Source organism: Betaproteobacteria bacterium (assembly GCA_009693245.1).
GTDB lineage: Bacteria > Pseudomonadota > Gammaproteobacteria > Burkholderiales > SHXO01 > SHXO01.
The window spans coordinates 1-54,451 of record SHXO01000008.1; the positions used below are offsets into that span (position 1 = coordinate 1).

Here is a 54,451-nt window from a genome sequence, read left to right on the forward strand (position 1 = left end):
CGCGCCCGCGAAGAACACATAGCGTAGCCATTCGCGATTGTCTCTGAGTACCAGTACTCTTTCATTTGCCATGGGGCGGCTTCCTCGGTCGCGCAGGCACGGGGCGGAATTTCCCCGGTGCACTCCTATCGGCGCATGGGGTATTCTCTTGATCACGACTGCGATGAGAAAAATTACCGGCGCTACGCGGCTATAAGTCATCTTCGGCGACCCGCGCCATAAGGCGGGGACCCCGGAGACTTTCAATGCCATTTGCGGTCGCAAAGGTGTCACGGGCCGCGACAGGGAGGAAGGGCAAGCGGGGCTGATCGCGGCGTTCTTAGGCTTGGAAAACATATACCGATGAAAACCTTATTGATGACTGGCGCCGCGGGCAGTGTAGGCACCATGCTAAGACCTGAATTGGCCGGAAAATACCGACTCAAACTTTCGGACTTGCACCCCATCAAACGGCTCGCCGAGGGAGAGAAATTCGTGCGTGCCGACATCGCGCGGCTCTCGGACATGGTGCGCGTGACCAAGGGGGTGGACGCCATCCTTCACCTCGGAGGATTTTCCGTGGAAGGCCCGTGGGAAGACATCCTGCGCGCGAACATTGTGGGGTGCTACAACTTGTTCGAGGCCGCCCGGCGCAACGGCGTGAAGCGCATCTTGTTCGCCACCAGCAATCATGCCGCCGGGTTTTACCGGCGCGATGAGATCATCGATCATCGCGTGTACCCGAAGCCCGATAGCCGCTACGGGGTATCCAAGGTGTTCGGCGAGCAGCTTGGCAGTTTGTATGCGGACAAGTACGGCATGGAAGTGTTCTGCATGCGTATCGGCAATGTGGCCACGAAGCCGGTGGACAAGCGCCGGTTGTCCATCTGGATCAGTCCGCGTGATCTCGCGCAGTTGGTGTGCATCGGCGTGGACCGGCCTGGCATGCACTTCGAGATCGTCTACGGCGTCTCGGGAAACGAGCGCAGTTGGTACGACAACTCCAATGCCACCCGCGTAGGCTACCGTCCCGCGGATGATAGCGAACCGCAAGCGGCCGAGGTGCTGGCGAGGGAGAAACCTGGCGACCCGGTGGCCGAACTTTACCAAGGCGGAACATTCGTCAAGGCCGAGACCGGGGGAGATCCCTCCCGGCCGGCTCCCAAATCGAAAGGACGCAAGAGATGAGTGCTACCCCGGTGCTGATGGAAAGCGTGGAGGAAGGCGTGGTGACGCTCACCATGAACCGGCCGGACCGCCGCAACGCGCTCAATCTCGAAATGACTCTCGCCATGAGGGAAGCTCTCACACGCGCCGCGGAGGACTCCAGCGTGCGCGCCGTGGTGTTGACCGGTGCTGGACAAGCCTTCTGTGCCGGCGGCGACGTTCAGGCCATGGCGCAGGGCCGGGGGCAAGAGGTATGCGCCGAGGAACGCGCGCGCGCATTGCGGATTCGCGCGGAATCATCGCGGTTGTTGTGCGAAATGCCCAAGCCCACTGTCGCGGTTATCGGCGGAGCCGCGGCCGGTGCGGGTTTAGCGCTCGCCCTGGCGTGCGATTTTCGCGTGGCCGTGAGCGGAGCCAAGATCACCACCGCCTTCGCGAAGGTGGGCCTCTCGGGAGATTTCGGTATCAGTTATTTTCTACCCAGGTTGGTGGGCGCGGCGCGAGCCAGGGAGTTGATGATGCTCTCGCCCGTGCTGGCGAGCGAGGAAGCCATGGCTCTGGGCTTGATCCACCGAGTCTACGGGGCCGGGGAGTTCAGCGTGCAGGCGCGTGCCTTCGTGACTACGCTCGCGCAAGGCCCCACTATTGCCCTGGGGCGCATGAAGCGCAATCTCAACGCTTCCAACGACCGAACGCTCTCCGGCTTTCTGGATAGCGAGTCCGCGATCCAAGTTTCTTGTTTCGGCACCGAGGATCACAAGGCCGCTGCCGCGGCCTTCGTGGAGAAGCGGACGCCGCGATTTCTCGGGCGCTAGCCCAAGGTGTTGAGTGTGCGCATCGCATTGATCGTCAGTAACACGCCCACCAAGACGATGACGAGCGAGGTACCCACCTGAATGCGAACCGCCCAGGCACCGCTTAACCAGTCGAGTACCTTCTGCCCAACCTTGGCCGCGATGATGCCGACGATGACCAAGGTGGCGGCGAAGCCCACGCTGAACACCACCACGGTGAGCAGGCCCAGCATCACTTTCCCTTGAGCCAGCGCGGAGAGCAGGATGGCCAGTGCCGCGGGGTCGGGGAGTAATCCGCCCGCGATACCCAGGACGATCAACACCCACAGGCTCATTTTTCTTCCGTCCACGGAAGGTAGCGCGTGCGAATGTTTGATGCCCCAGCCGTGGCTGTGCCAGCCCATCTCACCCTCGCCATGGGAGTGGGAATGCGGCTGATCGTGGGAATGTTCCGGGTGTCCGTGAGGATGTTCGTGACCGTGGGCAGGCAATGAAGGCATGGCGGTGCCGGCACCTTCTCCCTTGAGGGCGGGCCGCAAGAGTTCTCGCTGAGTCCACAAGGTCCATAGGCCTAATACGATGACTAGAGCCCCGGTGAATAAGGCCAGCCACGCCTCGATGCGCTGGGGAACGAAATGCGAAGAACCCATGGAGGCCAGCACACCCACCAGCACGATGCCGCTAGTGTGAGACAAGGTGACGAAGATGCCCAGGATGACGGCGTCCATGGGCTTGCCACGGGCGCCGACGATGTATGCCGCCGCGATGGTCTTGCCATGGCCGGGAGTGGCTGCATGGACGGCGCCTACCCAGAACGCGGAAGCGAGATAGACGAGGGTTTCGATAGGGTTTCCTTATCCGAACACAGGAAAGGGTTTGAACTTCCCGCCCAGCAATGCGCTGGAGTCTTTCACACCCAACCAACCCTCGATCATGGTGGCGTAGGTGCGGCGGAAATCCGCGGTGTGAATCAAGTTATCGTCTGGAGTGAGTTGCGTAAGGCTTACCGGTGTGCCGTAGTGCCCGCCCTTCACGGGTTTGCCCACGATGAACATGGGGCCCGCGGTTCCGTGGTCGGTGCCCAGGCTGGTGTTTTCCGGTACGCGGCGCCCGAACTCCGAGAAGGCCATCACCACCACGTCGTCCGCGCGGCCGATGCGTTCCAGATCGCGCATGAAGCCATACACGGCATCGGAAACATAGGTGAGCAGGCGTTGGTGGACATCGCCCTGGTGCACATGAGTATCGAAGGAATTATTGCGGTAGGCCACGTAGAACAATCGCGTGGGAAGCCCCGCATGGATCAGCGCCGCGACCTTGGGCAAATCCACCGGGACGATGCCGTAGTCCACGGGTGTTTTGTATTTGGACCAGGCATCGCGCACCAGCGCGGAAGCGTCGCGCGCGCCGCGCGCCACGTCGAGGAGATAGCGGTGGTTGGTGCTACTCGAAGCGGGCGTATCGCTCACCCTTTCGATTAATTCAAGCTCCTGGTAGAAGCTCTTGCGTTGAAACTTCGCAGGGTCGTCGAACACCACGGGCGTGTGAATCTGGCTGCGCACGGCGAGCGATTGCGAAGAATCCACGTTGATGAGGAAATTGCGCTCGCCGCCGGGTTCGAGGGTATCGGCGAGACGCCCGACCCAGCCGTACTCCTGCCCGCTGTTGGGCGCGGCCGTGTGCCAATAGGCCATGGAGGCGAAGTGCGAGAAGCTTGGGTTGTCGTAACCGCAGCCGTGCACGACGGCGAGCTTGCCGTCCTTGTACAAACTTTCGAAGCCGGCCATGCCGGGGCTAAAGCCGTAGCGGTCGTCGATCTTGCGCAGTTTGTTCGCCTTGAGGCCCACGGTGGGGCGCTGGCGGTAGTAGGCATCGTCGGTGTAAGGCACCACCGTGTTGAGGCCATCGTTACCGCCCGATAATTCGAGCACGACCAGGATGCGGTTGTCGTTGGCGTCTTTCATGGCCGCCTGCGCCGCTTGGCCGAATAACGCGGGCAATACGCCCGCCGTGTGAACGCACAAGCCGCCAAGGCCTGCCTTGAGTAACGCGCGTCGTGTTGGCATGTCGGTGCTCCTTATCCTAAGCCTGCGTAGCTGGAAACAAAATGGATGCGCTCGCTTCGGCAACATACGTGTTACGAACAAGGGGAGGTTCCCCTTGTTTATCCCCCGGAAGGAACAAGGGGACGGCCCCTTGTTGATCCCCGAAACCAGGCAGAAGTTGGGCGAAGTTTTTTCCAAATTTGTCATCGATTAACTCGTTAGCGCCTAGCTGGTACTCGGGGCTGCTCAGCATGAGGTGCAACATCATGCGCAGCCCATCTTCCATGTAGGTTTCCGCGGCGCTCAAAGAGCCGGTACCCAATTCCTTGTTGAGGAATTTCACCAGCGCGTCGCGCTCGCCCGCATCCAGGGAAACGCTCAAGAAGCGCTGCGCGAAATAATCCACGGCCTGCGCGGTGGTCTTCAAGCCGCGCGCCTTTACCATGGCGGCGAGATCCAAGTGCGCAACGTGGCGGGGAATGGGCTTTACTTTTTCGACTGCCTTTTGCCAGCCGCGGTAGCTGGCGTAGCGGGTATTGAAATCCTCGTCGCGGTCGGCCATCTTGTTGGACATGGCCATCATGTCGCCGCCGCCCATGTCCTTGCCTTCAGGAATCGTAGCCGTGCTGATGTCCATGCCTTGCGATATTTTCTCGTGCACGGCGCGAATTTCGCTGCCGGTAGGGTAGACCGGGTAGCGATCCGCCGGAATGTAGGTGATGTCCGGGAACATGATGTCGCGGATGTAGTTGGCGCGCTCCATCAGCAACCCTGGGGTGATCCAGCTACGACCATAGGCCCAGCCCGCGACCGTGGGCGGGCGTAGCAGATTCTGCCCGAGGGCCGTGGTGACTTCGTTGAAATCCGGAACGCCCGGTATTTCCCTTAGCCCCAATTTGCGATAAGTGGAAACCGCCAGTTCCACCGGGCTCTTGATACGCGTGCCCATGGCGGAGGCGCTGTAGAAGTCCTTCGACAGGAATATCGTTTCCAGCAGCGGTGCGATGTCGTAGCGGTTATCGCGCAGCACCGCGCCCAGTCTCTTGCGCATTTCGGGCGTGATCTCGTCGCTCACAAAGAAACGGTAAATCTTGCCGGCGAGAAACTCGGCCGTAACGGGCTGCTGCAAGATGATGTCGATGGCCTGCACACCGTCGAAGCGGCCGCGATGGCCCAGCAGCAATTTTTCGGCGTCGTCGTGCTGCTCACGGTTGACGACGAACCTGGTATCGGCGTAGTTCCAACCGGTGAAGGCGCGCGCCGCTTCGCGAATATCCTTCTCGCTGTAGTTGCCCACGCCCATGGTGAACAATTCCATGATCTCGCGCGCGAAGTTCTCGTTGGGCGCACCCTTGACGTTCACGCCGGCATCGAGATAGGACAGCATGGCGGGATCTTGCGCCACGCCGATGGCCAAGTCGCGGAAATTGCCCAATCCTTTGTTCTGAAACATCTGCAGCTGGATGAGCATTTTTCGGTAGTCGCGCACTTTCTCTTCGCTGGTGGCGAAGTGGCCGTGCCAGAACAGCGCCATTTTTTCTTCCAGGGGCCGTTGCGTGGCCACCATGCGGTTGGCCCACCAGTAAGCCACCCGGTTAGTCTCCAGGCGGCTGGCGCGCAGCCAGTAGAAGAATTTATTCACCACCGGTTGCAAGGGCCGGTTGCCGGCGGGCTTCACCTTCACGCCCAAGGCTTCGCCCTTTGCCTTGGCTTGGTCCGTGGTAGCGGGGCGGCTCACGGGGAAGGGTTCGATCCCTTCATCGTGAATGCCGGAATGATCGAAGGCGGGAAGATCGTTGGGGATATTCTTCGGGCGCACCAGCGCTGCCACCGCTTGCTTGGGTGTCATGGCGGCGAAGCGGGCGACTTCCTCTGGTGTGCCGCCGAACCCAGCGCGTTCGAGCAAGTGAGCGGCGCGATCCTCGCTCCAATCGCTGGCGGAAATGGCTTGCAGGTCACCGCTCCATTGGGCAGGACCGGGGCTCAGGCGCTGGCCGGCCGAGGCGGCTTGCATGCATAGGCTGGCGAACGCCAGGACAAGCAGTGGATTCGTGAATGCTTTGGACATTGGTTTTCCTTCTGAACCGAAGGCGAAAGGATACACGGCCAGAACGCTTGCGGCTGGAGGCCGGAAAATTTAGTGCGGCGGCTGGAGGGCGGGATTGAAGAACCGGAACCGGTTCTTGCCGCTTTCCTTGGCGAAGTACATGGCGGTGTCGGCGTTACGGATGAGAATCTCCGCGCTTTCTCCGTCGTTCGGGTAGATGCTGATGCCCGCTGTGAGTGTGACTCCGATGTCGTGATTTTCGATGCGGAAGGGCTGGCTCATGGCTGCGGTGATTTTGCGTGCGACCGCGCCCGCATCGGCACCTTCCTTGAGTTCGGGTAGCACGACGACGAATTCGTCGCCGCCCAGGCGGGAAACCGTATCGATCTCGCGCACGCAACTGCGCAAGCGCTCGCTCATGCCCTTGAGCAGCAAGTCGCCGGCGTGATGGCCATAGCGGGCATTGACTTGTTTGAAGCCATCGAAATCGAAGAACAGCATGCCCACGAGGCTCTTGTTGCGCTGGGCGGCGGCTACCGCTTGTTCAAGGCGGTCCACCAGCAACAACCGGTTAGGCAGCCCGGTGAGCGCGTCGGAGTAGGCGAGTTGGAATATGCGCGCCTCCCCGATTTACCCCGCACCAGCGAGCCATGAAAAGTGCCAGCACCGTGCATACGCGCCGCGTGCTTTCCAAGCACACCGACTCGTCGATGCCATGAATGTGAGTGGCCTCCGGGCCGTAGCAAGTGGCCGGGGTGGATCCGTACAGATTGAATACCCGGATGTCCGTGGTGCCTGACATGTCCATCCACCGCGGCGGCGTACCGCACACTTTTTCATGGCTGGCGCGCAGTACCTCTATGGACGGGTGGCCGGTATCCACTAGACAACCCTCCGATTGCAGGCCTGCGTAGGTCACGCGAACGATCACTTCAGCGAGCTTCGCATGTTCTTGCGCGGTTTGCCGCAGTGCGGACTCCACTGCTTGTTGGGCCTCCTTGACGCTCATGCCTGGATAAAAGCCGGCGCGAATGTCCATCACGCAGCGCGTGGCCACCGACGAGTGCCATTCGCCGCCGCGAATTTTTCCAAGATTGAAGTTGATGGGCCGCTCATGCTGTGCGAACGCCGGGTGCCGGTTCGCGGGCTCGTTCCATTGCGCCTCCAGGCGTTTGAGTCCCTGATAGAGGGCGAACGCGGCTTCGATAGCATTGATTCCACGCTGGGCTTGAAACACGTGAGCGGGCCGCCCCAGCACCTCCACGCTCAACCAGAGCACACCCACCTGGGCGCGCAGCACAGTTTCGTTGAAAGGTTCGGGAATGATGGCCGCATCCGCCCGGTAACCTTGCGCCAGACAGGCCAATGCTCCGTTACCCGTGCACTCCTCCTCCACCACGGATTGCAGATAGACAGGAGCGGCGGGTTCTAGCCCGAGCTGGCGAAGGCTTCGATAAGCCATGACGTAGGCGGCGATTCCTGCCTTCATGTCACCGGCTCCCCGGCCGTAGAGCCGCCCCTTGTCCACGCGGGGTTCGAAAGGCGGCGAGGCCCAGAGTTCTTCAGCGCCGACTGGCACCACGTCGATATGGCCGTTGAGGATGAGCGAGCGGCCTGACCTTTTGCCGGGTTCATGCACGCCAACGACATTGTCATGCCGGTGCCAGTGGCCCGTCACGGGCGCATATCCTGGCATACCCTCCAGTTTTTTTGGATCCACCGGGAAGCGGTCGGTTTTCAATCCGAGGCCTTGGAACAGGCCTTCCATGAAGTCCTGGGCGCTGGCCTCTTCTCCCATCAGGCTTGGAAACCTTACCAAGGTGGAGGTGAGCTCGCACAAGGCCTTCGCGTTGTCGTTCACCGCGGCGATGATTTCGGCTTCCAGATTCGGATCTACTTTGGCATCTAGCATGTTGCATTACCGGTACTAGTGGCTGGTAGATTAACTTGAAATGTTGCGATTGGCGAAGAGGCCGGGCATGATTCGCCCTCTTTCATGACCGGCGCATAAGAATGGGTTCAAAAAAGGAAGCAGAACAATGAAAGTGCTGGTCCTGGGGGCGGGCGTGGTGGGGACCACGAGCGCATGGTTCCTCTCCAAACTCGGGCACGAGGTGGTGGTGGTGGACAGGCAGCCGGTATCGGGGATGGAAACCAGTTTTGCCAATGCGGGGCAGATATCCGCGAGCCACGCGGAACCTTGGGCTAATCCAGGGGCGCCCATGACGATCCTGAAATGGCTGGGACGAGAAGACGCGCCCTTGCTGTTTAGGCTGCGTGCCGACGCCGCGCAATGGGGATGGGGGCTACGATTCTTGCGCGAATGCCTGCCAGGGCGAACGCATCGCAACACCTTGCAGCTCTTGTCCCTGGGTGTGTACAGCCGTGGCGTCCTCAAGGAGTTGCGCGAGGACTCAGGTATTCAGTACAACCACCTGGAGACGGGTATCTTGCATCTGCACAGCGAGCTCAAAGCCTTCGACAAGGCGGCCAGTCACGCACAGATGTACGCGAAGATGGGTTGCCGCATCGACGTGCTCGATGCCAAGCAATGCATCAAGACCGAGCCCGCGCTGGCCAAGTCCAAAATGACATTGGTGGGGGGAACGTACGCTCCGGATGACGAGTCCGGTGATGCCCATGCGTTTACCCGGGCCGTGGAGGAGTACGCCATCGCGCATGGCGTGCGCTTCCGGTTTGGTTCGACGATAGTTGGGTTCGAATTTTCGCCTTCCAAGATCCGCGGCGTTCGTGTGCGCGATTTGCAAGACCGAACCGAAACGCTTAAGGCCGACGCTTACTTGGTATGCCTCGGAAGCTATAGTCCCTTGTTGCTGCGCAACCTGGGCATTCACATCCCGGTGTTTCCGGTCAAGGGCTACTCGGTGACGATTCCCATAGAGAATCCCTACCATGCCCCCCAGGTGAGCGTTACCCACGAGATTTTCAAGATCGCGTGTTCTCGGTTGGGGTTGCGCCTGCGCGCGGCGGGCACCGCGGAATTAACGGGCTACGACACTTCCGTGACGGCTTCGCGCTGCGAGTCGCTCCTCAATCGCGTGAAAGACCTCTTCCCCGAGATGGGCGGATTCGGCCGGGCCCAGCGCTGGGCTGGCCTTCGTCCCGCCACGCCTAGCAACGTTCCCATTATCGGAAAGTCGAGTTACGATAACCTGTACATCAACACAGGCCATGGAACCCTTGGCTGGACGTTGGCCTGTGGGTCTGGGCAGGCCATCGCGCATATCGTTTCAGGAAAAAAACCCGAAGTTGACTTCGGGTTTTTGTAAGGTGAGATGTGAGACGTTAAGGGCGAAGCGTGAGACGTAAGGGCCGGTTCACGCTTCACCTCTCACGCTTCACGCATTCACGCCTTCCTCAGAGCATCCCGGATATCGCGAAGCAGCACTATGTCCACGGACGCCGGGGCGGGTGCCGCGGGCGGGGCGGCCGGCGCTTCTCGCTTGAGCCGGTTTACCTGTTTGATCATGAGGAAGATGACGAAGGCCAGGATGATGAAGTTGATGAGAATGGTAATGAAGTTGCCGTAAGCGAACACGGGCACGCCGGCCTTCTTCAAGGCATCGAGCGAGTTGGCGGTTCACGCGGGTGCTTCGGCCAAGGCGATGTACATGTTGGAAAAATCGATCTTCCCCACGATTCTTCCCACTACCGGCATGATCAGATCGTTGACGGCAGAATCGACGATCTTGCCAAAGGCCGCGCCTATGATGACCCCGACGGCGAGATCCATCACATTGCCCTTCATGGCGAATTCCTTGAACTCCGATGTGAAACTCATTCCGGTCTTCCTTATTGGTGTGGAGGCCGTATGCTAATTGAATAATCGCGGGACGGCACCCGCCCTCAGGGGGGTGCGGGGAGGCGCCGGGCGGATGCAAAATGCCTGGCCCAGTAGGGGAGGGTGAGGCTCTCGGCTCTGACAGCGCCTCCCGAGGATGGAGCGTGAACGAAGCGCTGGCCGCCCAGATAAATGGCGACATGGGAGTTGCGCTTGCCTTCCACATGGAAAAATAACAGGTCCCCCACGCGTAGTTCACTCGGTTCGATGGCGAAGCTGGCGCCTAGCAATCCCCGGGTATCTCTGGGAACGGCCAGGCCGAGTTTGCCGTAGCTAAATTGGACAAGGCCGCTACAGTCAAACCCGCGAGGGGTATTGCCGCCTCGTTTGTAAGGCCGGCCCAACATGGATATCGCGATTTCGGCGGCTCGCGCGGCGAAATCGGGCTCGGCATGAGGCATGGCCTCGGTGGCCGGCGCAGACTCCGTTTCCGCCTCGGGGGGCGGTGCCGGAGCACGTCGTTCCGGGGGCGGTGGCGTGGTGGATTGCGCCTCGGGAATTTCAATGGCGGGTGTGGCAGCTCGCGGCGCGGGGGCGGGCTCGGGTTCTGGAAGCGGCACGGTGATGCAGCCCGCCAGTATTGCCGGGGCAAGTGCGCCCAGGCGCGAAATTATTTTTCGTCCCATTCGCGTTCCTGGAGCAATCTCCATTGAATTTTTCCCGTGCCGGAACGTGGCAGCGCATCGAGGAATTCTATTTTGCGAGGAATCTTGTAGGCAGCCATGTTGTCGCGCGACCAAGCGATGATGCTTTCTTCGTCAAGTTTCGCTCCCTCCTTTAATACCACGTAGGCCTTCACGGTTTCTCCACGCCTACCGCCCGGTGCCGAGACCACGGTGGCTTCCTTGATACTCGGATGGTTGTATAAAGTGGCTTCCACCTCCGCGGGCCAGACCTTATAGCCCGCGGCATTGATCATGCGTTTGATACGGTCGGACATGTAGAAAAAACCGTCCGCATCGATGCGTCCTAAATCGCCGGTGCGCAAGAAACGCTTGCCGTCCAATTCAACCATCGCGGTTTGTGTTGCCTCGGGATTTTTCCAATAGCCCTTGAAGACCTGGGGGCCGCGCGAGAGAATTTCGCCCGGTTCGTTGGTGGCGGCTGGCAGCAAGGTTTGTGGATCCACCACGATGGATTCCGTATCGAAAGTGGGAATTCCCAGGCATTGCCGGCGCAAATCGCTTGGAGGATTCACATGAGTTTGGGAAATGGTTTCCGTCATCCCATAACCCTCCATATAGTGCACGCCGCAACGCTCGTGGAGTTGCCGCGCCACGGCTTCAGGCATGGCGAGCCCGCCCCCGAAAATGTTCCGCAAGGACGACAGGTCGCGGTTCGCGGTGTTTGGGTGCGCCAGTAAGTCCACCACCATGGTCGGGACGTTGGCCCAGTGAGTGCATCCGTAACGCGCGATCATCGTGCCCGCGATGCTGGCGTCCCAGCGCGGCAAGAGCGCGATGGTGGGGCCCGTGTAAATGGGCCCGTTCATGCTATGTTGCATGCCCGTGACGTGGAACATGGGCGCGGTGGCGAGCGAGACGGATTGCGATCCTACGCCTTCCCACAGGGCTCCGCCCACCGCCGTGGTGAGAACGGTTTGGTGCGTGTGCATGCATCCCTTGGGTCTTCCAGGGGTGCCTTAAGTGTAGAGAATGGCGCACAAGTCATCCGTCACGGCGCTGGCTGGCCGCCGTGTGATGTTTGCCGATAGGGCGTCCATCCAGGGGTAAACCCCCGCCGGAGTGTAGGAATGGTGTTTGTCCGCGAGGAATTCCGGAATGGGCAAGGAAGTTTGCTCGGTCAAATAATCCGAATAGGCCGCCAGGACGGCGTGGCCGAAGCGTGACCCCAGCAAAGGTTCGAATTGCGGCCACAGTTCGTCTCCGACGATGGCGGTGCGAGCGCCGCTGTCGTCAAAATAGTGATCCAGTTCGCCCGTGACGTTCATGGGACTCACGGGAACCACCACGGCGTCCGCTCTCAGAATCACGTAGTAGCCAATTAGAAATTGCGGCGAGTTTTGCAGAGCGAGAAGAACGCGGTCCGCGCGTTCCACCTTGCAGCGATGTTGAAGAAATCCGGCGAGGGCTTCCACTAGGCGGTGAAATTCCGCGTAGGTGATGCGCGGATCGTAGAAAATGATCGCGGTTTTGTCTGGATAGCGCCGCGCCGCTACCTCCAGGTTGTAGCAAAGCGTGGTCTTGGGAACGATGAGCGACATGGGAAACTGCTTGGGCCAAAGAGTATAGTCGCTGGGTTGCATGAGCGCGGAGCCGGTTTCGTGGATCAGAAGCAAGAGTAATGCATGCGGCGGCCAGCCATGCGACGAGCGAGAGTATTACTTGAGGAGCGCTGCCGCTGCCATGGCAATGATGAGTTCCAAGTTCAACCATGCGATGCAAAGGAGGGGCGATGATGCCGCCGATTAAGAAGTTCGCGCAGTTAAGCTGGATCATGGTGGCTCTGCTATCGGTAACGGGGCTGGTGCTCGCCGAAAAAAAATACGGCCCAGGTGTCACCGATAGCGATATCAAACTCGGCCAGACCATGCCCTACAGCGGAACGGCCTCGCCCTACGGGGTGATTGGCAAGACGCAACTTGCCTACTTCAAGATGCTCAACGAGCAAGGCGGCATCAACGGCCGCAAGGTGAATCTGATCAGCCTGGACGATGGATATTCCCCGCCGCGCACGGTGGAACAAGTGCGCAGGCTGGTGGAAGAGGAGCAGGTGCTGGCGTTGTTTCAGACCTTGGGCACACCCACGAACAGCGCCATCCACAAGTATGTCAACGCCAAGAAGGTGCCGCATCTCTTCGTCAGCAGCGGCGCGACGAAATGGGGGGATCCGAAGAATTTCCCCTGGACCATGGGCTTTAATCCCAGCTACCAGATCGAATCCAGGATCTACGCGAAATATATTTTGAAGCACAAGCCGGATGCGAAGATCGCCGTGCTCTACCAGAACGACGATTCGGGCAAGGACTATCTCAAGGGTTTCAGGGATGGTTTGGGTGCGAAGGCGAACATGATCGTGGCGGAAGCGAGCTACGAAGCCACCGACGCCACGGTGGACTCGCAGATCATCTCCCTCAAGGCCTCCGGTGCGAACGTCATGTTCACCCATGCCACGCCCAAGTTCGCAGCGCAATCCATTCGCAAGGTGGCCGACACCGGCTGGAAGCCGCTGCATTTTCTGGTCAACGTCGCGAGTTCCGTAGGTGCTACGCTGGTACCTGCGGGACTGGACAAGTCGGTAGGACTCATCACCGCGCTATATCTGAAGGATCCCACCGATACGTTGTGGGCCGCGGATCCTGGGATGAAGCGCTGGCGCGAGTTCATGTCGAAGTACATGGCGGGCGCGGATCAAACGGACTCGCTCTATGTGTGGGGTTACGGGGCTGCGCAGATCATGGCCCACGTGCTGAGAGCCTGTGGTGACGACTTGTCGAGAGAAAATCTGATGAAGCAAGCTACCAGCATCAAGGATGTCACGCTCGATGTAACCTTGCCGGGAATCAAGCTCAATACGGGCCCCGATGATTATTTCCTCATCGAACAACTCCAGCCGGCGCAATTCGACGGCAAGCGCTGGGTGCTGTTCTCCGAGGTGATGGGGCACGAGTAGTCGCTACGCTGTTTATCGATCTTTTCGTAATTCAGGATACATTCCTCCCTCACCCTCGGTCCCTCTCCCGGTTGGCGAGGGAAGCAAAAAAAGCCCTTCTCCCGCCGGGTGAAGGGTGGGGATGAGGGAAACGACCTGGAATGGAAGTTCTGCCTGTATTTTGGATGCCCAATAAGTTCAACGAATAGGGGAGATGCCATGCTTATGATACGAAAGATCCTGCTTGCAGTGATCGCCTTAACCTTGCTTGGACGCGAAAGCGTCCAAGCGGCGGAGCCGCTTCGCATTGCCACGATCCAACCCCTGTCCGGGCCCTTCGCGTTGCAAGGCGAGGAGATCGCCAGGCAACTCAAGGCCATGGCCGAGCGCTTCAACGCCAAGGGCGGGCTCTTCGATGGCCGCAAGATCGAGATTGTCGCCCTCGACGGCAAGGCGAACGCGCAGGACAGTTTGCTGGCGCTCAAGCAAGCCACCGACGCGAACATCCGTTACATACACTCGAACATATCGAGCGTGGTGCACGCGCTCTCCGATGGCATCGCCAAGTACAACGCGCGCAATCCGGAGCGCCGCGTCTTGCTCATCAATACCGACGGGCGCGATCCGGCGTTGAGCGAGGCGAAATGCAAATTCTGGCATTTCCGTCTTAACTACCACACCGATACCGAAGTTAATTTCTTGACTGACTATCTTGCGCGCGATCCCGCGGTACGCAAGGTCTACCTTATCAATCAAGACTATGCCTATGGACAGGCGATCCAGCGCGCCTCGCGCGAGCAACTGCCGCGTAAACGCCCTGACGTGCAGATCGTGGGAGAGGATTTCATTCCGCTCGGTAAAGTGAAGGATTTCGCGCCCTACGCCGCGAAAATTCGTGCCTCCGGGGCCGATAGCGTCCTCACGGGGAACTGGGGCAACGACATGTTCCTTCTGGTGCGAGCCGGGCACGATGCGGGGCTCGATGTACGTTACTACGTGCTGGTGGGAAACATCGCGGGGACCACCGCAGGCCTGGGCGCCGCCGGCGTAGGCAAAGTCTTCAGCCTGTTTCCCTGGCATGCCAACGCCGAATCCAATCCCTACGAAAGTTTCAACGAGGAATACAAGACGAGGTACAAGAGCACGTCGAATTTCGATTACATCCCGGCGCACCGGGCCATCACGGTGTTAGCCCAAGCGGTGGAGAAAGCACGCAGCGACGATCCCTTGAAAGTTGCCTACGCTCTGGAGGGCATGGCGTTCGAGGGGCAAGAGGGCAGAACATGGATCCGCCGGGAGGATCATCAGATGGTCACGCCGCTCTACCTCGCCCGTTTAACCAAGGCCGGCGAACCCGGCGTCAAGTACGATGTGGACAACACGGGCTTCGGTTGGAAGACCGTGTCGAAGGTCGAGGCCAAGGATGCCGTGCCACCGGTCAAGTGTGTCATGGAAAGGCCGTGATACGGTTTGGCCCGCCTGCGCGGCGCGTGGCTTTACCCGGTCTTTGCCTTGTGGCAGTATCCGCGCATCAATTTAATAAATAAGACAGCATGGGGGAGGCACGGGCACCATCGGCGCAGGCGCTTCTTGGCATCGAGGACGTGACGGTTCGCTTTGGCGGCATCGTCGCGCTGGATGGCGTTTCCTTTCAAGTAGGCGTGGGCCAGATCGTCGGCCTCATAGGCCCCAACGGGGCGGGTAAAACCACGCTTTTCAACTGCCTGTCTCGGCTTTACAACTATGAGCGCGGAACCATTCGTTTCGAGGGCCGGTCCTTGACCGAGGTGCCGCGCCACGAAATCGCCGGTTTGGGGATTGGGCGCACCTTTCAGAATCTCGCCTTGTTCCGCACCATGACGGTGAGGCAAAACGTCATGCTCGGCGGCCATTGCCGCACGCGTGGCGGCTTCTTGGTGAATCTGATGCGTCTTCCCCTTTCCAAGTTCGAGGAGAATCACCTGGAGCGCCAAGCTTCGGATCTGATCGGCCTGCTCGATCTTGGCCCGGTGCAACATAAGCGCGTGATGGACCTTCCCTTCGGTACGCAAAAACGAGTGGAACTCGCTCGTGCACTGGCGAGCCGGCCGAAGCTGCTGCTGTTGGATGAACCCGCGGGTGGTTTGAATCATGATGAGGTAGGCGATCTCATGAACATGATCCGCCGCCTGCGAGATGAGTTGAATCTCACGGTGTTGCTGGTGGAGCATCACATGAACCTGGTGATGCGGGTGTCGGATAAGGTCGTGGTGCTCGATTTCGGCCGCAAGATCGCCGATGGAAAACCCTCGGAAGTGCAAGCGCACCCAGATGTCATTCGCGCTTATCTCGGGGCGGAATGATGAGAGACTAATGGCGGCGATACTGGAATCCACTGGATTGACAGCGGGCTATGGCGCGACGCAGGTGCTGCAGAATGTCGCGTTCAGCGTGGAAGAGGGCGGTATCACCGCCATTCTCGGCGCCAATGGCGCGGGGAAAACGACCTTGCTGCGCGCGGTATGCGCCATGGTGAAGCGCAACGGCGACCTGCGTTTGGGCGGGCAAGACATCAGCGCCAAGGCAACCGAGGATATCGTGCGCCTAGGCGTTGCCCAGGTGCCCGACGGGCGCGGGACGTTCGTCGATTTCACCACGGAGGAGAACTTGCGCGTGGGGGCCTACACGCGCAAGGACAAGGCCGGTGTGGCGCAAGATTTGGAGCGCGTTTTCACCTACTTCCCAAAATTGAAGGAGCGTCGCGGCCAGCAGGCGGGAACGCTCTCGGGTGGCGAGCAGCAGATGCTGGCCATCGCGCGCGCGCTCATGCTGCGGCCGCGCCTGCTATTGTTGGATGAGCCTTCTTTCGGTTTGGCGCCATTGATCGTGCAGGAGATCTTTCGCATCATGCGGCGCATCAACCAAGAAGACAACGTGAGCATGCTGCTGGTGGAGCAGAACGCAAAGCTTGCCTTGGATCTCGCCGGCCACGCCTACGTATTGGAGACTGGGCGGGTCGTGGCTTCCGGGCCTTCTGCTCAGATTCAAAAAGACGAGACCGTGCGCCGGTCCTATCTCGGGCACTGAACAGGCGGCGGGGGCGATGAAAGAATACGAACAATTCGATGCGGTGGGCATGGCGAATCTGGTTCGCACGAAGGCCGTGAGCGCGGAAGAATTGCTCGAAGCCGCCATTACGCGCAGCGAAGCGCTGCGCACCAAGATCAACGCGCTCTGTGTCCCTTGTTACGAGCATGGGCGCGAGGCCATCAAGCGCGGCCTGCCGCCAGGACCGTTCGCGGGCGTGCCCTTCGTGCTGAAGGATTTGCACGCGCTGTGCAACGGCACGCTGAGTTCCTATGGCAGCCGCTTCTTCATGGACAATGTGGCGGACCACGACACCGCGCAAGTCGCGCGCTATAAAAGCGGCGGCCTGGTGATTTTCGGTAAATCTAGCACGCCGGAGTTCGGCCTCACCGTGACCACGGAACCCAAGATATATGGCCCCACACGTAATCCCTGGAACGCGGACTACATGGCCGGTGGTTCCAGCGGCGGTGCCGCAGCGGCGGTGGCGGCGGGCGTCGTGCCCGCGGCGCACGCCACCGATGGGGGCGGTTCCATTCGCATTCCCGCATCGTGCTGCGGCTTGGTGGGATTGAAACCCACGCGAGGGCGCAATCCCGCCGGGCCGGACAGAGGTGAGGGATGGTCGGGCATGAGCCACGAACATGTGGTTACCCGCTCGGTGCGCGACAGTGCCGCCTTGCTCGATCTCACGGCGGGGCCCGATCTGGGCGCACCCTATTTCGCCGAGCGGCCCAAGCGTCCCTTCTTGGCGGAAGTGGGCGCCGATCCGGGAAGACTGCGCATCGGTTTGGCCTTGCGCACCCCGGCGGGTGAGGCGTTGCACGCCGAGTGCGCGGCAGCGGTGCGTGACGCGGCCTTTCTGCTCACCGCCCTGGGACATCACGTGGAAGAGGTGGCATTATCCGCGCTTCCCGAAGATTTTTCCGAATCCTTCCGCACCGCCATCGGCGGGAGTGTTCGCGCGGCGGTGGATAGTTACGCGAAGAAAAAGGGGAAGACCGCGCAGCGCGAACACTTCGAGTACGTGACATGGATGTTCTACGAGATGGGCGGAAAAGCGAGTGCGGCCGATTATGCGCGGGCCGTGCTGGGCATCCATGGGGCCGGCCGCCACGTGGCGCAATGGTTCACCGGTTTCGATCTGCTGCTCACACCCACCCTACCGGATCCTCCCCAGAAAATCGGCGTGTTCAACATGGATTCTCCAGTGCTGGACGATTACGCTCGCGCGATTACCCGGCTCACCTCCTTTACCGCGCCCTTCAACGCCAGCGGTTCGCCGGCGGTGAGTCTGCCGTTGCATTGGACGGCGGACGGATTACCCGTGGGCGTGCAACTGGCCGCGCCTTATGGCGAGGAAGCGATCCTGATTCGCGTGGCAAGCCAGTTGGAAGCAGCGAAGCCGTGGTTCAACCGAAGGCCATCGCAATGAGCTTCCTCCTCCCTCCTCCCCCCTCCCTCCTCCCTTAGAAGGGCCATGGAAGCCTTCCTCCACCAAGTATTCTCAGGGCTTGCCACCGGCGGTATATACGCCAGCTTGGCGCTCGCGTTGGTGATGATTTACCAGTCCACCAATCACATCAATTTCGCTCAAGGCGAGATGGCGATGTTCAGCACCTATCTCGCGTGGACCATGGCGCAGGCGGGCTTTCCCTTTTGGATAGCCTTCGGAGCCACCATCGCGATTTCCTTCGTGGCAGGCGTGATCATCGAACGCGTGATCATCCGTCCCGTGGAGAATGCGCCGGTACTCTCGGTGGTGACCGTGTTCGTCGCGCTCCTAGTCATTCTCAACAGCGTGGCGGGGTGGATCTACACGTACACGATCAAGACTTTTCCCAGCCCCTTTCCCGCCGCGCCGCCCTTCGGCAATAAATACATTTCCTCGCACGAACTGGGCACCATTGGCATCACTTTGGTGATGCTCGTGATGTTGTACTGTTTCTTTCGGTTCACGCCCCTGGGACTCGCGATGCGCGCGGCGGCGCAGAATCCCGTGTCCAGCAAGCTCGCCGGTATTCGGGTGAGTTGGATGCTGGCTTTGGGCTGGGGCTTGGCGGCGGCCGTCGGTGCCGTTGCGGGCGTGCTGGTGGCCCCGGTGATTTATCTCGAACCCAACATGATGGCCGGTGTGCTGCTCTATGCCTTTGCCGCCGCCTTGATGGGCGGTATCGATAGTCCCTTCGGCGCCGTGGTCGGAGGCTTTCTCGTGGGTGTCGTGGAAAATTTGCTGGGGGCCTACGTGATTGGCACCGAATTAAAACTCACGGTAGCGCTGGCCATCATCATTGTCGTACTGCTTGTCAAGCCGAGCGGATTCTTCGGCAAGGTGTTCGTGAGGCGCGTATGAGCGAGGTCATGAAGAGTCCCGCCTCCAAAATCACCGGCATCATCGCGCTCATCGTGCTGGCCACGGTGCTGCCGTTTTTCATCAGCAACTACCGCGTGTTCCAGTTCAACATGGTGCTGGTCTACGCCATCGTGTTGCTGGGCTTGAATCTGCTCACGGGGTACAACGGGCAGATCTCCTTGGGCCACGGTGCTTTCTACGCCATCGGCGCCTACGTGGCCGCCGTATTGATGGACAAATTCGGCTGGCCCTATTGGAGCACCATTCCCGTGGCGGGTATTGTGTGCTTCGTGTCGGGATTCTTGTTCGGCATGCCGGCGCTGCGCTTGAGCGGGCATTACCTCGCGCTGGCGACCTTTGCCTTGGGCGTCGCGATGCCGCAGTTACTGAAGTACAAACATCTGGAAGAATGGACAGGGGGTGTGCAAGGCATCGTGATCATGAAACCCGATCCGCCCTTCGGGTTGAAGATCACCCCTGATCAATGGTTGTATCTCTTCACGCTTGCCATCACCGTGGTGATGTTCGTCCTTGCGTGGAATTTACTGAGGGGGCGGGTGGGCCGCGCACTGGTGGCCATTCGCGACCACCCCGTCGCGGCGGAAGCCATGGGTGTCAACATCTCGCTCTACAAGACCATGACCTTCGGCATCAGCGCCTTGTATACCGGCGTTGCCGGCGCGCTAGGCGCCATCGTCATTCAGTTCGTGGCACCCGACAGCTTTCCAACGGGGCTGTCCATCAGCTTCATGGTGGGTGTGGTGATAGGCGGCGTGGCCTCCATTTCCGGAGCCATCTACGGCGCCTTCTTCATCCAATTCGTTCCCAACTTCGCCGACCAAATTTCCAAGGCCGCGCCTTGGGCAGTCTACGGATTGTTCCTTCTATTTTTCGTCTACCTCATGCCTTTCGGCGTGGCCGGGTCAGTGCGCTGGGTCACGGCGCGGCTGCGCGGGGCCTAATTCTTCGTCCCAAACAACCGGTCGCCCGCGTCGCCCAAGCCGGGGACGATATAAGCGTGATCGTTTAGGTGATCGTCGATGGAAGCCACGTACATGGTCACATCGGGGTGGGCATCGAGATAGGTGCGAATGCCTTCCGGCGTGGCCACCAGGGCGAGGAACTGAATATCCTTGGCCGCCACGCCACGCTTCTTCAGCACATTGACCGCGTGCACGGCCGAGTTGCCCGTGCCAATCATCGGGTCGCACACAAGAAATGCGCGGCCCTCGATTTCCGGAAGCCTCACGATGTACTCCACGGGCCTGTGATGCTCGTCCCGGTACACGCCGATGTGGCCCACGCGGGCCGAGGGGATAAGTTCCAGGAGTCCGTCGGCCATCACGATGCCCGCGCGCAGAATGGGCACCACCGTGAGCTTCTTGCCGGCGATGATGGGCGCATCCATGGCGGTGATGGGAGTTTCGATGGCCCGCGTGGTGAGCGGCAGATGGCGGGTGGCCTCGTAACCCATGAGCAGGGTAATCTCGCGCAACAACTCGCGAAAAGTGCGGGTGGAAGTGGTCTTATCCCGCATGTGGCTGAGCTTGTGCTGTATGAGCGGGTGATCGATCACGAACACGTTCTTGAACCGGGGATCTTGCCGCATGGCGTGTTACTTTCTGGTTGTGAGCGATTGCAAGTTTAGCCTGGAGGAGATTCCATGACGCAAGTGAACATCACGGTGGGTGCGAAGCCCGGCCTCAAATTTACCGCGCGTTTCGAGGAGGCCCTGGCCCCGCGAACGTGCGCCGCCTTCCGCAAGCTGCTTCCCTTCCATAATAAACTCATCCAAACGCGCTGGAGCGGGGAATCGGCCTGGGTACCGCTGGGCACGCTGGACCTCGGCCTGGGTGCCGAGAACGCCACCAGCCACCCCTCGCGCGGCGATATTCTGCTCTATCCTGCGGGGGCGAGCGAGACGGAGATTCTGTTCCCCTACGGTAGCTGTTGCTTCTCCAGTAAGGTGGGCCAGTTGGCCGGCAATCATTTCCTCACCCTCACGTCGGGGCATGAATTGCTCGCGGAAATGGGGCGGCGGGTGCTGTGGGAGGGGGCGCAGGATGTTTCGATCGAGTTGGTGTGATCTCCACCCCACTGAAAATTGCTCGCGTCCAACCGAGAGTGTTTGGTTTTAAGCTTTTATGATCTTACCCATGAACGCCATCAGCGATCTTCGTACGCGCGAGGGTTCCAGTCCTTGAGTGATGAACACGAGCTTCGAGCGGTGGTCCGCATCGGGCCAGCGTTCCATGTGTACTGGAGGATGCACCAGTTGTTGCACGCCGTGGACGGCCACGGGTGCGCTCTCGCCAGCCACGTTGAGGATGCCTTTGACGCGCAGCACTTCGGTGCCGTGACGGTTGAGCAGCATGGTGAGCCATAGCCCGAAGTCCGTCCAATCCAGCGGGTCATCGAAGACCAAGCAGAAGGACTGAATATCGTCTCCATGCCGGTTGGGATCGTGACGATGGCCTGTGTGTATACCGGCCCGGGCTTCTTGCGCGAACCAGCGGCGCACCTCCTCGGTCTTCGAGTCGATATCGAACACGTCCTGCGATAGGAGGCGGCCGGCTTGGTCCTCTTGCGCCGGGGCCATGAGGATCTGCGCGGAATGGTTGAAACGGCGCACTCGTTCGGCGAGCGTATTCACGGTTTGCGTGGTCGTGAGATCGGTCTTGGTGATGACGATGCGGTCCGCCACGGCGCATTGCTTGAGGGATTCCGGCTGGCGGTCGAGATGGCTCTGGCCATTCACCGCATCCAAGGTGGTGATGACATTACCCAGGCGGTAGTGATGGCATAGCACGGGGTCGGCCGTGACGGTGGTGAGCACGGGCAAGGGATCGGCCAAGCCCGTGGTTTCGATCACCAGGCGGCGGAAGGCCGGTACGACGCCCTGGTCGCGCTTGGAGTGCAGTTCGCGCATGGCTTTGGAAAGATCGCCGCGAATGGTGCAACACAGGCAGCCCGATTGGAGCAAAACCGTGGTCTCGTCCACCCGCTCCAGCAGATGATGATCCAACCCCACCTCACCGAATTCGTTGATAAGGACGGCCGTATCGTGCAGCAGCGGTGATCGCAACAAACGCTGCAAGAGCGTGGTCTTGCCCGAGCCGAGAAATCCGGTGAGTACGTTGACCGGGGTGAAGGCAGGAAACGCCTCGCTCATTTTGGCTGCCCGAGCCGCTCCATGAGTGCATCGTCCAGCGGATCGCAACGGCGCCCAGCCAGTTTCTCCGCCGTGGGCCAGAGATGGTTCAGACCGTCGAAGACTTCGCTCTTGCCCGTGAGCGTACGCAGAATGTAAGCGTTGGATTGCCAGTCTTCGAGCGTGAGAGCGTAGTGCTTCAACACCCGGTTGGCCGCCTGAATGCGGTTGGCGCGCTCACGGCGGCGCTCTTGCGGGGAACGATTGCGGGTGTAGACGCCCTCGCGCGCCACGGCGTCGGTCCAGTGGTCTTGACCGCCAAGGATGCCGCACAGGCCGCACATCTTTGTCAGGGAGGAGGGAGGAGGGAGGGGGGCGAAGTTCCTTCCCCCGCTTGCGGGGGAAGGTTAGGATGGCGGGAGACTACTTCTTGCGCGGGCTGCGGCGCGCGAAGTCGTCGGCCATTTCGTTCATGGTGACCCACTTCACGCCCGGGTGCCGGGAGATGTGATTGAAAAAGCGTTCGAGCATCAGCAATACTTGCGGGCGCCCGCTCACGTCCGGGTGGATGGTGATGGGAAACACCGCGTAGTCGTACTCCCGGTAGACCCAATCGAACTGGTCGCGCCACATTTCCTCCAAATGGCGCGGGTTGACGAAGCCGTGGCTGTTGGGGGCTTTCTTGATGAACATCATGGGCGGCAGGTCGTCCAGGTACCAGTTGCCGGCGATTTCGATGAGATCGGTTTCCTTGCCGCGCTTCAATGGCACCATCCACTCGCTCGCTTTCTTGGAGTAGTCGATCTTCGTCCAGGAATCGCCCACGCGCACGTAGTAGGGCTGGAAGTCGTGATGCATCAGCGAGTGGTCATACTTGATGCCGCGCTCCAGCAGCAGTTCGTTGGTGACGTTGCTGAACTCCCACCAAGGCGCCACGTAGCCGGTGGGCCGCTTGCCCTGGAGCTTGCTGACGAGCTCGATGCACTTGTCGAGTACTTCGGTTTCCTGCGAGCGGGTCATGGCGATGGGATTCTCGTGCGTGTAACCGTGGATGCCCACCTCGTGACCGGCCTTGGCCACGGCTTCCATCTCCTTCGGGAAGGTTTCGATGGAGTGGCCCGGGATGAACCAGGTGGTCTTGATACCGAAGCGGTCGAAGAGCTTCAACAACCGGGGTGAGCCCACTTCTCCGGAGAACATGCCGCGCGAGATGTCGTCCGGGGAGTCTTCTCCGCCGTAGGAACCCAACCATCCCGCCACCGCGTCAACGTCTATCCCAAACCCACACAGAATTTCCTTCGCCATGGTTTCCTCCTAGAGTGAAAGTTCTCGGATTAGTTTATCGCTTAAATCCGTCGCGGCGCCACTACCTTGCGTGGCGCCGGCAAATCCCTCGAAAGGGCGTTGACGCTCCCGCCTGGTACGTCTACTCTTCGCGGATAATTGGACTGCCCCGAAGCCAGGGCAGAGGGAGACCATGGAAAGTTGGCGCAATCGCAAGACCCTCATCTTGAGCCGTACCGAGATGATGGGACTGCTTACCCCCGCGGAATACAACGGATGTGTCGAGCAAGCCTACCGCATGCATGGCGAGCGGCGCTTCTACATGGATCCCAAGGGGCACATCGTTCTCGATAAGTATCCAGGCGAGTGGGAGGCCATGCCCTCCTATATCGAGGAGCCCGAGGCCGCCGCTTGCAAATGGGTTTCGATCCGCGAGCGCAACCGCGAGAAATACGATTTGCCGACAGTCTTTTCCATTTTGATCTATACGCACCCCGAGACGGGATTTCCTCTTGCCATCTGCGATGGGAGCTATCACACGGTCATGCGCACCGGTTCGGCGGCGGCGGTGTCGGCCAAGTGGCTGGCGCGCAAGAACTCCAAGGTGCTCGCCATAGCTGGGGCGGGTAATATGGCCGAGGGCGTACTGGCCACCTGCAACGAGATCTTTGCATGGGAAGATGTGCGGGTGTGGAGCCGCTCCCAGAAAACCTTGGACCATTTCCGCGCTACTCAACAGTCCAAGTACAAGAGCTTCAAGATCAAAACGTCCACCAATCTGGAAGAAGTCGTGCGCGGAGCGGACGTGCTGGTCACCGTGACGCCAGCGCGCGGCGCCATCGTCAAGAACGAGTGGATCGGCGAGGGCATGCACATCGCGGCCCTGGGCGCGGACAAGGGTGGCGACCAGGAGCTGGAGGCGAAGATACTTCAGCGCGCACGCATCTTCGTGGACGATATCCGCCAGTGCCGCACCGATGGCGAAATCAATGTGCCGCTCTCGCAAGGGTTATTGCGAGAGCAGGATATCGCGGGCGAGATCGGAGAGGTTGTCACCGGTAAGAAAATAGGGCGCTCCTCGGACAAGGAAATCACCTTGTTCGATTCGACGGGGATCGCCTTGCAGGATTCGGCCACTATTCCGCTGGAGTATGAGCGGGCGGTTGCCGCTGGGGTCGGAATCGAAAAGAAGATGATATCGACCTAAACTCGCGACCTAAACTCGCGATTTGAAATCGCGACCTAAGTCACGTAGCTTGTATTTTCTCGGTTTTTCCATCAAAAGGAGGTTGCCGTGGCATTGAAGGATCGTATTACCTATAAAGCTGTTGCGCAAGATTCCAACACCAACGCCAGCCGCCGCCGGTTCCTTAAAACGGCTGGGGCCGTGACAGGCGCGGCGGCCGGTTCGGGCGCCATTACCGGATTCCCCCTGGTCTGGTCGCAGAACATCAAGGACGTAAAGCTGGTGCAAGTGGGTGGCTCCTACTCCGCCATCAAGGAGATCGCCGACCAGGCCACCAAGGATCTGGGCTTCAAGGTGGAGATGCAGACCGCCGACCACTCAGCACTTCTGAACCGTTTGGTCACCCAGCCGCAGACCATCGATATCGCCGATATCGAGTACTTCTTCCAGCGCCACTTGATCAAGCGTGGCACGCTTCAGCCCATGGACGAGAAGAAGATCAAGCTGTGGGACAAGGTCGTGCCGATTTTCACGAAGGGCACCTATCCCGATGGCAAGAAGGTTTCCGGCCAAGGCGTGTTGCCCTATGAAGTGCAGTACGTGAATGGTCCGGGGGCCAAGGAATTCTCCAAGGGCCCGACCAAGTGGATCACGGGTATCCCCACCGTTTACAACGCCGACACCTTGGGCATTCGTCCCGACATGGTCAAGCGCAAGATCGAGAGCTGGTCCGAGTTGCTCAACCCCGAGTGGAAAGGCAAGACTTCCATCGTGTCCGTGCCTGGCATCGGCATCATGGACGCGGCCATGGCCATCGAAGCGCGCGGGGATATCAAGTACGGCGACAAGGGCAACATGACCAAGGCCGAGATCGATAAAACCATCAAGATTCTCAAGGCCGCGAAGAAGGCGGGCCAATTCCGCGCCATGTGGGCTACCTTCGACGAGTCCGTGAACCTCATGGCGGCGGGCGAAACCATCGTTCAATCCATGTGGTCACCGGCCGTGACCGCCGTGCGTTCGCGCGGCATACCGTGCTACTACGCACCGCTCAAGGAAGGCTATCGCGCCTGGGGAAGCTGCATCGCCCCCATGGCCCACCTCAAGGGCATCCAGCTTGACGCGGCCTACGAGTACATCAATTGGTATATGTCGGGCTGGCAGGCGGGTTTCATCGCCAAGCAAGGCTATTACAGTTCCGTCCCCGAGGCCGCCAAGAAATTCATGACCGAGGACGAGTACGGTTATTGGTACGAGGGCAAAGCAGCCAAGGGCGAGATCAAGGATCCCTACGGCAGTACCATGGAGAAAGCCGGTGCCGTGCGCGACGGCGGCGCCTTCTGGGATCGCATGGGTAAGGTCGCGTGCTGGAATACGTTGATGGACGAGAACCAGTACATGGTCAAGAAGTGGAATGAGTTCTTGGCGTCCTGATTTTTAAGGAGCCAGGAGCTAGGAACTAGGGGGGAGAGCTTTTCGTCTCCTCCCGCTCCGGTATCCAATCGCGCCGCTGTCTTTTCTCTGTCCTCCGTCCTCCGTCCTCCGTCCTCCGTCTTCTGATAGCGTGAAAATCTCGCCTACACTAACGTCCTATCTCCAGATCGGGCCGCTGCTACTGGTGCTGCTGCTTTTCTTCGGCATCCCCTTGCTGGTGGTCGTTGCCTATAGTTTTTTTCAATTCGACGGCATCGATTCCGTTCCCGGCTTCGATTTCCTCAACTACATCGACGTGCTGACTTCCGAAGTGACGGTGTCGTTGTACGTGAAGACTCTCTTCTACGCCGTGGTCGTGTGGGCCATAACCCTGTTCATCGGGTTCACGGTGGCTTATTTCCTTGCCTTCCATGTTCAGAGTCTCATTTGGCAGATGGCGCTGTTTCTCCTATGTACCGTGCCTTTCTGGACTTCCAACATCATTCGCATGATTTCCTGGATTCCGTTTCTCGGGCGCAACGGAATTTTCAATAACGCGCTCATCGGCGCCGGCATCACTAAAGAGCCGCTCGAATTTCTGCTGTTCTCGGATTTCGCGGTCATCATCGCCTACGTGCATTTGTTCACCCTCTTCATGATCGTGCCCATCTTCAATTCCATGGCCCGCATCGACAAGTCGCTCATCGAGGCCGCGCGCGATGGCGGCGCCGGGGGCTGGCGCATCATATGGGACATCATAGTGCCGCTGTCCAAAACCGGCATCGCCCTGGGTTCTATTTTCGTCATCACCTTGGTCATGGGAGATTTCTTCGTGGTCAAGGTCATGAGCGGCAGCCAGTCCGCTTCCATCGCCTTGGCCATGTCCAACCAAATCGCCATGGTGCAGTATCCGCCTGCCGCGGCCAGCGCGGTCATCTTGCTCATCGTGGTGAGCTTGATGGTGGCAGCCATTCTTCGCGTGGTCGATGTGCGAAAAGAGATCGCGGGCTAGGCTATGCGCAAAATACAAACGGGCAAACGACCCTTGAGTTTCTACGCGCTGAGCGGCTTCTTCACACTGTTCGTGCTGTTTCTCTACGGGCCCATGTCGGCCATTTACATCTTGTCGTTTCAAGGCCCCACCGGCGGGCTCACCTTTCCCATGCGGGGCTGGTCCTTGCATTGGTTCGGCGCCTTGTTCGCGCAGCAGCGCACGGGGGATTTCGCGGGGGCCTTTACCCGCTCCATGATTCTCGCGGGCATGGTGTTGGTGCTAACGGTCGCTATTTCAGTCGTCGCTGGGCTGGCCTTCCGCCGGCGCTTCGTTGGTTCTGCCTTCGTGTTCTATCTGGCGGTGGCAAGCCTCATCATGCCAGGCCTGTTGGTGGGCTTGGGCGTGGGCCTGACCTTTCAAACCATGGGGGTTCAAACCAAGTGGTACGCCTCGGCCCTGGGCACCCAGCTCACGTGGACCTTGCCCTTTGGCATGCTGATCATGTTCGCGGTGTTCAGCCGCTTTGACCGCGCCTATGAAGAAGCCGCGCGCGATTTGGGCGCCACCAACTGGCAGATATTCTTGTGGGTGGTGCTGCCCATCTTGTTCCCAGGCATGATCGCCGTGGCGTTGTTTGGATTCACTCTTTCCTACGACGAGTTTCCTCGCACCTTGCTCACCTCCGGGGCCGCGAACACCCTCCCGATGGAAATTTGGGGCATGACCACGAACGTGACCTCGCCGGCACTCTACGCCTTGGGCACCGTCACCACCCTGGTGTCCTTCGCCGCCATCTCCCTGGCCCTGGGCTCCATCGCCATCATTCAGCGCCGGCGCACGCGCGCGGGCATCAAGAGCGAAAACGACGCGAAGAACGCGATTTCAGGACATCACTAAGAACTCAGCATGGGCAATTCAACCAAGGGCGATATCGAGCTGGCGCGCGTGACCAAGCGCTTTGGGGAAACGGTGGCGGTGCGCGAAATCGATCTCAAGATTCCAGGCGGCGCCTACTGTTGTTTGCTGGGGCCCTCGGGTTGCGGCAAGACCACCATCTTGCGCATGATCGCGGGCCACGAAGATCCCACGCAGGGCGATGTACTCATCGATGGCGAACGTGTCAACGGCGAGCCTCCGGTGCGCCGGGGTACCGCCATGATGTTTCAGAGCTACGCGCTATTTCCGCATCTCACCTGCGCGGAAAACGTGGCTTTCAATCTCAAGGTACGTGGCATCCCCAGGACCGAGCGCTTGGCCAAGGCCAGGGATATGTTGGCGCAAGTACGCATGGAGCAGTTTGCCGACCGGGTGCCGGCCCAACTCTCCGGCGGGCAACAGCAGCGCATCGCGCTCGCGCGGGCACTCATCACCAACCCTCGCGTGCTCTTGCTCGATGAACCGCTTTCCGCCCTGGACGAGTTTCTGCGCTTGCGGATGCGTGGTGAACTAAAGCGCATGCAAAAGGAGTTCGGCATCACCTTCATCCACGTGACTCACACGCAAATGGAGGCCATCGCCCTGGCGGACATGGTGGTGGTGATGGACCAGGGCCGCATCGAACAGGCTGGCCCCGCGCGCGAGGTCTACGAGCGCCCTCGCACCAGCTACGTGGCCCGGTTCATGGGCGGGCAGAATGTACTGGCGGGGAAGGTTCTGGAGCATCTGGGCGATCACGTTCTCGTGCAATGCGGGCCGCGCAAGGTGCGTGTTTCCGTGGCGGGTGCCATGAAAGCGGGGGATCTTTTCAATGCCTCCATACGCCGCGATCGCATCACGGTGCGCCGCGCGCCGGGCGAAAACACCGAGGCCGGATTGAACTCCATCGTTGGAAGAGTCGGCACCATCGAATACCAAGGCTCGTGGGTGAAGCTTCCCGTCGAAGGTGCCATGGGCGAGGAGTTCGTGGCCAACCTGCTGGATAATGATTACTTCGCCGAACCGGTCCAGTCCGGTGACTGGGTCACAGCCGCCTGGAAAGCCGAGGAAATGCACTACGTGACCTAGTCTATGGAGGAGCACGGGCAATGGCTTCAACACTTATAAAGAACGGCCGCATCGTCACCGCGGTGGATGACTACACCGCGGACATTCTCGTGGTGGACGGGCGCATACAAACCATCGGCAAGAACCTCGTGGCGGGCGCGGACGCGCAAGTGCACGACGCCAGCGGATTGCTGGTGCTGCCCGGCGGCGTGGACGTGCATACCCATCTCGACTGGGAATTCGGTCCCACCTATACCGTGGATACCTTCGGTACGGGTACCAAGTCCGCGGCCTTTGGTGGCACCACCACGCTGATCGATTTTTGCAACCAGACCAAGGGCGAGAGCCCGCTCAAGGGCCTGGAGAACTGGCACGAGCGGCGCAAGAGCGCGGCCGTGGACGTCGGCGCCCACATGATCATGCTGGACGTGAACGATCAAAGCCTGGCTGACATGAAGACCCTTATCCGCAACGAGGGCGTCACCACCTTCAAACTGTTCATGGCCTATCCCGGCGTGTTGATGGTGGACGATGGCGCGCTGTTCAAGGCCATGCGCATCGCGGGCGCCAATGGCGCCATGACCTGCGTTCACGCCGAGAACGGGCAAGTCATCTCCGTGCTGGTGAAAGAAGCCCTCGAGGCTGGCATGACGGCACCCAAATACCACGCCACCACGCGGCCTTCCATACTCGAAGGCGAGGCGACTCATCGCGCCATTCGCTTGTCCGAGCTGGCGCAATCGCCCCTATACATCGTGCACCTATCCGCCGGCGAGGCGCTCCACGCCGTGACGGAAGCGCGTGACCGCGGCATCCCCGTGCACGCGGAGACTTGTCCTCATTATTTGTTCCTCACGGCGCAAGACTACGAGCGGCCCGAATTCGAAGGCGCCAAGTACGTGATGACTCCGCCCTTGCGTGACCACCATCACCAGAACCAGCTTTGGCGCGGACTCAAGACGGACGACTTGCAAGTGGTATCCACGGATCATTGCCCCTTCTGCTTCAACGAGCAACCCTATGGAATGAAGTATTCAAAGCAGCAGGGGGCCAACGACTTCAGCAAGATTCCCAACGGGGCGCCGGGCGTGGAAACGCGCTTACCCCTCATCTTCGACGGGGCGGTGTTAAAGCACGGCATGTCCATCAACCGCTTCGTGGAAATCACCTCCACCGCGCCGGCCAAGCTCTTCGGGCTGTTCCCGAAGAAAGGTACCATTGCCGTGGGGACCGACGGCGACATCGTCCTATTCGATCCCAAGGAGCAATGGACCATTCGCCAGGCGGAGCAGCATAGCCGCAGCGATTACACCTTGTTCGAAGGGCGTAATGTGACGGGCCGTGTAAAGAAAGTATTACTTCGCGGCCAGTGCATCGTTGAGGGTGCTGCGTGGAAGGGTAGGGAAGGAATGGGCGAATACTTGCGCCGGGGCGAAGCAGGAAGAATTAAATGAACGAGGAGACCTTATGAAATTTACGAGACGTGCCTATGTGGTGGCGCTGGCCAGTGCCGCCGTGCTGCTGGCCGCGCCGAATGCTTTTGCCCAAAAGAAGTATGGCCCTGGAGCGAGCGACACGGAAATCAAGATCGGCCAGACCATGCCCTACAGCGGGCCGGCCTCAGCCTACGCCGCCATCGGCAAGACCGAGGTGGCCTACTTTCAGATGATCAACGACCAGGGGGGCATCAATGGCCGCAAGATCAACTTGATCAGCTTGGACGATGGCTATTCGCCGCCGCGCGCCGTGGAACAGGTGCGCCGGCTGGTGGAGGAAGAGCAGGTACTGGCGCTATTTCAAACGCTCGGCACGCCCACCAACACGGCCATCCACAAGTACGTGAACGCCAAGAAGGTGCCGCATCTTTTCATCGCGACTGGGGCGACCAAGTGGGGCGACCCGAAAAGTCACCCGTGGACCATGGGCTGGCAGCCCACTTACCAAACCGAGGCAAATATCTATGCCAGGTACATACTGGCACACAAGCCTAATGCAAAGGTCGCGATCCTTTATCAGAACGACGATTACGGCAAAGACTACTTGAAGGGATTCAAGGACGGGTTGGGCGACAAGGCCGCGAGCCTTATCGTAGCGGAGGTGAGTTACGAAGTAACAGACCCTACCGTGGATTCCCAAATCGTCACGCTTAAAGCTTCGGGCGCGGATACGTTCTTCAACATCACCACGCCGAAGTTCGCTGCCCAGGCCATTCGCAAAGTGCATGACATGGGCTGGAAGCCGCTACATTTCCTGAACAACGTATCGTCCTCCGTGGGGTCGACGCTTACGCCTGCCGGGCTGGAAAAATCCGCGGGAATCATTACCGCGCAGTACATGAAGGATGCCGCCGATCCGCAGTGGAACAAGGATCCTGCCATGCAGCGCTGGCGCGAGTTCATGGCGAAGTACATGCCCGGCGCCGACTTGAGCGACATAATGCACGTGTACGGGTACGCCGTGGCACAACTCATGGTCCAAGTCATCAAGCAATGCGGGGACGATCTCACGCGAGAGAATCTCATGAAGCATGCGGCCAGCGTGAAGAGCTTTGAGCCCGACGGCCTGCTTCCGGGCATCAAGAACAACACCAGTCCTACAGACTACTACCCTATTGAACAAGTGCAACTCCAGCAGTTCGACGGCAAGCGTTGGGTATTGTTTGGCTCGCTGATGGGGCACGAATGAAACCCATAAATCTCACCGGCCGCGTCGCGGTCATCACTGGAGCCAGCCGGGGTATCGGCCGCGCCACCGCACTGGAATTCGCGAGCGTTGGGGCCAAGCTGGCGCTCGTTAGCCGCAACGAAGCCAAGCTTGCTGAAACGCTCGCCATGGTACGCGCCGCCGGCGCGGAAGCGGAAATCTATCTATGCGACGTGCGTGATGAGGCGCAAGTGAAGCAGGTGGCGGAGAAGGTCAAGACGCGCTTCGGCAACGCGCATATCCTCGTCAACAATGCCGGCACCGCCATCCGCAAGAACATCATCGATTTCACCTATGAAGAATGGCGCACCCAAATCGACACTAACATCAGCGGCGTGTTCCTGATGTGCAAGTACATCGTGCCGCTCATGAAGGGCCAAGGCTATGGGCGGGTGATCAATCTCGCCTCCATCATGGCCCATGTATCGAGCACGGGGCGCGGTGTTTACTCCGCCACCAAACACGCGGTTCTGGGCCTCACACGCGCGCTCGCGCTCGAATTAGTGGACGACAAGATCAACGTGGTTGCCATCAGCCCGGGATTCATCGCCACCGATCTCACCGCGCCGCTGCGCGCCGACCCGGCCAAGAACGCGGCGCTCATGGATCAAACCCCCATGCGGCGCTGGGGCACGGCCGAAGAAATCGCCTCCATGGCCCTATACATCTGCTCCGATGCCGCCGCCTTCATGACGGGCAGCGATGTGCTGATCGATGGGGGTTGGTGCGCGCAGTAGGTTTAAGGCATCGAACTTCAAAATCCCACCACAGAGACACAGAGGCACAGAGGCACAGAGGAAGGCAAATTCCAGAGAGGAAAGAAAACACCTTCAAAAGGCTTTCTCTGTGCCTCTGTGTCTCTGTGGTGAAAGGGTTCTTACTACCTCACCTTCGGCATGATCTCGCTAGCGAAGCGCTCCATCGCCGCGATGGATTCCTCCAGCGTCGCGCGCTGGAAGGAGAACAGTAATTCCTTCATCCCCATTTCCTTGAACCGCAGGATGTCCTCGACGACGTTGGCGTCGGTGCCGGTGAAGAGCTGGCGTTTGCCATCGTCCGTGGTCACGAGGTTGTTTTCCTTATACCAATTCGCCCAGTAGACGACTCCGATGGATTTCGGATCGCGTTTGATTTTCTCCGCCTCCTGATGCAACTTCGCGATGCCGCCGTTCAAGCGTTCCACGGTGTTCAACGGAAACTCCGGATTGGTGCCGATGGGGTACCAAGCATCGCCGATGCGCGCCGTGCGGCGCAGCGCCGCCGGGCTTTCGCCGCCCACCCAGATGGGCAGGTGAGGGCGTTGCACGGGCTTCGGGAGAAACGAGATGTTGCTGAAGCGCACGTACTTGCCCTCGAAGCGCGGATTGTCCTCGGTCCACAAAATCTTGAACGCATCCAGATATTCGTCCGTGACCTTGCCGCGCTCGGCGAAAGGCGGCGCACCCAGCGCCTGAAATTCCTCGTCCATCCACCCGGCGCCCACGCCCAGCGTTACGCGCCCGTTGGACAACACGTCGATGGTCGCCAGCAGCTTGGCGGTATACAGGGCAGGGCGGTGTGGCACGACCATCACCGATGTGAGCAGCCGCGCCTTCTTGGTAATGGCCGCCAGATAAGTCATGACGGCCAGCGGTTCCATGCAATGACCGAGATTCGCGCCCGCCATCTTGCGATTCGCGCTGTAGGGGTAAGGCGAGGCGATGGAAGTGGGAATGACGATATGATCGGGAATGGCCAGATATGTAAAGCCCAGAGCCTCGCCTTTCGTGGCGAATGCCGTGATGGAATGCGTGTCCGCGAGCGCGCCGCGAATGGCGATGTTGAAGCCGAAATCCATATTGCACTCCTCAGATAATTTGCATGCGGGGCCATGTTAGCAAGGAACCCGGATCGCCTGATTCGCGGTATCTCTGGCTGGTGGTTGGCATGACGCGACGGTACCCGGTGCTAAACTGCGCGCTCATCCCGCAAGGCACGCGCGCCCATAGCTCAGTTGGATAGAGTACCTGGCTTCGAACCAGGTGGTCGGGAGTTCGAGTCTCTCTGGGCGCGCCAGAAAATCAATGCGTTATATGAGGAATGGCTATTCTTTTTTCTCTCGGTGCTATGCCGAGAGCTATGCCGCGCATGCGATGGCCGTTGCGCTAACCCAATTCATTGGAGACTGACTGCACTCGGCCATGACCCGCCGGATGAAGGCCGCCTGCGGAGCGTCCCCTGTAGCGTGCAAAGCTGCCATGCAGGGCTCGCAAGAAACTACAAGGTAGCCGCCTATTTCGAACGAGATCACTTGAGCGCACGATTCGCGCGCCGCAACGAAAAGTCTTCGACGCTTTCGTGAAGCCGGAGGTGCTCAGCAAATGGTTTGGGCCGCGCGGATTCACTATAACGAATACCGAGATGGATGTGAAAGTGGGCGGGCGCTACCGCATCACCATGCGGGCGCGCACCGGCGAGAGCCACACTGTCGTGGGGGAATACCGGGAAATAAACCCCTCCGAGCGTCTTGCGTTCACTTGGCAGTGGGAAGCCGCCGATATGGAGGCCATGGGCGAGACTTTGGTCACCTTGACCTTCGCGGAAAAGGCGGGGGCGACTTACCTCAAGGTTCATCACGCCGGATTCCCGGCGGCGCAAGCGCGCGACGCGCACAATGGCGGATGGAACTCCATGTTTAATTGCTTGCTGGATCATGTGGACGAGCGCGGCAGCGCCGCGACGCTCACGTTGTATGGCGACCCTCGCAGCACCTACACGAGAAGCGTGCGCATGGGGTTGGCGGAGAAAGGGTTGGCGTACACGCTGCAACCGGAGGGGCCGGGAAGCGAGACCATCGCCGCACTGAATCCCTTCAAGAAAATTCCGGTCTTCAAGGACGCCGATCTCACCTTGTACGAGACCAGCGCTATTTTGCGCTACTTGGATGAGTCCTTCGAAGGAACCTCCTTGATTGGAGACAACGCACGCTCGCGGGCAACGATGGAGCAGTGGGTGAGTGCCATCAATTGCTACTTGTACCAGGTGTTCATTCGCGGCTATGTCATTCCTTACGTGTTTCCAAAGGGGCCGGGCGGAAAACCTGACCGGAGCGTGATCGAGGGATCGCTTCCCGCCATGCGCGAATATCTCGCGGTTCTCGATAAGGCCTACGGTTCCAACGATTATCTGGCGGGTACCGCGTGCACCATGGCGGATCTGATGCTCGCGCCCATCCTGTCTTACGTGCAGTCGCTACCAGAGGGGAAGGACCTGCTGCCAGCCGCTCCCAATGTCCGCCGCGCACATGCTGTGATGAGCGAGCGGCCCAGCTTCAAAGCCACGCAACCACAGGCCTAGGAGGCGTTGTGTCCTTCACGCGAGGCGCGAAAGCGAAGTAGTGCCCGCATTCAAGCCAGTTCCGATGGCGCTCGCCCAGTGCTTCGATGCCAGTCTACCGGGCGATGAGAGGGTGGAAAGGCGCAAGATGTTCGGCTGCCCATGCGCCTTCGTGAACGGCAATATGTTCGCGGGCGTGCATGAGGACAAGCTGATCGTCCGATTACCGCCGGAAGAACGCGAGCGGTCCGTCGAGGAAGGACGTGCCCAACCTTGCGAAATCATGGGCCGTGTCATGCGCGAATACGTGCTGTTGCCCGATCCGTTAGAAAGAAAGGCGGGCGAACTGCGGGGTTGGATCGAGCGCGCGTTCGCTTACGCGAGCGAACTATCCCCGAAGCAGCCGAAGGAGCCGAAGAAAAAGGCCGCGCGCAAAGCCGGGGGAAAGCCTGCCGTGACCCGGCGCGGCCGCTGACCCGGTCTCCTACAAAGTCCCCGGTTTGAGGAAGGTGAGCACGACCTCGCCGCCGTCGGACTGAAGCGTGAGAATCACTTTTCCGGCGATGGCCCGGCTCGTTCTACGTAGGGCCTCCAGATAAATCCTTTCCTTCTCTTGAAACTCCGATGGCCCGGCTTTCTTTTTCAACGTGAACCCCTCCCAAGCGAGCACTCCGTCGTCGCCGAAGTGATAGCCAGCGGAGAAGTCGTTGACGCCACCATTGCCGCCCGCTTGGCCGTCCGCGTCGAAGCGAGGGCTCATCTTGGAATCCACGTGCATCACCATGTCGTTGCCATCGATGGTGATGGCGCGTAATTCCCACGGCCTGCCGTGCAAGGTTTGAGCGGTCTTATCCACGACCAGTTGCGGGCCGGGGTCTCGCGTGAACCAGCCGCCGCACCCGCTATGTAGCAGGATGACCGCTGCCAGGCAGCACAACAAATAGAGCCGGTGGCGCATCGCTAATTCCATGGTTGTTGGTCAAGAGGTCCTAGAATAAACTGATTCGGCCAATAAATTCACATCACGACAAGGAGACTCCAATGATCGCATTCGTCACCGGTGCCACCGCCGGATTCGGCTACGCCATCGCGCGCCATTTCGCAAGCAATGGGTGGATGGTCGCCGCCGCGGGACGCCGGGTGGAGAGACTGGAACCCTTGATGAAGGAGTTTGGCGGCAAGATTTTCCCCGTAAAGTTGGACGTCACCGACCGCGATGCCGTGTCCAGGGTAGTGGAAGGTTTGCCTGCCGAGTTTGCCCAAGCCGACGTGCTGGTCAACAACGCCGGCGGTGCGCTCGGCTTGGAGCCCGCTCAGAGGGCGAATCTGGATGACTGGGACCGCATGGTGGACACCAACATCAAGGGCGTGATGTACTGCACGCGGGCCTTCCTTCCCGGTATGGTTGAGCGTAAGCGAGGGCACGTGATCAACATCGGCTCCATCGCCGGCGAATTTCCTTATCCTGGTGGTAACGTTTACGGGGGAGTGAAGGCCTTCGTGCGCCAGTTCAGTTTGAATTTGCGCGCCGATTTGCTAGGCACCGGGGTACGCGTGACGGACGTGGAGCCCGGCCTGACCGGCGGCACCGAATTTTCGGAGGTGCGCTTCAAGGGCGACAAAACCAAGGCCGCCGCGGTCTATGCCGGTACCGATGCCATGACGCCCGAAGACATCGCGGAGATGGTCTACTGGGTGGCCACCCGCCCGGCGAGAGTCAATATCAACACCATGTCCGTCATGGCGACTTGCCAGGCATTCAGTCCCTTCGCGATCCACAGGAACTAAACCGATTCCGATATCGGCGTCTCGGGAGGCGCACCGGTGTCCGCCTGCACATCATAGAGTGCCTGCAAGCGTTGTTCGATGCGCGCGGTCATCTCTCCGAGGTGATCGAGAACGTCCTGCTTGACTCCCGAGAAGCGTTCAAGCATACGGTCCGCATTCGCGTCCAAGCGGGCACCAACGTCCGCTTGGGCGTGATCCGGTAACTCTTGGGCGCGGGCGTCAAAGCGGGCCTCGATGTTCGACTGCACGGCGCTAAACTTCTCCGCCAGGCGCTCGCTCAGCGCGGTAACCCGCTCTTGGGTATTTTGCAGGCGTTCGATGGCGGCGTCGGTCCCCTTGGCGGGTACCGCACGGACTCCCTCCCCCGCGGTCGCGGGTTCGTCTGCCGCGCCTGTCTCGGGTTTTCCCCTGGATGTGGGTCCGTGGCTCGGCCGGGCCTGTGCGTCCGCGCGAGCGAGTGCGTGTCCCATGTTGCGTGAGATCGTGTTTCCAGAATCGTCCATGGCAGCTTCCTTTCGTGTGAGTTCAGGGTGCTTCGCTTAGCGCAATTCGCGCCAGCCTCAGTTATGGGCTGGTGGGGCGGCGATTGCGGACTTATCTCCGGAAAATATTGCCGCCCATTGAATGCCACCGGCATGGACTTGCCGCGCGTTTGCCAAAATCGTGAGAAGATATGCGTGCGGGGAGGAGAACCCGCTCACCCAATAGCAATGAAATCATGTGAGCAACATTCCTGGTCCACTATTGGGAGATCCAAATGAAAGCAGATCCATCCGAAACAAGGAAAGTCGCGAATTCCCGCCCAGCAAATGGTGCGAAGCCTGAGAGCCCAGCGCCCAAGAAGCAGGGCGTCCGAAAAAATGCCGCCAAGCAACCCGGCGGGCGAGGGTCACAGGCGTCCCAGGTGTCGCTATCGCCCTAAGAGCGCCGCAAGATGATCGAAGTGTGCGCCTATTTCATGGCGCAGCAACGCGGATTTGCTCCGGGTCACCAGGAGCAAGACTGGCTTGCCGCCGAAGCGCGCGTCGATGCCACGTTGATTCGGAACATGGCCATGCCCGCCGCGCTGGCAAAACACTCGTAGCCCGGTGCTAGTGCCAGCGTGACATCCGCGGATATCGCCCGGATCGCCAAGGCAACGCTGGAGAGTTACGCGGTGCGTGCCGGTGAATTTTGGGAAGGCACGAAAGACCACGACGTGAGCCAGAATGTCTGCGCGTTTCTGGCTCATGTCGTTGCGCCGCCGCCCTTCGTCATCCTCGATTTCGGTTGCGGGCCCGGGCGCGATCTAAAAACCTTCACCGAGCTTGGCCACGTGGCTACCGGCCTGGAAGGGGCGGCGCCCTTCGCGGAGCAGGCCCGCGCTTACAGCGGGTGCGAAGTGTGGCTACAGGATTTTCTGAAGCTTGATCTGCCCGAGGGCTGCTTCGATGGAATATTCGCCAATGCCTCGCTCTTTCACGTGCCATCCGGCGAATTGCCAAGGGTGTTGCGGGAGTTGCACGGCACGTTGAAACCCGGTGGCGTGCTGTTCTCATCCAACCCGCGCGGCAACAACGAGGAGGGATGGAACCGGGGGCGCTACGGCGTCTACCACGACCTGGAGAACTGGCGGCGATACATGACCAGTGCCGGGTTCACCGAGTTAGATCACTACTACCGGCCGCCCGGCCTGCCTCGCGAACAACAACCTTGGCTCGCCAGCGTGTGGCGAAAGCCTGATGCGCGAACCTCCGCCGGTGGGCAGCAGTAAGCAGCGGGCCAACGAAATCAAGGCGAAGCAAGCCGCCAGTGCGGCGGAGCGGGCACGCAAGCCCCAGCCAAAAGTCTCCGCGCGCATGGTGCCCGTCAACGAGGCGTCGCTCGCGCCCTATAACAGCTACGGTGCGCCGGACTACGCAATTCGCGGCTACTACCTGGACATGCCTTTTCGCTGCGCTGGCTGCGGCAAAGACGAGGTGTGGACGGGCACGCAGCAGAAGTGGTGGTATGAAGTGGCTAAAGGCTACGCGTACTCTGGCCCAAAACTGTGCCGTATGTGCCGCCGCAAGGAACGCGAGCGCCGGGATGAGGCGCGGCGCGTTCATCTGGAGGGCGTTGCAAGAAAGAAGTAAGCACGCGATATTCACTATACTGCGTGCCTTTCCGTGATTCGGCGGCGAGCCGTTCACGGCCATCTCTCGCGGAGTTATCCGTCCGCTCCCTCAATTTTCCAGGAACATTCCCATGGCACTATCGATGTATCAAGCATCCGTCCCCGTTTTCGTAAAGACCCTCGGCAATCTCACCAGCATCCTCGGCAAGGGCGCGGCTTTCGCGGCCGCGAAGAAAGTAGATCACGCCGTGCTCCTCGGTTACCGCATAGCACCCGACATGTTGCCCATGAACCGCCAGGTCCAGATCGCATGTGATTTCGCCAAGGGTGCGTGCGCACGCCTCGCCGGGCTGGACGTGCCGGCCTGGGAAGATAACGAGAAGACCTTCGAGGATCTCATCTCTCGCGCCGAGCGTACCATCGCTTACTGCAAGGAATTCAAGGCCGCGCAAATCGACGGCTCGGAGGATCGCGACATCAACGTCAAGGTGGCCGGTAACCCGGTGACCTACAAGGGGCAGCCCTACTTGCTACACAGCGTGATGCCGAATTTTTTCTTTCATACCACCACGGCCTACGACATCCTGCGCCATTGCGGCGTGGAAATCGGCAAGCGGGATTTCATCGGGCAGGTCTAAGCCTTCCCCTACCGGTAAATGCCCGGTAGGGGCACGCGCATGGAGCTGGAGCAGATTTTATTCAGCCAGGGCTTCGGCACGCGCCGGCAGTGCCGGATGCTGATCGCGCAAGGCGCGGTCGGCATTGGCGGCACGGTGCGCGAGGATCCAGCCGCCGCCTTCGATGTGGACGCGGCGCCGTTCGAATTCGAGGTCAACGGTGAGCGCTGGGTATTTCACACCCGCGCCTATGTCATGTTGCACAAGCCGGCCGGTTACGAATGCTCGCAAAAACCGAAATCCCATCCCAGCGTCTACCGCTTGCTGCCAGCACCGCTGCGCGAGCGCGGTAAGGGTGGCGTGCAGGCCGTGGGACGCCTCGACCAGGACGCGACCGGATTGCTGTTGTTCTCCGATAACGGCCAGTTCATTCACCGCATGGCATCGCTTAAACATCATGTGCCGAAGGTCTACGAAGTAACGGCTTCTGAATCGGTATCACCGTTGCAAATGGAACGGTTGCTGGCCGGTGTCGTGTTGGAGGACGATCCCGAGCCCGTGAAGGCCTTGGCCTGCGCTGCCACGGGGCCGTGCCAGATCAGCCTTACGCTGGCTTCCGGCAAGTACCACCAAGTGAAGCGCATGCTGGCGGCGGTGGGCAATCACGTGGAGCAACTGCATCGCAGCCGAATCGGCGGTCTGGCGCTTCCGCCGGATCTCAAGGCGGGCGAGTGGCGCTGGCTAAGCGGTGAGCAATTGGCTGCCGTGGCGGGGAGCGCTTCCAGGCGATGACGCCTAAAGCCCGGCACGACGTTGTGGAAGCGCTTGATCTGCGCCCAGGACAATCCCTGGAGTTGCTCAAAGAGTTGCACATCCTCACGCGCGAGGGCCGCATCAACCAGGACAGCCGCCGCAAGTTGAAGCAGGTGAATCATCTGGTTCAGTTCATCGAGCCACTGCTGCGCGAACTCATGATGCAGCCACGGGACATTCGCCTGGCCGATCACGGCGCGGGCAAGTCCTATCTCGGTTTCATCCTCCACGATCTCATCTTCAGGGAGGCGCCGGGTAAGCACCGCATTTTCGGCATCGAGACGCGCGAGGACCTGGTGGAGAAATCGCGCGCCTTGGCCAACAGGCTGGGTTTCTCTGGTATGTCTTTCCTCAAACTATCGGTCGCGGAGTCGGTTGCCTCGGAGCAATTGCCCGGGGAGGTGGATGTGGTCACCGCGCTGCACGCCTGCGATACCGCCACTGACGATGCCATCGCCTTCGCGCTTTCGAAACAGGCGAAACACATCGTGCTAGTGCCTTGCTGCCAGGCCGAGGTGGCCAGCGTATTGCGCCGTAACAAGGCCGGGCAACTGGCGAGAAGCGCGCTGGGTGAAATCTGGCGCCATCCGCTACACACGCGCGAGTTCGGCAGCCAGGTCACCAACGTGTTGCGCTGCCTGCAATTGGAAGCTCATGGTTACAGCGTGACCGTCACCGAACTGGTCGGCTGGGAGCACTCCATGAAAAACGAACTCATCATCGCAAGCCGAAAAAATGAAACAGACGCGCGTGCCGCCCAGCGCTTGCAGGAGATACTGCAAACGCTGGGACTCGAGAAATTGCGCCCGCGGTTTTGCTAGGCCTCTATTGGCAAGGGCTCCAACGTGCGCGCCGTTCTAAACCCCGCGAAGACGTCACCGCGATCCGGCGTGTAGAAATTGCGAAACCGGTTATGCACCAGGCGCGACTTGGTGGCGAAGCAACCGCCCCTGAGCACGCGATGGTTGTGGAACCAGGGTTCGGAATATTCCTTGTAGGGGTCCGTTGCGAAATCAGGGTAGGGCGTGAAAGCGCTCGACGTCCACTCCCACACGTTACCGATCAATTGCCGAACATTGGCGGGCGTGTCCGAGCCGATCAGGGCGGACACCGGGGTGAGGCCCGCGAACATCCCGTTCACGTTGACCATGCCCGCCGCAGGCTGCGCATAACCCCAGGGATAGCGATATTCGGACAAGGCCTCGGCGCGTGCCGCGTATTCCCATTCCGCTTCCGATGGCAGACGCTGGCCAACGAAGTTGCAATAGGCTTCCGCCTCGTACGCGTTGACATGGATCACCGGGTTGTCCATGAGCAAGGCTTCCCATCGATCGAAGCGGCGCGTGTGCCATTTGTCATTGATCTTCTTCCAATAACGCGGTACGCTCGATTTTTCTTTTTGCAGCCATTGCCAACCTTCCGGTGTCCAGAATTCCTGGCAGCGGTACCCACCTGCTTCCACGAAGGCGATGTATTGCTCGTTGCTCACGGCCGCGCAAGAGATGGCGAAGGGCGGTAGCTCCACCTCGTGCGCCCACTTTTCGTTGTCGAACACGAAGTCCTCGCTTGCCCGTCCGGCGCCCATCATGAACTTGCCCCCGGCGTACTCCACCTCCTGTTTGATGGGTTGGGTCTTTGGGCGTGGCAAATGGAAGGGGCGAAACTTCGGCCCAGGGAGGCCCAGCGTCTGCAAGGTCATGAGCAAGGCTTCGCCGTGCATGTCCTCGTGAAACAGTGCTAGTTGAAAGAAGTAACGCTCCTCGGGGGCGGATTTCTCCGATGCCGCCAGGGTATCGTTCAGCACCGAGTCGAGGTAGGCCAAGATGCTGTCCCACTGCCACGTATTGAGCTTCCAGCGCTCCTCATGGGGAACCATTGCGGAGTCGAGCATCGCATCGGCGTTGGGCAACCGGGGCGGGAGGGCGTCTTTGCCGGGCCGGTGGCGCAGGCACCAATACTCCTGAAACCATCCGATATGCCCCAACTCCCATTGGGGCGGATTGACGATGGGCAACCGCGGAAAATTGCGCTGGTCCTCGGTCACGTGCTTGTAAAGTGTCAGCGTATATTCCCGCGCATCTTGCAGGGCTACCTGCAGCGCGGGAAGTGAAGTCATTAGCGATCGCATGAATTCCCCCGTTGTTCGAATAGTCACGCCTGCCCGCTCCGATGCCAACAACGGCAATTGGAGAACCGCTCAGCGGTGGGCCGGTTTCCTCCGTGACGAATGCGAGGTGATTCTACAAGGGGCCGGTGCTCACGATGGGAGGCGGGATGGCGGGGCCGATGTCCTCATCGCGCTTCACGCCACCCGTAGCCATGCCACGATACGGCGCTGGCGTGAAAGTAAAACCCGCGCGCCCCTTATCCTGATTCTGACGGGCACGGATCTCTACCGAGATTTGCCGAAGAACGCGCAGACCCGAGAATCCCTGCACATGGCTGATTGCCTGGTAGTGCTTCAACGGCAAGCCCCGGATGCAATTTCGCCAGAGTTGCGTCCCAAGGTGCGAGTCGTCTACCAATCGGCCAAACTTCTCCCCCATGTCCAATCGCGCGCAAGGGGCCTAAATTGCGTCTTCGTGGGGCATCTGCGTGAAGAGAAAGACCCTCTCACGGCAGTTCGAGCATGGCAGTATCTGCCGTCGCATCTTCCCATTGCGCTCACCATCGTGGGTGGCGAATTGGATGAAGGTCTTGCGCGCGCCGTGCGAGCGGCGGCGAGAAAGGATTCCCGCATTCGTTGGTTGGGCGCCAAACCGCACGAGTGGACCTTGCGCGCGATTCAGCGCGGGGATTTGCTCATCAACGCTTCGCGCATGGAAGGCGGTGCCCACGTCATTGCGGAAGCCGTGCGCGCCGCTACCCCCGTGCTTGCCAGTCATATGCCGGGCAACGTGGGCATGCTAGGGCGCTCATACTCAGGCTATTTCGAGGTGGGGGATGCGCGCGGATTAGCCGCGCTATTGACGGGTCGCTTGCGACACCGAATGGCCTACGACACTTTGCTTGGGCAAACCCTACGCATGCAAGGGCTATTTGCCCCCGCGCGCGAAGCGGCCAGCGTAAGGCAGCTCGTTGCGGATATGCTGGGATGGCATAAAATGCCCGCCAAGGAGGATTTATGAACGCACCTGACTTCAAACCTGTCCGCCTGACCAGCCTCTCCCACGGCGGGGGTTGCGGCTGCAAGATCGCGCCCGAGTTGTTGGAGCAAATCATCGCGAAAACGGCGGCGAGTTTCGTTCCGAAGGAATTGCTGGTGGGCATCGAAACCAGCGACGATGCCGCCGTGTACCAGATCAACGAAACCCAAGCCATCGTGGCGACGACGGATTTCTTCATGCCCATCGTGGATGACCCCTACGATTTCGGCGCCATCGCGGCCACCAATGCCATCTCCGATGTGTACGCCATGGGCGGCACGCCGCTGTTCGCGCTGGCCTTGGTGGGCATGCCCATCAACGTGCTGCCCATGGAAACCATACGCCGCATATTGGAGGGAGGCGAATCCGTGTGCAAGCGCGCGGGCATTCCCATCGCGGGCGGGCATAGCATCGATTCCGTCGAGCCCATTTACGGATTGGTCGCCATCGGCTTGGTCGATCCCAAGAATCTCAAGCGCAACTCGGCCGCTATTCCGGGCGACAAAATCATCCTCGGCAAGCCGCTCGGCGTCGGCATATACAGCGCGGCGCTGAAGAAAGACGCACTCTCCGCGGAGGGCTACCGGGCCATGCTGGCCACCACCACCCAACTCAACACGCCCGGTTCTTCCCTCGGCGGCGTGCCAGGCGTGCATGCGTTGACCGACGTCACGGGGTTTGGATTGCTGGGTCATCTGCTGGAGGTGTGCAAGGGATCGAAACTCGGCGCGCGCTTGGAATGGGACAAGGTGCCTTTGCTGCCTGGCGTTCTGGATCTAGTGAAGGAGGGCTACAGAACCGGCGCCTCGGGGCGCAACTGGGCCGGCTACGGCAGCCGTGTCGAGCTAGGGGCATACGGTGATGTGCAACGCGACCTGCTCACGGATCCGCAGACGAGCGGAGGCCTATTGGTGACATGCCGGCCTAGCGCGGCGGCGGCCGTGATCGCGGAATTCCAACGGGCGGGATTCGGCCAAGCGGCGGTGATCGGCGATATGACGCCGGGAGATCCTTGTGTCGAATTGCGGTGAGTGAGGGCGCGCGGATGAACATCATCGAGAACGAAATTTGGGCTGAATTGAAACGCCTCGCCATCGCGGAGGCGGAAAAAGAGCCGCTGCTGGCCGATCACCTCTACGATCTGGTCACCCGCCACGAGGGTTACCCAGAAGCGCTGGCCCATCTGCTGGCGGTCAATCTGCGGGATAGCACTCTGGACAGCGACGCCTTGGACGATTTTTTTTCCGAGACCATCACGCGAAACGCTAACATCGCCACGGCGAGCCTCTACGATCTGCAAGCCATTCGGGAGCGCGATCCCGCCTGCGAGAACGTGCTGGTTCCATTCCTCTACTACAAAGGCTTCAAGGCCTTGCAGACCCACCGCGTTGCCCACGAGTTGTGGAAGGAAGGCCGCCGGCAAGTCGCGCGCTTTCTGCAATCGCGCGTGTCCGATGCCTATGGTGTGGATATCAACCCCGGCGCGCAGATTGGCAAGGGCGTGTTCATAGACCACGCCACCAGCATCGTCATAGGCGAGACCGCCGTGGTGGAAGACGATGTGTCCATGCTGCACGAAGTCAATCTCGGTGGCACTGGCAAGGTGAGTGGCGACCGGCATCCCAAGATTCGGCGCGGCGTGATGATCGGCGCCGGCGCGAAGATCCTGGGCAACATCGAAGTGGGAGAAGGTTCGAAGATCGCCGCCGGCAGCGTGGTGCTGAAGCCCGTGCCGCCGCACACCACCGTTGCCGGTGTGCCAGCCAAACCCGTGGGCACGCCAAGCTCCGCAGTGCCGGCCTTCGACATGCGGCAAGACTTGGAGTGAGGGGGACTCTCGCGGCGTAGACCCGCGATCCAATCCATGAGCCGCGCATCTCTGGACAAGAAGCTTGAGGCCTTATCCGCGTTGCGCGCCTTGCCGGTCACCGAAGCGGCTCACGCGCAGGTGCGTAAAGCGCTGCGTGACCCGAGCAATTACGTGTGCGCCAAGGCCGCTACCCTGGCGGGCGAGTTGGAATTGCGCGCGCTGATACCGGATCTCCTCGAAGTCCTAGATCATCATCTCGCCGGGGGAAGCGGCACCGACACTCAATGCTGGGCAAAGAACGCCATCATTGAAACGCTTTCCCGCCTTGGGCACAACGACGCCACAGTGTTCTTGCCAGGCATGGCGCACTTTCAGCCCGAACCGGTATGGGGCGGCAGCGAGGATACGGCAGCCGCCTTGCGGGGGAGTTGTGCGCTGGCTCTGGCGCAGACTTCGATCGATGATCAACACGCGCTCACCAGGTTGGTCGATTTTCTGGGCGATCCGGAGAAGCCAGTGCGCACCGAAGCGGTCCGGGCAATTGCTCTTTTCACCAGTGAGCCGGTGCCCTTACTGCTGCGATTGAAGGCCATACGCGCATTGGCCAACAGCAGGTATCGCGAAACGGTGGAGGAACTGGTGCGAGAAATCGTGACCAAGCGCGGGGAGTGTGCGCTCGCCAATGCATTCGCAAAGGAGTTTGCAAGTTGATGACCCAAGATAACCTTACGATTCGTAGTGCGGGCGAAAGCGATGTGCCCATCCTCCTTGAATTCATCAGAGCACTCGCTGAATACGAACGTTTGTCGCATCTGGTTACCGCCACTGAGGTGAGTTTGCGCGAGTCCCTTTTCGGCGCACAGCCTGGCGCCCAGTCGCTGCTTGCGTTCGAGGACGATACGCCAGTGGGCTTCGCCGTGTACTTCCACAACTTTTCCACCTTCCTCGGCCGCAAAGGCATGTGGTTAGAGGATCTCTTCGTCAAGCCCGCCTATCGCGGCCGTGGGTACGGCAAGGCTTTGCTGCACCGCGTTGGCCAGATCGCGCATGAACGCGGCTGCGGGCGTTTCGAGTGGTCCGTGCTGGATTGGAATACGCCCTCCATCGAGTTCTACCGGTCCTTGGGCGCGGAGCCCTTGAACGATTGGACCATTTTTCGCATGACGGGAAAGAGCTTGGAGCAGTTCGCCCAGAGCAGTTCTGTTTCCACTATACAAGCGGGGACTCCATGAGCATTCACGCGGAACTCGGCGAGTTACGCCAAGCCTTCGACGCCATGCAACCCGAACTGGAACTCACGGCGCGCGATCCCGCCATGGGCGTGGAGGGCTACGTGGTGGTATGGAACACCGGCATCAGTACCGGCGGACCGCTGGAACGTTGCGGCAAGGGCGGTACGCGAATCACTCCGACACTGACTTTAGATGAAGTGAAGATGCTGGCGCGCACCATGGCGCTCAAGAATGCCGCCGCCGGATGGTGCCAAGTCCGGCCTCAAGCTGGATCCCCTGGCGCCCGGATTCGAAAAACAGTACCGCCGCTTCGTGCGCCTATGCGCTCCGGTCTTGCATGAAAACGGTGGCCCGTTCGGCGAATTAGGCTTCGATATCGGTGGCCGTCCGGAGCATGCGCTATGGGCCTGCGATGAACTCGAGTCCACCCGTTGTTTCACTGGAAAGCCCCTGCACATGGGCGGCACCGACTACGACCGTGAAGGCATCGCCGGGTTGGGCGTGGCGGTTGCGGGTGCGACCATGATGCAGGAGCGCGGAGAGAGCCCGGCCCAAGCCACCTTCGCCATCCAAGGCATGGGTGCTATGGGCGCGGCGGTCTTGCGCTACTTCAGCGAATACGGTGCGCAATTGACCGCATTGGGCGATCCGAAGTACGGCGGTACCTGGACTTTTTCGAAGCCGCTTTCCGATGCGTTGCATCGCGCGCTGGTCAACCAGGACAGCGATGACGCCGTGAAGTTGCTGGCGAAAGAAGCTTTGAAGATCTCGGAAAATTCTCAGGATGTTCTCTATCAAAAAGCCAGCATTCTTTTCCCCTGCGCGATTCAGAACGTCGTCCGCGAAGACAACGTTCATCGCGTTCAAGCACGCTACGTGTGCGAAGGCGCCAACAGCCCGGTAACCCCGGGCGCTCGCACGGCGTTACACCAACGCGGAGTCTCCCTCATGCCGGATTTCATTGCGAACTCTGGGGGCATCTTCGCGGCCTTCGTGGAACTGACTTCAAGTACACCGAACAAGGCCGGGGAAGCGAAGACGCTCGCGCGAGAGAAGATCGGCGCCAATGTTCGGCAGTTGTTCGAGATCTGCGGCCGCCAAGGTTGCGAGCCTCAGGACGCGGCGATGTATATGGCGCTATCGAGAATTCAGCGGACTACTTATGCCGGTGGTTGAAACTATCGATCCCATGAATAGAGACTGCCTCTGCCGGGCGGCCGCCGCGCAAATACCGTATCCCCCCGCGCAGCCTATCCCGGAGCGGGAAATTAAGTCTGGATTGACGAATTCCTCGATTCGTTTAGCATTCTCAGATACCCCTGCAGCCTATTTCGTGGTACCTCGGCAAATAACCCGGTTTGGTTGAAACTGTGCCTAAAAACAGTAATGGTGACGCTCTGGAAAATCAAGGACCATGCTACTATTTCAAGAAAGAACGGCGAGGACATTTGAGTGGACCGGGTTCAAGTTGGGATGTTTTTAGGGTGGCTCGTTTTGTTACCATTGCGGCGCCGTACATAGCTATTGTTAGGCTCATTGACCGTTCGACTTGAGGTTTCATGGTGAGTGCAGTCGTCCGGGCAACGGTGATGCTGACTTTGGTTCTCGCTCATTCAGTTCTCGCAGCAGTTCTTTTCGGCTATGGGTTCGTTGTGGTAGCGGCGAGGTGCGGAGGGTCCACTGGGGCTGGTGGCGGTTTGGCATTCGCGGGGACATATGTGGCCCTTGTGGCGCTTGCCTGCGTGATCGTCATTTGGGCCGTGTTCATGGCCATAGTGTGGAAAAAGCATCGTGCATGGGCGTCCACGAAACAAACGCTGCTGGCGGGCGCAGGTATCCTTTTGTTCGTGTCAGTTGTTGGGTCCGCCTGCGGGTTCCTCGTGGATCCGAACTGCCCAGCAGTTTCTGTCGCGCCTTATGGCTGAGGTGGCCTCTTAGAATAATTATTTCCAACGCGGCCTCGAACTGAGTCCTCTATTCATAGCCACTACGTCGCATTCCCCAATGCTTAAAATTTCTCCCGCATGCGCTTTGCGTCCGGCGTAATGCCCGTGAACAGCCGGAAAGCTTCCGCCGCTTGATATACCGCCATCCCGCCGCCATCCAGCGTCCTGCAGCCCATTGCGCGTGCAACGCGCAGTAATTCGGTCTCCATGGGGAAGTAGATGATTTCGGCTACCCACAACGCGGGACGCAACAGCGATTCTGGTAGCGGCATGCCGGGATAGGCGGCCATTCCTACCGGGGTGGCGTTTACCAAACCATCCGCCTGCTGCACGAGACTAAGGTCCGCGCCATGCTGGACGCGGCCTTCGCCAAAGTGCGCGCGGAGCGTGGCGGCCAGCCGGTCTGCACGATGAACGTCCGTGTCGAAAAGCGCCAACCGCTTTACGCCAAGAGTAAGGAGTGCGTAGGCGACGGCTGCCCCGGCGCCTCCCGCGCCTAGTTGCACTACTTGGTTCAAACTTGTGCCGGATAACCCTTCCTTGAACGCTTCGGAGAATCCCAGCCAATCCGTGTTGTGGCCTATGCGGCGGCCCGCGCGCAACACGACTGTATTCACGGCGCCAATGGCGCGAGCGTCATCCGACAGTTCGTGCAGTAATGGCAAGACGGCTTGCTTGCATGGATGGGTAATGTTAAGCCCGTCGAATCCGAATTGCTCGGCGGCGCCGAGGAGTTCGGGTAAGGCTTCGGCGCCCCGCCCAAGGACGTCCAGATCGATCAACCGGTACACGTAGGGCAAGCCGTGATGCCGTGCCTCCTGTTCATGCATGCTTGGGGTACGTGACGACTGGATGCCGGATCCGATGAGCCCTACAAGGCGGGAGCGTGGTGGCATGGGGGCTGGGTGCTAAAGGGCACAGGTGAGTTAGGAGCTATGCTACCGTTCGTGCGGCTGCAAGCGAGCCCGCGCTTTTGATGTAAAAAGGGCGTTCTTGGCGTTTAAGGAGTACCCATGCCTTTCCAATCTGGCGCTTCGTTGCGCACCAGTGCATTGCCTTCGGTGCGTGCGCCGGTATCGTACTTGGTCGCGCAGGAGCGCCCGGTGCAGGTGCGCGTTTATCCGCCTGGGAGCGGGATCGCCACGGTGCGCCCGGCGTCTGGCCGTTACCCGGTGCAGGTGCACGATGCGCGCTCCGTTGCCAGCGAGCTACGGCTAGACGATCAAGGATTCGAGCTGGGTGCCAAACCTACGCGTTTCTCGGAGTTCTATGACGAAGCGGCTGTGCGCGCTAAATATTATCCGGAGGTGAGCGCCGTGGTGCGTGAAACGACCGAAGCGCTCGCGGTCATCGTGTTCGATCACAACGTACGAAGTGCTGCACGGGCTGCGCGTGGCGAGGTGGGGGTGAGGGTTCCGGTGGATCAAGCGCATAACGATTACACGGAGCGCTCGGGCCCAAAACGCAAGCAGGAAATTCTGGAGGCCGCGGGCCGGGCAGATCTCTCGGCGCGGCGAGTGGCCTTCGTGAATCTATGGCGCCCCATCACGGGTCCGGTACAAGACAACCCTTTGGCTGTGTGCGATGCGCGCAGCGTGGCGCTCGAAGATCTGGTCGATACGGACATTTATCATTTTGGAGAAGATAACCTTGACATTCCGCGCCACCGGGGCCAGATCTACTCCGTGCGGCATAACCCCGCGCACCGGTGGTTCTACATCTCGGATATGCGGCCAGAAGAATTTCTGTTACTCAAAGGCTACGATTCCTTGAATGATGGCCGGGCTCGCTTCATGCCTCACACGGGGTTCAACAATCCCGCGTGTCCGAGTATCTTCGTGCCGCGGGAGAGCATCGAGGCCCGAACATTGGTGGTGTACGACGAAGCGGCATAGCGGTGCCCGCCACCAGTAAACGCCTCCACGGCTGAAATGCGCGTACAGCAACCGATGCTACACTTCCGCACAGTGGCGAACCAAAGGAGCGGGGCATGAAAACGGTGCAACAGATTCTGGAAGGTAAGACCCACAAGATATTGTCGGTGAGCCCGGATGCATCGGTCTACGACGCTCTGCAACTCATGGCGGACAAGGACGTGGGAGCCTTGGTGGTGCAGAACAATGACCAGCTCGCGGGCATTTTTTCCGAGCGCGATTACGCGCGCAAAGTTGTCCTGCAAGGCAAGGCATCCAAGGACACCTTGGTGAAGGAGGTCATGACCAGCAAAGTGCTGTGCGTGAATCCCTTGCAAACCATGGATGAATGCATGGCGCTCATGACCGACAAACGCGTGCGCCATCTCCCCGTGATCGAGCAAAACAAAGTCGTGGGTGTTATTTCCATAGGCGACGTGGTCAAGGAAGTCATAGCCGACCAGCAGTTCCAGATCCATCAACTGGAACAATACATCCACATGTAAGGACTCCCCGTGCACGCCTCGCGCAGCATCGTAATAACCATCTGCCTGGCCATCCTTCACGGGTGCGCGACTCAGAGCCAGCGCACCGCCAAGGCCGTGGGTTGCAATGTCGTGAGCGCGCACATCATCTCCAGCGAAGCTTCCCGGCGCGGTTCGACGACGGATTGGTGTGCCAAGTGCAAGGGAATTTTGTACCGGTGTGTCGGTAACGCCGCGAAAGATAAAGTAGAGTGTAGGCCAGCAAGGACGGAAGACAGGTGCGGCTAAAATTGATTGTTACCGTCTTGGCGGGACTCTGGGGCGGGCTCAGCGTTCACGCTGAAAACCAAGAAAACGTGGACGCGAGCATTCAAAATAAATTGGATCCAACGGATTTTCGCTCGCGGCTGGAGTTTCGCACGGAGCACCAGCGCCTGCGCGACGACGGAAGCCGTAATCTGGTGCTTCCCCGCCTGGACTACGCCGCCAGCAAGCAACTGGCGTTTCGCGTGGAGTTGCCCTTCGTCGCGGACACGCCTAAGAACCAGCCGAGCGACTCGGGCCTCGGTGATTTGCTCGGGCGCATGGTCTATCGCATGCACCGCGGGGACGGTTACGCCTGGGTGGTGGGAGGCGAGGTGGTGTTCGATACCGCCAGCGAAGGGCTTGGAGCAGGAACCAATATCGTCACGGCCCTAACATTCATGTCCATCGATGTGCCGAAGTACAAGTCCGTACTGTTTCCGCTCTACCAATATTCCTTCAATGCGGGCGGTGGCCCCGCTATCGGGTTTTCCACGATTCGGGCGAGCGTCATGACCAAATGGCCAGAGCGCTACTACACTTTTGTCGAGCCCACGCTCTATGCCGACCACGAACACGGTTCGCGCGTGGCAGGCACGTTCGAGGTGGAGGTGGGCAGGTTCGTCTCATCCGACGCAGCCATCTGGGCCCGGCCGGGCGTTGGCATCCGCAAGCATGTGATGCCGCGAGTCTACGATTGGAATTTCGAGGTTGGCGTCCGTTTTTTTCTGAACTGACTTAACCCCGCCTTAGGCGCTGCCGCGTTCATAGGAGCGTTCCTTCATTCTTGGAGCGCTTTATGTTCGCAAAGACAATTCTTGTCCTTGTGCTGTTAGTTCCCATGCGGGCGGCGTTCCCGCTGGGAGGGTTGTCGGATGTAACGGTATTCGATCGTAGCCAAGGTGTTGAACTGCCCGTGTACCACCAGGGCGGGCGCTACTATGTGGAGGGCCAGCCAGGGAATGAGTACGAAATCCGGTTGCGCAATCAAGGCGAGGGCGATTTGCTTGCCGTGGTGTCGGTCGATGGCGTCAATGTCATCACGGGCCAAACGGCCTCGCATGCGCAACCGGGCTATGTGTTGGAGGATTACCAACCCGTGCATGTCGCGGGCTGGCGCAAGAGACTGAGCAAGATTGCGCGTTTTTTCTTCACGCGCTTGCAAGACTCTTACGCCGCGCGTACCGGCCGGCCGGATCATGTTGGGGTGATCGGAGTTGCTTTATTTCAACGCCGGGTTCCAGTGCAAGTGGAACCCCCTCTCTCGCGCATGCCCATGGAGTCTTCCTCGGGCGCGGCCGCCGTGCCGGAGCGGCGTGCCGAGGAAAAAGCGGACGATCGCTTGGGCACGGGTCATGGAAGAATTGAAGGATCTCACGCGCGCTATACAAGCTTCGAGCGGGCGAGCGATCGTCCCGCGGAGGTGATTGCCATTTATTACGACAGCCGCGCCAATCTGATTGCACGCGGCATCTTGCCAGAGGAACGCCATGGGGCTCATTCCAGGGATCCCGACCCTTTTCCGAATACTTTCGTACCGGATCCGCCAGCACATGTTAGGTAAAGCCGCGCTCTGACATGCCTGCACTGTCCGTGGTGCTTCCCTCCGGGGAGGCGGTTCCCGCTGATCGCGTTGAACCAAGCGATGAGGATCTCATGCAGCGCTTCGGCGCGGGGGATGCGGGCGCCTTCGATGCGTTGTACGCGCGGCACCGCGGTCCCATGTTTCGCTTCATGCAGCGCCAATGCGCGAATCGCGCGTTGGCCGAGGAGTTGTTCCAGGATGTGTGGATGTCGCTCATAGCTGCCCGCGAACGCTACCGCCAAGAGGCGAAGTTCACGACCTATCTTTACACGCTGGCGCGCCACCGGGTCATCGACCATTTTCGCCGCCAAGGCGTGCGCTCGCAGGTGCACGCCGAGGGTGATGAGGACAGTATCGAGCTGGCACCTTCCGCGGCGCCCACGCCGGAGGCGCAACTCGAGTCGCGCCGCGCCGTGAGCAGGGTATTGGATTTGGTGGAGGCGCTACCAAGCGCGCAACGGGAGGTGATGCTGTTGCGCGCGGAAGCGGGCCTGAGCATTGAAGAGATCGCCGCCGTTACATTGTCCGAACGCGAAACGGTGAAGAGCCGCTTGCGATATGCCATGGATAAACTCAAACGCGGAATGGAGGGATGGTTATGAGTCCGCGCCCCATTGGTGACCATCCGCCGGAAGAAGATCCGCGCGTGATCGCGGCCTACCAGGATGCATCCACGGATGAACCCAGCGCAAGCATCGATGCAACCCTGCGCGCCGCGGCCAGACGCGCGGCGGGCTCGCGGCCGCATGCGCCCGGCAACTTTCGTTTGGGGATTTGGCAGGCGCCATTAGCGGCGGCGGCCATCGTTGTGTTGAGCACCACCGTGGTGTTTTGGACGGTGCGCGAAGAAGGCTTGGGCAAGCTTTCCCAGCCGCCTTCCGCTGAAGAGGCCGGCGCGTCGCGGGATTCATCGCCGCCGAAAATCGAACGGCAAGAAAAGCTCGCGCAGATGAAAGTGCCAAGTCCGCCGCCTTCCGCGCCTGCCCCCGTGCGCAACCGCGCAGCCACGTCCGAGAGAGGCTACGCATTCGAGGCAGATCCGGCGCTAGCCAAGAAGCTAGAGTCTAGCCCCGCAAAGGTGCAGCCAGCACCGGCGCTCCGCGATCAGTTTGCCAAGGAGGCGGGCTCCCCCGCCACATCCGTTAGCGCCGCCGAGGCGGACCAATCCTTGACGGTGCGGCGCGGGAGCATGGCACCGGAGAAACGCAAAATGGATCAAGCGCAATCTGAACGGGCGGACTCGGAGGACAAAGCGTTGCAGCGTGAGGAGCCGCCTACCACCGCGCAGGCGCAACCGGCGTCCGCGACCCCGCCCGTGGAATCGAAGGATTCCAGCGTGCCGCCCGAGAACGCCGGCGCGGCTTCGTCCATGCGCGAGGAAAGAGTGGAGCCACCCGCGCAATGTATCGAGCGCGTCGAACACTTGTTGCGGGAGGGGAAAAGGACGCAAGCCATGGAGGCTTTGGCGGCCTTCCGTAAAACCTATCCGGCTTACACATTGCCTGACGCCCTGGCGCAACTAGAGCGCGAAATGGACCAGCCTCGCTGATTCGCGGGGAATGAGCGGGCGCTCCCAGTGAGTGAATGCCCAATCCCAGATTTCTGTTACGCCCGCGTGCACCAGTTCGGCGGGCACGGCCTGGCCTAGAAAATTCAGGGCGCTGGCCAATATAGGGCCAGGCTTATCGAGCGGCAGTGAGGGCGCATGAGTCTGCTTGCTGAGTTTCTCTCGGCCAGGATTCAGGGCGACTGGGAGATGCAGAT

The 54,451-nt window shown here is 60.1% G+C and carries 54 protein-coding genes, 1 tRNA gene and 3 pseudogenes; 41 read left to right on the forward strand and 17 right to left on the reverse strand.

Annotation, left to right across the window (positions count from 1 at the left end; all coding sequences use genetic code 11):
• The first annotated feature begins 342 nt into the window (after positions 1–342).
• Entirely contained in the window at positions 343–1,167 is an 825-nt protein-coding gene (locus tag EXR36_02235; protein ID MSQ58482.1) for an NAD(P)-dependent oxidoreductase, read from the forward strand.
• Complete coding sequence (locus EXR36_02240) at positions 1,164–1,961, forward strand: enoyl-CoA hydratase (protein MSQ58483.1); 798 nt, start codon at positions 1,164–1,166, stop codon at positions 1,959–1,961. Before EXR36_02235 ends, EXR36_02240 begins: the two co-directional genes overlap by 4 nt.
• Here the strand turns inward: EXR36_02240 and EXR36_02245 are convergent.
• From EXR36_02245 to EXR36_02265, 5 genes are all read right to left on the reverse strand, one after another.
• A complete protein-coding gene (locus EXR36_02245; GenBank protein MSQ58484.1) occupies positions 1,958–2,785 on the reverse strand; it encodes a hypothetical protein in 828 nt (275 codons plus the stop codon). The two genes, EXR36_02240 and EXR36_02245, sit on opposite strands and share 4 nt — an antisense overlap.
• A gap of 9 nt (positions 2,786–2,794) precedes the next feature.
• On the reverse strand, positions 2,795–4,006 hold the full coding sequence (locus EXR36_02250) for a DUF1501 domain-containing protein (protein ID MSQ58485.1): 1,212 nt from the start codon (positions 4,004–4,006) through the stop codon (positions 2,795–2,797).
• A gap of 16 nt (positions 4,007–4,022) precedes the next feature.
• Positions 4,023–5,999 carry a DUF1800 domain-containing protein gene (locus tag EXR36_02255; GenBank protein MSQ58486.1) on the reverse strand — a complete coding sequence of 659 codons (1,977 nt, stop codon included), beginning with the start codon at positions 5,997–5,999 and terminating at the stop codon, positions 4,023–4,025.
• A 123-nt stretch (positions 6,000–6,122) separates the two neighbouring features.
• Positions 6,123–6,662 (reverse strand): GGDEF domain-containing protein, encoded by a 540-nt coding sequence (locus EXR36_02260; GenBank protein ID MSQ58487.1) that lies wholly within the window; start codon positions 6,660–6,662, stop codon positions 6,123–6,125.
• Positions 6,604–7,944, reverse strand: coding sequence for an ArgE/DapE family deacylase (locus tag EXR36_02265; GenBank protein MSQ58488.1), 1,341 nt, complete (start codon positions 7,942–7,944; stop codon positions 6,604–6,606). Before EXR36_02265 ends, EXR36_02260 begins: the two co-directional genes overlap by 59 nt.
• A gap of 127 nt (positions 7,945–8,071) precedes the next feature.
• On the opposite strand from EXR36_02265, the gene EXR36_02270 reads away from it, so the two are divergent.
• Positions 8,072–9,322: a D-amino acid dehydrogenase gene (locus EXR36_02270; protein MSQ58489.1), complete on the forward strand. Its 1,251-nt coding sequence runs from the start codon at positions 8,072–8,074 to the stop codon at positions 9,320–9,322.
• Positions 9,323–9,399: 77 nt separating this feature from the next.
• Here EXR36_02270 and mscL read toward each other — a convergent pair.
• The 3 genes and pseudogenes from mscL to EXR36_02285 all read right to left on the reverse strand — a co-directional run bounded on the left by mscL (position 9,400) and on the right by EXR36_02285 (position 12,160).
• Positions 9,400–9,834 (reverse strand): annotated as a pseudogene (gene mscL, locus EXR36_02275) (large conductance mechanosensitive channel protein MscL).
• A gap of 65 nt (positions 9,835–9,899) precedes the next feature.
• Positions 9,900–10,520, reverse strand: coding sequence for an NlpC/P60 family protein (locus EXR36_02280; protein ID MSQ58490.1), 621 nt, complete (start codon positions 10,518–10,520; stop codon positions 9,900–9,902).
• Positions 10,505–12,160, reverse strand: a pseudogene (locus tag EXR36_02285) (long-chain fatty acid--CoA ligase). Before EXR36_02285 ends, EXR36_02280 begins: the two are co-directional and overlap by 16 nt.
• Positions 12,161–12,312: 152 nt before the next feature.
• On the opposite strand from EXR36_02285, the gene EXR36_02290 reads away from it, so the two are divergent.
• The 7 genes from EXR36_02290 (at position 12,313) to EXR36_02320 (ending at position 19,887) form a co-directional block, all read left to right on the forward strand.
• The gene (locus EXR36_02290) at positions 12,313–13,527 is read left to right on the forward strand and encodes a branched-chain amino acid ABC transporter substrate-binding protein (protein ID MSQ58491.1); all 1,215 of its coding nucleotides are present in this window, start codon (positions 12,313–12,315) and stop codon (positions 13,525–13,527) included.
• Between the two features lie 198 nt (positions 13,528–13,725).
• Positions 13,726–14,970, forward strand: coding sequence for a branched-chain amino acid ABC transporter substrate-binding protein (locus tag EXR36_02295; protein ID MSQ58492.1), 1,245 nt, complete (start codon positions 13,726–13,728; stop codon positions 14,968–14,970).
• Between the two features lie 89 nt (positions 14,971–15,059).
• Positions 15,060–15,848, forward strand: a complete 789-nt coding sequence (locus EXR36_02300) for an ABC transporter ATP-binding protein (protein ID MSQ58493.1) — start codon at positions 15,060–15,062, stop codon at positions 15,846–15,848.
• Between the two features lie 10 nt (positions 15,849–15,858).
• Positions 15,859–16,572, forward strand: a complete 714-nt coding sequence (locus EXR36_02305) for an ABC transporter ATP-binding protein (GenBank protein ID MSQ58494.1) — start codon at positions 15,859–15,861, stop codon at positions 16,570–16,572.
• Positions 16,573–16,588: 16 nt separating this feature from the next.
• Positions 16,589–18,007: an amidase gene (locus EXR36_02310; GenBank protein MSQ58495.1), complete on the forward strand. Its 1,419-nt coding sequence runs from the start codon at positions 16,589–16,591 to the stop codon at positions 18,005–18,007.
• Positions 18,008–18,052: 45 nt separating this feature from the next.
• Positions 18,053–18,925 carry a branched-chain amino acid ABC transporter permease gene (locus EXR36_02315; protein MSQ58496.1) on the forward strand — a complete coding sequence of 291 codons (873 nt, stop codon included), beginning with the start codon at positions 18,053–18,055 and terminating at the stop codon, positions 18,923–18,925.
• Positions 18,922–19,887 carry a branched-chain amino acid ABC transporter permease gene (locus tag EXR36_02320; GenBank protein ID MSQ58497.1) on the forward strand — a complete coding sequence of 322 codons (966 nt, stop codon included), beginning with the start codon at positions 18,922–18,924 and terminating at the stop codon, positions 19,885–19,887. Before EXR36_02315 ends, EXR36_02320 begins: the two co-directional genes overlap by 4 nt.
• On the opposite strand, the gene EXR36_02325 is transcribed toward EXR36_02320, so the two are convergent.
• Positions 19,884–20,534 (reverse strand): uracil phosphoribosyltransferase, encoded by a 651-nt coding sequence (locus EXR36_02325; protein MSQ58498.1) that lies wholly within the window; start codon positions 20,532–20,534, stop codon positions 19,884–19,886. The two genes, EXR36_02320 and EXR36_02325, sit on opposite strands and share 4 nt — an antisense overlap.
• 54 nt (positions 20,535–20,588) lie before the next feature.
• Between EXR36_02325 and EXR36_02330 the strand changes: the two genes are divergently transcribed.
• On the forward strand, positions 20,589–21,011 hold the full coding sequence (locus EXR36_02330; GenBank protein MSQ58499.1) for a DUF3830 family protein: 423 nt from the start codon (positions 20,589–20,591) through the stop codon (positions 21,009–21,011).
• Positions 21,012–21,059: 48 nt separating this feature from the next.
• On the opposite strand, the gene EXR36_02335 is transcribed toward EXR36_02330, so the two are convergent.
• The 3 genes from EXR36_02335 to EXR36_02345 all read right to left on the reverse strand — a co-directional run bounded on the left by EXR36_02335 (position 21,060) and on the right by EXR36_02345 (position 23,381).
• Entirely contained in the window at positions 21,060–22,097 is a 1,038-nt protein-coding gene (locus EXR36_02335) for a GTP-binding protein (protein MSQ58500.1), read from the reverse strand.
• The gene (locus EXR36_02340; protein MSQ58501.1) at positions 22,094–22,420 is read right to left on the reverse strand and encodes a hypothetical protein; all 327 of its coding nucleotides are present in this window, start codon (positions 22,418–22,420) and stop codon (positions 22,094–22,096) included. The genes EXR36_02335 and EXR36_02340 overlap by 4 nt, the downstream gene beginning before the upstream one ends.
• Before the next feature lie 79 nt (positions 22,421–22,499).
• Positions 22,500–23,381 (reverse strand): polysaccharide deacetylase, encoded by an 882-nt coding sequence (locus tag EXR36_02345; GenBank protein MSQ58502.1) that lies wholly within the window; start codon positions 23,379–23,381, stop codon positions 22,500–22,502.
• 172 nt (positions 23,382–23,553) lie between these two features.
• On the opposite strand from EXR36_02345, the gene EXR36_02350 reads away from it, so the two are divergent.
• The 8 genes from EXR36_02350 (at position 23,554) to EXR36_02385 (ending at position 32,376) form a co-directional block, all read left to right on the forward strand.
• The gene (locus tag EXR36_02350) at positions 23,554–24,567 is read left to right on the forward strand and encodes an ornithine cyclodeaminase family protein (protein MSQ58503.1); all 1,014 of its coding nucleotides are present in this window, start codon (positions 23,554–23,556) and stop codon (positions 24,565–24,567) included.
• A gap of 87 nt (positions 24,568–24,654) precedes the next feature.
• Positions 24,655–25,980: an extracellular solute-binding protein gene (locus EXR36_02355; protein ID MSQ58504.1), complete on the forward strand. Its 1,326-nt coding sequence runs from the start codon at positions 24,655–24,657 to the stop codon at positions 25,978–25,980.
• A gap of 130 nt (positions 25,981–26,110) precedes the next feature.
• Entirely contained in the window at positions 26,111–26,971 is an 861-nt protein-coding gene (locus tag EXR36_02360) for an ABC transporter permease (GenBank protein MSQ58505.1), read from the forward strand.
• A gap of 3 nt (positions 26,972–26,974) precedes the next feature.
• A complete protein-coding gene (locus EXR36_02365; protein MSQ58506.1) occupies positions 26,975–27,850 on the forward strand; it encodes an ABC transporter permease in 876 nt (291 codons plus the stop codon).
• Positions 27,851–27,859: 9 nt separating this feature from the next.
• Positions 27,860–28,957, forward strand: a complete 1,098-nt coding sequence (locus tag EXR36_02370; GenBank protein ID MSQ58507.1) for an ABC transporter ATP-binding protein — start codon at positions 27,860–27,862, stop codon at positions 28,955–28,957.
• Positions 28,958–28,977: 20 nt separating this feature from the next.
• Positions 28,978–30,390 carry a dihydropyrimidinase gene (gene hydA / locus EXR36_02375; protein ID MSQ58508.1) on the forward strand — a complete coding sequence of 471 codons (1,413 nt, stop codon included), beginning with the start codon at positions 28,978–28,980 and terminating at the stop codon, positions 30,388–30,390.
• A 13-nt stretch (positions 30,391–30,403) separates the two neighbouring features.
• Positions 30,404–31,621, forward strand: coding sequence for a branched-chain amino acid ABC transporter substrate-binding protein (locus EXR36_02380; GenBank protein ID MSQ58509.1), 1,218 nt, complete (start codon positions 30,404–30,406; stop codon positions 31,619–31,621).
• Positions 31,618–32,376, forward strand: a complete 759-nt coding sequence (locus tag EXR36_02385; GenBank protein ID MSQ58510.1) for an SDR family oxidoreductase — start codon at positions 31,618–31,620, stop codon at positions 32,374–32,376. Before EXR36_02380 ends, EXR36_02385 begins: the two co-directional genes overlap by 4 nt.
• 143 nt (positions 32,377–32,519) lie before the next feature.
• Here the strand turns inward: EXR36_02385 and EXR36_02390 are convergent, their stop codons facing one another.
• Positions 32,520–33,476: an LLM class F420-dependent oxidoreductase gene (locus EXR36_02390; GenBank protein MSQ58511.1), complete on the reverse strand. Its 957-nt coding sequence runs from the start codon at positions 33,474–33,476 to the stop codon at positions 32,520–32,522.
• A gap of 141 nt (positions 33,477–33,617) precedes the next feature.
• On the opposite strand from EXR36_02390, the gene EXR36_02395 reads away from it, so the two are divergent.
• The 3 genes from EXR36_02395 to EXR36_02405 all read left to right on the forward strand — a co-directional run bounded on the left by EXR36_02395 (position 33,618) and on the right by EXR36_02405 (position 35,429).
• A tRNA-Arg gene (locus EXR36_02395) sits at positions 33,618–33,694 on the forward strand.
• 177 nt (positions 33,695–33,871) lie between these two features.
• Complete coding sequence (locus tag EXR36_02400; protein ID MSQ58512.1) at positions 33,872–34,975, forward strand: glutathione S-transferase; 1,104 nt, start codon at positions 33,872–33,874, stop codon at positions 34,973–34,975.
• A 40-nt stretch (positions 34,976–35,015) separates the two neighbouring features.
• Positions 35,016–35,429: a TfoX family protein gene (locus tag EXR36_02405; protein MSQ58513.1), complete on the forward strand. Its 414-nt coding sequence runs from the start codon at positions 35,016–35,018 to the stop codon at positions 35,427–35,429.
• Between the two features lie 9 nt (positions 35,430–35,438).
• Here EXR36_02405 and EXR36_02410 read toward each other — a convergent pair whose 3' ends face one another.
• On the reverse strand, positions 35,439–35,924 hold the full coding sequence (locus EXR36_02410) for an META domain-containing protein (GenBank protein ID MSQ58514.1): 486 nt from the start codon (positions 35,922–35,924) through the stop codon (positions 35,439–35,441).
• Positions 35,925–35,995: 71 nt separating this feature from the next.
• Here EXR36_02410 and EXR36_02415 point away from each other — a divergent pair, with 71 nt between their 5' ends.
• Positions 35,996–36,742: an SDR family NAD(P)-dependent oxidoreductase gene (locus tag EXR36_02415; GenBank protein MSQ58515.1), complete on the forward strand. Its 747-nt coding sequence runs from the start codon at positions 35,996–35,998 to the stop codon at positions 36,740–36,742.
• Here the strand turns inward: EXR36_02415 and EXR36_02420 are convergent.
• Positions 36,739–37,245, reverse strand: coding sequence for a hypothetical protein (locus EXR36_02420; GenBank protein MSQ58516.1), 507 nt, complete (start codon positions 37,243–37,245; stop codon positions 36,739–36,741). The genes EXR36_02415 and EXR36_02420 overlap by 4 nt on opposite strands.
• Positions 37,246–37,676: 431 nt before the next feature.
• Here EXR36_02420 and EXR36_02425 point away from each other — a divergent pair, with 431 nt between their 5' ends.
• The 6 genes from EXR36_02425 (at position 37,677) to EXR36_02450 (ending at position 41,088) form a co-directional block, all read left to right on the forward strand.
• Positions 37,677–37,826: a DUF2934 domain-containing protein gene (locus EXR36_02425; GenBank protein MSQ58517.1), complete on the forward strand. Its 150-nt coding sequence runs from the start codon at positions 37,677–37,679 to the stop codon at positions 37,824–37,826.
• Between the two features lie 33 nt (positions 37,827–37,859).
• The gene (locus EXR36_02430) at positions 37,860–38,495 is read left to right on the forward strand and encodes a class I SAM-dependent methyltransferase (GenBank protein MSQ58518.1); all 636 of its coding nucleotides are present in this window, start codon (positions 37,860–37,862) and stop codon (positions 38,493–38,495) included.
• Positions 38,464–38,856, forward strand: coding sequence for a hypothetical protein (locus tag EXR36_02435; GenBank protein ID MSQ58519.1), 393 nt, complete (start codon positions 38,464–38,466; stop codon positions 38,854–38,856). The genes EXR36_02430 and EXR36_02435 overlap by 32 nt, the downstream gene beginning before the upstream one ends.
• A 112-nt stretch (positions 38,857–38,968) precedes the next feature.
• Entirely contained in the window at positions 38,969–39,475 is a 507-nt protein-coding gene (locus tag EXR36_02440; protein ID MSQ58520.1) for a DUF1993 family protein, read from the forward strand.
• Between the two features lie 39 nt (positions 39,476–39,514).
• Positions 39,515–40,246, forward strand: a complete 732-nt coding sequence (locus tag EXR36_02445; protein MSQ58521.1) for a 16S rRNA pseudouridine(516) synthase — start codon at positions 39,515–39,517, stop codon at positions 40,244–40,246.
• Complete coding sequence (locus tag EXR36_02450) at positions 40,243–41,088, forward strand: SAM-dependent methyltransferase (GenBank protein ID MSQ58522.1); 846 nt, start codon at positions 40,243–40,245, stop codon at positions 41,086–41,088. The genes EXR36_02445 and EXR36_02450 overlap by 4 nt, the downstream gene beginning before the upstream one ends.
• Here EXR36_02450 and egtB read toward each other — a convergent pair.
• On the reverse strand, positions 41,085–42,395 hold the full coding sequence (gene egtB / locus EXR36_02455) for an ergothioneine biosynthesis protein EgtB (protein MSQ58523.1): 1,311 nt from the start codon (positions 42,393–42,395) through the stop codon (positions 41,085–41,087). The two genes, EXR36_02450 and egtB, sit on opposite strands and share 4 nt — an antisense overlap.
• Between egtB and EXR36_02460 the strand changes: the two genes are divergently transcribed.
• From EXR36_02460 to EXR36_02485, 6 genes and pseudogenes are all read left to right on the forward strand, one after another.
• Entirely contained in the window at positions 42,394–43,395 is a 1,002-nt protein-coding gene (locus EXR36_02460; protein ID MSQ58524.1) for a TIGR04348 family glycosyltransferase, read from the forward strand. The genes egtB and EXR36_02460 overlap by 2 nt on opposite strands.
• Positions 43,392–44,444, forward strand: coding sequence for a selenide, water dikinase SelD (gene selD, locus EXR36_02465; GenBank protein MSQ58525.1), 1,053 nt, complete (start codon positions 43,392–43,394; stop codon positions 44,442–44,444). The genes EXR36_02460 and selD overlap by 4 nt, the downstream gene beginning before the upstream one ends.
• Positions 44,445–44,458: 14 nt before the next feature.
• On the forward strand, positions 44,459–45,241 hold the full coding sequence (cysE, locus tag EXR36_02470; GenBank protein ID MSQ58526.1) for a serine O-acetyltransferase: 783 nt from the start codon (positions 44,459–44,461) through the stop codon (positions 45,239–45,241).
• 36 nt (positions 45,242–45,277) lie between these two features.
• Positions 45,278–45,934: a hypothetical protein gene (locus tag EXR36_02475; GenBank protein ID MSQ58527.1), complete on the forward strand. Its 657-nt coding sequence runs from the start codon at positions 45,278–45,280 to the stop codon at positions 45,932–45,934.
• The gene (locus EXR36_02480) at positions 45,934–46,455 is read left to right on the forward strand and encodes a GNAT family N-acetyltransferase (GenBank protein ID MSQ58528.1); all 522 of its coding nucleotides are present in this window, start codon (positions 45,934–45,936) and stop codon (positions 46,453–46,455) included. The genes EXR36_02475 and EXR36_02480 overlap by 1 nt, the downstream gene beginning before the upstream one ends.
• Positions 46,452–47,631 (forward strand): annotated as a pseudogene (locus EXR36_02485) (Glu/Leu/Phe/Val dehydrogenase). Before EXR36_02480 ends, EXR36_02485 begins: the two are co-directional and overlap by 4 nt.
• Before the next feature lie 832 nt (positions 47,632–48,463).
• On the opposite strand, the gene EXR36_02490 reads toward EXR36_02485, so the two are convergent.
• Positions 48,464–49,297 carry a shikimate dehydrogenase gene (locus tag EXR36_02490; protein MSQ58529.1) on the reverse strand — a complete coding sequence of 278 codons (834 nt, stop codon included), beginning with the start codon at positions 49,295–49,297 and terminating at the stop codon, positions 48,464–48,466.
• A gap of 117 nt (positions 49,298–49,414) precedes the next feature.
• Here EXR36_02490 and EXR36_02495 point away from each other — a divergent pair, with 117 nt between their 5' ends.
• The 6 genes from EXR36_02495 (at position 49,415) to EXR36_02520 (ending at position 54,236) form a co-directional block, all read left to right on the forward strand.
• Positions 49,415–50,296: a methyltransferase gene (locus EXR36_02495; GenBank protein ID MSQ58530.1), complete on the forward strand. Its 882-nt coding sequence runs from the start codon at positions 49,415–49,417 to the stop codon at positions 50,294–50,296.
• Between the two features lie 95 nt (positions 50,297–50,391).
• The gene (locus EXR36_02500; protein ID MSQ58531.1) at positions 50,392–50,820 is read left to right on the forward strand and encodes a CBS domain-containing protein; all 429 of its coding nucleotides are present in this window, start codon (positions 50,392–50,394) and stop codon (positions 50,818–50,820) included.
• Between the two features lie 269 nt (positions 50,821–51,089).
• Entirely contained in the window at positions 51,090–51,839 is a 750-nt protein-coding gene (locus tag EXR36_02505; protein ID MSQ58532.1) for a hypothetical protein, read from the forward strand.
• 104 nt (positions 51,840–51,943) lie between these two features.
• Entirely contained in the window at positions 51,944–52,666 is a 723-nt protein-coding gene (locus EXR36_02510; protein ID MSQ58533.1) for a hypothetical protein, read from the forward strand.
• A 14-nt stretch (positions 52,667–52,680) separates the two neighbouring features.
• Complete coding sequence (locus tag EXR36_02515; protein ID MSQ58534.1) at positions 52,681–53,289, forward strand: RNA polymerase sigma factor; 609 nt, start codon at positions 52,681–52,683, stop codon at positions 53,287–53,289.
• The gene (locus EXR36_02520; protein ID MSQ58535.1) at positions 53,286–54,236 is read left to right on the forward strand and encodes a hypothetical protein; all 951 of its coding nucleotides are present in this window, start codon (positions 53,286–53,288) and stop codon (positions 54,234–54,236) included. Before EXR36_02515 ends, EXR36_02520 begins: the two co-directional genes overlap by 4 nt.
• The last annotated feature ends 215 nt before the right edge of the window (positions 54,237–54,451 follow it).

Coding starts and splice junctions, on each gene's coding strand:
- EXR36_02445 (MSQ58521.1), top strand. CDS start 39,515: ATGGAGCTGGAGCAGATTTTATTCAGCCAGGGCTTCGGCACGCGCCGG.
- cysE (MSQ58526.1), top strand. CDS start 44,459: ATGAACATCATCGAGAACGAAATTTGGGCTGAATTGAAACGCCTCGCC.
- EXR36_02255 (MSQ58486.1), bottom strand. CDS start 5,999: ATGCAAGCCGCCTCGGCCGGCCAGCGCCTGAGCCCCGGTCCTGCCCAA.
- EXR36_02475 (MSQ58527.1), top strand. CDS start 45,278: ATGAGCCGCGCATCTCTGGACAAGAAGCTTGAGGCCTTATCCGCGTTG.
- EXR36_02500 (MSQ58531.1), top strand. CDS start 50,392: ATGAAAACGGTGCAACAGATTCTGGAAGGTAAGACCCACAAGATATTG.
- EXR36_02240 (MSQ58483.1), top strand. CDS start 1,164: ATGAGTGCTACCCCGGTGCTGATGGAAAGCGTGGAGGAAGGCGTGGTG.
- EXR36_02320 (MSQ58497.1), top strand. CDS start 18,922: ATGAGCGAGGTCATGAAGAGTCCCGCCTCCAAAATCACCGGCATCATC.
- EXR36_02265 (MSQ58488.1), bottom strand. CDS start 7,944: ATGCTAGATGCCAAAGTAGATCCGAATCTGGAAGCCGAAATCATCGCC.
- EXR36_02520 (MSQ58535.1), top strand. CDS start 53,286: ATGAGTCCGCGCCCCATTGGTGACCATCCGCCGGAAGAAGATCCGCGC.
- EXR36_02345 (MSQ58502.1), bottom strand. CDS start 23,381: ATGGCGAAGGAAATTCTGTGTGGGTTTGGGATAGACGTTGACGCGGTG.
- EXR36_02460 (MSQ58524.1), top strand. CDS start 42,394: ATGAATTCCCCCGTTGTTCGAATAGTCACGCCTGCCCGCTCCGATGCC.
- EXR36_02435 (MSQ58519.1), top strand. CDS start 38,464: ATGCGCGAACCTCCGCCGGTGGGCAGCAGTAAGCAGCGGGCCAACGAA.
- EXR36_02420 (MSQ58516.1), bottom strand. CDS start 37,245: ATGGACGATTCTGGAAACACGATCTCACGCAACATGGGACACGCACTC.
- EXR36_02515 (MSQ58534.1), top strand. CDS start 52,681: ATGCCTGCACTGTCCGTGGTGCTTCCCTCCGGGGAGGCGGTTCCCGCT.
- EXR36_02325 (MSQ58498.1), bottom strand. CDS start 20,534: ATGCGGCAAGATCCCCGGTTCAAGAACGTGTTCGTGATCGATCACCCG.
- EXR36_02380 (MSQ58509.1), top strand. CDS start 30,404: ATGAAATTTACGAGACGTGCCTATGTGGTGGCGCTGGCCAGTGCCGCC.
- EXR36_02365 (MSQ58506.1), top strand. CDS start 26,975: ATGCGCAAAATACAAACGGGCAAACGACCCTTGAGTTTCTACGCGCTG.
- EXR36_02290 (MSQ58491.1), top strand. CDS start 12,313: ATGCCGCCGATTAAGAAGTTCGCGCAGTTAAGCTGGATCATGGTGGCT.
- EXR36_02480 (MSQ58528.1), top strand. CDS start 45,934: ATGACCCAAGATAACCTTACGATTCGTAGTGCGGGCGAAAGCGATGTG.
- EXR36_02510 (MSQ58533.1), top strand. CDS start 51,944: ATGCGGGCGGCGTTCCCGCTGGGAGGGTTGTCGGATGTAACGGTATTC.
- EXR36_02305 (MSQ58494.1), top strand. CDS start 15,859: ATGGCGGCGATACTGGAATCCACTGGATTGACAGCGGGCTATGGCGCG.
- EXR36_02385 (MSQ58510.1), top strand. CDS start 31,618: ATGAAACCCATAAATCTCACCGGCCGCGTCGCGGTCATCACTGGAGCC.
- EXR36_02490 (MSQ58529.1), bottom strand. CDS start 49,297: ATGCCACCACGCTCCCGCCTTGTAGGGCTCATCGGATCCGGCATCCAG.
- EXR36_02495 (MSQ58530.1), top strand. CDS start 49,415: ATGCCTTTCCAATCTGGCGCTTCGTTGCGCACCAGTGCATTGCCTTCG.
- EXR36_02415 (MSQ58515.1), top strand. CDS start 35,996: ATGATCGCATTCGTCACCGGTGCCACCGCCGGATTCGGCTACGCCATC.
- EXR36_02300 (MSQ58493.1), top strand. CDS start 15,060: ATGGGGGAGGCACGGGCACCATCGGCGCAGGCGCTTCTTGGCATCGAG.
- EXR36_02315 (MSQ58496.1), top strand. CDS start 18,053: ATGGAAGCCTTCCTCCACCAAGTATTCTCAGGGCTTGCCACCGGCGGT.
- EXR36_02280 (MSQ58490.1), bottom strand. CDS start 10,520: ATGGGACGAAAAATAATTTCGCGCCTGGGCGCACTTGCCCCGGCAATA.
- EXR36_02425 (MSQ58517.1), top strand. CDS start 37,677: ATGATCGAAGTGTGCGCCTATTTCATGGCGCAGCAACGCGGATTTGCT.
- EXR36_02330 (MSQ58499.1), top strand. CDS start 20,589: ATGACGCAAGTGAACATCACGGTGGGTGCGAAGCCCGGCCTCAAATTT.
- EXR36_02370 (MSQ58507.1), top strand. CDS start 27,860: ATGGGCAATTCAACCAAGGGCGATATCGAGCTGGCGCGCGTGACCAAG.
- EXR36_02235 (MSQ58482.1), top strand. CDS start 343: ATGAAAACCTTATTGATGACTGGCGCCGCGGGCAGTGTAGGCACCATG.
- EXR36_02270 (MSQ58489.1), top strand. CDS start 8,072: ATGAAAGTGCTGGTCCTGGGGGCGGGCGTGGTGGGGACCACGAGCGCA.
- EXR36_02250 (MSQ58485.1), bottom strand. CDS start 4,006: ATGCCAACACGACGCGCGTTACTCAAGGCAGGCCTTGGCGGCTTGTGC.
- EXR36_02340 (MSQ58501.1), bottom strand. CDS start 22,420: ATGTGCGGCCTGTGCGGCATCCTTGGCGGTCAAGACCACTGGACCGAC.
- selD (MSQ58525.1), top strand. CDS start 43,392: ATGAACGCACCTGACTTCAAACCTGTCCGCCTGACCAGCCTCTCCCAC.
- EXR36_02295 (MSQ58492.1), top strand. CDS start 13,726: ATGCTTATGATACGAAAGATCCTGCTTGCAGTGATCGCCTTAACCTTG.
- EXR36_02450 (MSQ58522.1), top strand. CDS start 40,243: ATGACGCCTAAAGCCCGGCACGACGTTGTGGAAGCGCTTGATCTGCGC.
- egtB (MSQ58523.1), bottom strand. CDS start 42,395: ATGCGATCGCTAATGACTTCACTTCCCGCGCTGCAGGTAGCCCTGCAA.
- EXR36_02310 (MSQ58495.1), top strand. CDS start 16,589: ATGAAAGAATACGAACAATTCGATGCGGTGGGCATGGCGAATCTGGTT.
- EXR36_02410 (MSQ58514.1), bottom strand. CDS start 35,924: ATGGAATTAGCGATGCGCCACCGGCTCTATTTGTTGTGCTGCCTGGCA.
- EXR36_02335 (MSQ58500.1), bottom strand. CDS start 22,097: ATGAGCGAGGCGTTTCCTGCCTTCACCCCGGTCAACGTACTCACCGGA.
- hydA (MSQ58508.1), top strand. CDS start 28,978: ATGGCTTCAACACTTATAAAGAACGGCCGCATCGTCACCGCGGTGGAT.
- EXR36_02350 (MSQ58503.1), top strand. CDS start 23,554: ATGGAAAGTTGGCGCAATCGCAAGACCCTCATCTTGAGCCGTACCGAG.
- EXR36_02440 (MSQ58520.1), top strand. CDS start 38,969: ATGGCACTATCGATGTATCAAGCATCCGTCCCCGTTTTCGTAAAGACC.
- EXR36_02390 (MSQ58511.1), bottom strand. CDS start 33,476: ATGGATTTCGGCTTCAACATCGCCATTCGCGGCGCGCTCGCGGACACG.